Genomic DNA, 57,544 nt, shown 5'->3' on the forward strand with positions numbered 1-57,544 from the left:
GGCGAGGTAGACCGTCTCGGGGTGCAGCCGCAGCGCGCCCGCCTCCGCCTCGGCGAGATCCTGCAGGTCGGCGATCACGTGTTGCAGCAACGTCGCCTCCTCCAGCAGCGACGACACCAACCTCCGGTCCAGCGGCGCGACGCCGTCCTCGGCGGCCTCCAACCAGCCCCGGATGGTGGTGACCGGGGTGCGTAGCTCGTGGGCGATGTCGCTGACCATGGCGCGACGGAGTTGTTCGAGGCGTTCGCGTCGCTCGGACATGTCGTTGAACGCCTCGGCCAGCCGGGCGATCTCGTCCCGGCCGGTGACGCGGACACGGGCCGCGCCGTCGCCGTCGCGCATCCGCTGGGCGGCCCCGGTCAGCGCGTGCAGCGGCCGGGTCAGCCGGACACCGGCCAGCACCGTGACACCCACGGTCACCAGCAGCACGAGACCGGCGACCGCCACGATGCGGGCCTGGTTGGCGCGGGACAGATCGAAGGTCGTGGTGGGCCGACCGCCCGGATCGGAGACGAACAGGGTCGCCGCCGGGGCGACGTACGGGAGGAGTTGCTCTCGCCGGCTGGTGCCGACGCAGGCGTTGACCGCCTGGCTCTGGTCCTCGTCGACCTCGGTGGCGCCACGGGTCTGCCGTGCGGGGGCGGACCTCGTCGTCCAGGTCCAGTCCAGGTCGACGTTTACCGGCGCGATCTTGCGCCGGGCCAGGCAGGTGTTCACCAGCGCGTTGAGCTGCGCCAGCGCCTTGCGCTCGGTGGCCGTCGGGGCCGCCAGTTCCTCGCGTGCCTGGCCGCAGATGGCGTTGTCGTTCAGGTCCGTGCCCGGGGTGGCGATCCGGGGTCGGCCGCTCGGCCCCTCCGCCACGACGGCCGCGATCCTGGGCCGTACCCGCAGGCACAGCACGGCCTGGTCCGCCCGGTCGAGCAGCGTGCGGCGCTCGTCGGGCGGGAGCAGGTACGGGCCGGCGGCGCGGGGGTCGATGCGCGCGGCGTCGACGGCCGCGGGGGAGCCCGGGGCCAGGGTGGTGTCGACGGCGAGCGCGTCGATGGTCGCGGAGGGCTTGGTGGGCAGCGGACCGGCCTGCGGCGCCGAGTCGGCGAGTGGTGTGCCCGACTCGGTGGTCAGTGTGATGCGTCGACCCACCTGTTCGGCGAGGGGTCGCAGGGCGGTGTCGACATCGTCCCAGCTCGGGTGGGTCGCCGCGTAACCGATCAGGGTGTCGTAGATGCGGGCGTCGTCGGCGAGCGCCTGGCCCTGTTCCTGCCGGATCGCTCCGGTCGTGGTGCGGACGGCCAGCCAGGCCGTGGCGGCGATCGAGCCCACGGCGATGAGGACGGCCAGCGCGAGCAACCGGAGCAGCAGGCTGCGGCGCAGCGGCACCTCACGCCGCATGGTGGCTCTCCTCGACGAGTTTGTAGCCGACGCCGTACACGGTCAGCAGTCGGGTCGGTCGGCGCGGGTTCGCCTCGATCTTCCGGCGCAGGTTCATCACGTGGACGTCGACGGTCCGGCCGGTGATGTACCTGTCGAAACCGTGCAGGTGGCCGAGGAGCTGGTCCCGGGTGAAGGCCCGTCCCGGCTGGGCGGCCATCGCCTGGAGCAGGTGGAACTCGCCCGGCGTGCACTCGACGCGTCGTCCGTCGACGCGTACCTCGTGGCGGATCGGGTCGACGTGCAGGTCGCCGACCCGCAGCACCGGGTCGGCCGCGTGCGTCGTCCGCTGGCTCCGGCGCAGCAGCGTCCGTACCCGGGCCACCAGCTCGCGTGGGCTGTACGGCTTCGTCAGGTAGTCGTCGGCGCCCAGGTCGAGGCCGAGCAGCAGGTCGTCCTCGGTGGCGCGGGCGGTCAGCATGAGCACGGGTAGGTCGGATTCCCGGCGCAGGATGCGGCAGACGTCCAGGCCGTCGACCTTCGGCATCATCACGTCGAGGATCAGCAGGTCCGGCGGGCGCTGGCGCAGGTGCTCCAGAGCGGCCCGCCCGTCGCCGACGACGACGACCGTGTGCCCCTCGCGTTCCAGGTAGCGGCGGACCAGTTCGGCCTGCTTCTCGTCGTCCTCGGCTATCAGCACCCGCGCGCTCACGGCAGCGACTGTACGGGTCACCGGCCGTCGCAGGCGCTGCCCGTGAGCTGGGGCTACCGGATGAGCATTGCTTCCTGACAGGTCTCTGACAACTCCCCGTGAGGCTGCCGGCATGACGAACGCACCACGACGCGTCGGGTTCGCGGCGCTCACCCTCCTCGCCACGGTTCTGGCCGGCTGCGGCGGTGAGAAGTCCGACGCCGGGGGCACGGCCGACGTCGCTTCCCTCGCCACCGGCTCCGCCGCGCCGAGCGCGTCCGCCGGTGCTGCGGCCGTGGCGGCCGGGCGTCCGCAGTTGCGCCTGGACATGAACGAGGACGAGAAGCAGCGGCTCTGGAACACGTACAACTACTGCCTGCGCGACCACGGGGTCAGGGAGAACAAGGAACGTTCGGCCGGGGCACCCAAGGGGAGCGGCATCATCTCCCTCGACCAGAGCGGTGAGCCGAAGGCGGCGTACGTGGCGTGCGCCGACAAGCTCCCCCTCCAGCCGCCCGAGCTGGACGAGGAGAAGAACCCGAACTACGTGATCCAGTGGAACGACTATGTGCAGTGCCTGCGCGGGCGCGGCATGAAGATCCACTCGCTGCCGGACGGCTCCGGCTGGACGTACGACGACGTCGAGGACGCGACGGGCGGTCTGGTGGGCGCCGCGTACGACAAGGCGGACAAGGAATGCACGATGGAGGCGTTCCGTGGCAAGAAATAAGCTGGCGATGGCGGCCCTGGTGACGGTGACGCTGGCCGTCGTCGGCGCCGGCGTCACGGTGCTGACGCTGGGGCGTGCCGGCGCGGACGACGCGGCGAGCGCCCCGCCGCCGCTGACGACGACGACGGTCACCCGCACCGACCTGTCGGACAGCCGGTCGCTCGACGGCACGTTGGGGTTCGGCCCGGAGCGCGTGGTCAAGGGCACGGGCGAGGGTGTCGTCACCCGCCTGCCCAAGGTCGGTGACACGGTCGCCCGGGGCAAGCCGATCTACTGGGTCAACGACCAGCCGGTACCGGTGCTCTTCGGCGACGTCCCGCTGTTCCGCACGCTCGACAAGCCCGGTCTCGTGGGCAGCGACGTGCGCGTCGTGTCGGACAACCTGGCCGCGCTCGGCTACCAGACCGGCACGCGGCCGACCCGGGCCAAGGACGGCACGAAGATCCCCGCAGGACAGTCCCTGCTCACCGAGACCCTGGTGGCCGCGATCAAGAAGTGGCAGCAGGCGCTCGACCTGCAACCCACCGGCCGGATCGAGGTCGGGCAGGCCGTCGTGCTGCCGGGGCCGGTCCGGGTCAGCGCGGTGAAGGCGGTGCCCGGTGATCCCGCCGCCGGTGAACTGGTGGCCGTCACCGAGAAGGTCAAGCTGGTGACCGTCGCGGTCGAGGCGACCGAGGTCGGCAGCATCCGGGTGGGCGCCACGGTCGCCATCACCCTGCCCGACACGACCGAGAGCCCTGGCCGGGTCGCCTCGATCTCGCACACCGTCGATGGCGGCGGTCCGGACTCCGGGGCGGGCCAGACCAGCCCGCCCAAGGTGAACGTCCTCGTGACGCCGGCCAAGGCGGCGGACGTGGTGAAGCTGGACGCGGCGTCGGTCCAGGTCACGTTCACCACGAGCGCCCGCAAGGGTGTGCTGGCCGTACCGGTCGGCGCGCTGGTGGCACTCCGCGAGGGCGGGCACGCCCTCCAACTGCCCGACGGCGGGCTGGTGGCCGTGGAGACCGGGATGTTCTCCCGGGGGCTCGTCGAGGTCAGCGGGGACGGTGTCACCGAGGGACTCACGGTGGTGACCGCCGCATGAGTACGGTCATCCCCTTCCCGGTCCGGGACGCGCCGACCGAGATGATCCCGGCGTACACCGAACCGGTCCTGCAACTCGACGGGGTGCGCCGGACGTACCCGGGCGGCGTCACCGCCCTGGACGACGTCTCGCTGACCGTACGCGCGGGAGAACTCCTCGCCATCGTCGGACCTTCCGGGTCCGGCAAGTCGACCCTGCTGAACATCATGGGCACGCTCGACCTGCCGACCAGCGGCCGGGTACGCGTCGCCGGGCAGGAGGTGACGGACCTGTCCGACCGGCGGCTCTCCGCGCTGCGGGGACGGTGGCTCGGCTTCGTGTTCCAGCAGTTCCACCTCGTCGGAGGGCTCGACGCCGCCGAGAACGTCGCCACCGGGCTGCTCTATGCCGGCGTACCCCGCCGTCGCCGTCGTCGTACGGCCATCGACGCGCTGGCCCGGGTCGGCCTGGCGCACCGCGTCGACCACCTGCCGCACCAGCTCTCCGGCGGGGAACGCCAGCGGGTCGCCATCGCGCGGGCGCTGGTCAACGACCCGGCGCTGGTCCTGGCCGACGAGCCGACCGGCGCCCTGGACACCGCCAACGGCGAGGCGGTCCTGGCGCTGCTGCTGAGCCTGCACGCCGAGGGCACCACCATCGCCATGATCACCCACGATCGGGACCTCGCCGCCCGTACCCCTCGGCAGGTGGACATCCGCGACGGGCGGATCGTCTCCGACACCCTCGACAGGACCCACCGATGACCACACCGACAGCGGCACCCGGCGGCCGGCCGCCCCGGCTCGCCCCGGGCGACGTACTCCGGCTCGGTCTGCTCGGGCTGACCAGCCGGCGGATGCGGGCGGCGCTGTCCGCCCTGGGCATCTCCATCGGCATCGCCACGATGATCGTCGTGGTCGGCATCCCGGCGTCCAGCCAACGTGACCTGATGGACCAGCTCTCCGCTCTCGGCACCAACCTGCTGCGGGCCGAACCCGTGCCGGACCAGGACCCACCCGTGCTGCTGCCGGCGGAGTCGGTGGCGATGGTGGACCGGATCGGGCCCGTCGAGACGGTGAGCGCGGTCGCGAACACCCACGTCGCGGTCCGCCGCAACGACCTGGTGGACCGCTACGACACGTCGGGACTCACGACCCTCGCCGCGCGCCCGGATCTGCTGGACACCGTCAACGGACGGGTCCGCGTCGGCCGGTTCCTGGACGACGGGACGGCCCGGCTGCCGACCGCCGTCCTCGGCTACGTGGCCGCGAGTCGGCTCGGGTTCGCCACCGTCGACCCCGTCCGGCCGCCCCAGGTGCTCGTCGGCGAACGGTGGTTCACCGTGATCGGCGTACTCGATCCGCTGCCCATCGCCCCCGACCTGGACCGGTCGGTGCTGGTCGGCTGGGACGCGGCCCGGAACCTGCTCGGCTTCGACGGGCATCCCACCGTCGTGTACGTGCGGGCCCGCGAGGCCGCGCTGGAGGACGTGCGTGCCGTGCTGCCGGCCACCCTCGACCCGCAGTTGCCCGGGTTGATCCAGGTCAGCCGCCCCTCGGACGCGCTCGCCGCCAAGCGGGCCACCGAGAACACGTTCTCCGCGCTGTTCCTCGGGCTGGCCGCCGTGGCGCTGCTGGTCGGCGGGATCGGGGTGGCCAACACCATGGTCATCTCGGTGCTGGAGCGCCGCCGGGAGATCGGCCTGCGCCGGGCGCTCGGCGCGAACCGGGGCCAGATCCGGGTGCAGTTCCTCACCGAGTCGGTGCTGCTGTCCGTGCTCGGCGGGGCCGCCGGAGCGGTGCTCGGCGTGCTCGCGACAGTCGGGTACGCCAGCTACCAGGGCTGGCCGCCGACGATCCCGGTGACCTCGGTGGCCGGCGGCATCGCCGGCGCGATGCTGGTCGGGATGGCGGCGGGCGTCTACCCGTCGATCCGCGCCGCCCGCCTCACCCCCACCGAAGCGCTCGCCAGCGCGTGATCAGCTCGGCCGCTGGGCACGCCAACGCGACAGTGCCAGGGTCGCGGAGTAGCCGGCCAGGACGATCACGTGGAACACGTACAGCCACAGGAGCACGGCGACGCCCGCGCCGATCGGGTCGAAGCCGCCGAACGGCACGCCGAGGTCCAGCGGCAGGGACGCGAACAGCACGAAGCCGTGCAGGAACCCGGAGAGGTTGGCCGCCGTGAACGAACCGATCGCGAGGGTGGAGAGCCAGTCCGGCGACGCCGGCCCCACCACCCGGAACACCCACACCAGCACCGGTGTGAGCACCAGCCAGACCGCCAGGAAGGACAGCACGATGCCCAGCGCGCCGACCCAGCCGCCCTGGCGGACCAGGCGGGTGGTGAGCGGCAACGCCAGCAGGATCGACAGCAGCAGCGCGGGCGCCGGCGCGAGCAGCGGCAGCAACAGCAGCCGACCCCGCCACCCCACCAGGTGCTCGTCCGTGCGCGGCGCCGCCACCGACACGAACGCCCGGCGCAGCCCCTCGCCGTACAGCGACGCGGGCAGCAGTGAGGCGAGGGCCAGCAGCGGGGTCAACTGCACCCCGGCGTCGACCAGCGCGGCCACCGCCCGGGGCGCCCCGATCGCCGTCGGCAGGGCCTCGACGGCGTACGACGTGAGCCGGCGTACCCGATCGGCGCCCGCGATCAGCGAGGTGAGCCAGAGGGCCAGCAGCGCCACCGGGACCACCGCGATCGCCCCGTAGAAGGTGATCGCCGCGGCGTGCAGCGACAGGTCGCGTCCGCGCACCGGACGGAACGCGGCACTGGTGATCCGTTTCGCGCGCTGCCAACCGCTGCCCATCGGCTTCTCCTTCCCTGTCGTCGGGGCGGTCACTCCTTAAGATCGCCGGTCATGACTGTTGTCACCACCGAACGCCTCATCCTGCGCGATTGGACCGACGAAGCGGCGGACCTGGCCCGGATCTACGACATCTACTCGCGCCCGGAGATCACACGCTGGTTGGGTGTGTCACCGGGTCTGCCGATGACCGAGCCGGGTCAGGCCGCCGAGCGGCTGCGGATGTGGCGGGACCGGCACGCCGCAGACGGCGGCCGGTACGGCACCTGGGCGATCGAGGTACGCGAGACCGGAGTCGTGGCGGGTACGGCGCTGCTCAAGCCGCTGCCGGGGCGCGACGAGAGTCGGCTCACCGACGACATCGAGGTGGGCTGGCACCTGCACCCGGATTCGTGGGGCCACGGCTACGCCACCGAGGCGGCGCGTGCGCTCATCGTCCGGGAGTTCGCCACCGGAACCCCGGAGATCTACGCGGTCGTGTCGCCGGGCAACGAGCCGTCGATGGCGGTCTGCCGACGACTCGGCATGGCGCACGTGGGCCAACGCACCGACTGGTACGGCGGTGAGGTGCTGGAGACCTTCGTCCTGGCGGCCCCAGCGGCCTGATCGTTCCGGAATCACCTGACGCAAGATCCGTACAGCTTCGGGGAAGGTTTCGCCTCCAGTCGTCGGGGGTGGCACCTTCCCCGATTTGTGCGTGGAGGGAGGTGCGCCAAGAGTGGGCAACTCCGTCAATAGTCACGGTGGTCGAAGTATTGACGCTCCCGTAGCACGTCAGTAACCTTTGGTCAAAGTTACGCAAGAACTAGACAAACGCATGCACGGTTCTGTGCATGCTCGCGGAAGATTCAACGGGCCTCCTGGGGAGGCCCGTTGATGGTCGTACCCCTCGAACGCCGGCCCGCCTCACCGGTCGGCGACGCACCGCCACCCACCCCACCGTGGTCACCCCCGCCCGCGGCAACCGTCCCCCGACGACAGGACAGTCATGAGACGACGAGCGACACTGTTCAGGATGGTGGCGGCGACAGTCGCGACCACGCTGATCGCGACGGCCCTCGCGAACCCGGCCCTCGCCACTCCGGCCTCCGCCGCCCGCCCCGCCGACCAACCGGCCGCCGCCAGCAGCGCCGTCGCCGCGGCGGCCACCAACCTCGCCCAGGGCCGTCCCACCCAGGAGAGCGGGCACGCCGACGTCTACGACTCGTCGAAGGTCGTCGACGGCAACGCGGGCAGCTACTGGGAGAGCGTCAACAACGCGTTCCCGCAGTGGGTGCAGGTCGACCTCGGCTCGTCGCAGTCGGTCAACCAGGTCGTGCTGAAGCTGCCGACCTCGGGCTGGGGCACCCGTACGCAGACGTTGAGCGTGCGGGGCAGCGCCGACGGCTCGTCCTTCACCGACCTGGCCGGGTCGCAGACGTACACCTTCAACCCGGCGAGCGGCAGCACCGCCACGATCAACTTCAGCGCCACCGCCACCCGCTACGTCCGGATCACCATCACCGCCAACAGCGGCTGGCCGGCCGGGCAGCTCTCCGAGCTGGAGGTGTACGGCAGCGGCGGCACCACCCCCGACACCACCGCGCCGAGCGCGCCGGGCAACCTCTCGTACACCCAGTCGGGCACCACCATCAGCCTCGCCTGGGTCGCGTCCACCGACAACTCGGGCGGTAGCGGTGTCGCCGGCTACGACGTCTACCGCAACGGCGCGTTCCTCCAGTCCGTGGGGACCGTGACCACGTTCAACGACACGCAGCCCACCACGGCGACCGTGTCGTACTACGTCCGGGCGCGCGACGCCGCCGGCAACGTCTCCGGCAACAGCAACACGGTGACCCGCACCGGCAGCGGCGACACCACCGCGCCGAGCGTGCCGGGGACGCTGTCGCAGAGCACGTCGGGCAGCACGATCACGCTCACCTGGGGCGCCTCCACCGACTCCGGTGGCAGTGGCCTGGCCGGCTACAACGTCTACCGGGGCGGCAGCCTGATCGCGACGCTGGGCACCGTGCTCACGTACCAGGACAGCCAGCCGACCACGGCGACGGTGTCGTACTACGTCCGCGCCCGCGACGGGGCCGGCAACCTGTCCGGCAACAGCAACACCGTCACCCGGACCGGCAGCAACCCCCCGGCCTGCACGAACGTGGCGCAGGGCAAGAGCATGACGGCGAGCGGCTCCACCTTCACCTTCACCCCCGACAAGGCGAACGACGGGCAGCTCGGCACCTACTGGGAGGGCGCGGCCAGCTACCCGCAGAACCTCACCGTGGCGCTCGGCGCGAACCACTCGATCTCCGGCGTCACCGTCAAGCTCAACCCCGACTCGTCCTGGGGCACCCGTACCCAGACGATCCAGGTCCTCGGCCGCGACCAGGCGTCCTCGTCGTACACCAGCCTGGTGTCGGCGGCGGCCTACCAGTTCGTCCAGGGCGTCAACACGGTGACCATTCCGGTCAGCGCGACCACGGCGGACGTGCAGTTGCGGTTCACCGGCAACACCGGCGCTCCGTCCGGTCAGGTGGCCGAGCTGGAGGTCTGCGGTACGCCGGCCCCCAACCCGGATCTGGTCGTCAGCTCGTTGTCCTGGTCGCCGACGTCGCCCAGCGAGGTCTCCGCGATCACGCTCTCGGCCGTCGTGCAGAACATCGGCACCGCCGCCGCGGCGGCCACGACGGTGAACTTCAGCCTGGCCGGGGCGCTGGTCGGCAGCGCCACGGTGGGCGCGCTCGCCGCCGGTGCGTCGACGACGGTGTCGTTCAACGCCGGTACGCGACCGATGGGCAGCTACGCCGTGTCGGCGGTGGTCGACCCGACCAACACGGTCGTCGAGCAGAACAACGGCAACAACAGCCTCACGGCGGCGTCGCCGCTGGTGGTGGCGCAGGCGCCGGGGCCCGACCTCCAGGTGCTGAGCATCGCCTCGAACCCGCCGAACCCGGCCGTCGGGGCGTCCGTCACCTTCACCGTGGCGGTCCGCAACCGGGGTACCACCGCGACCGGCGCGACCACCGTCACCCGGCTGGTGGTGGGTGGCACCACACTAAACACGAACACCGCCTCGATCGCCGCCGGCGCGACGGCCACCGTGGCCGTCAGCGGTAGCTGGACCGCCACCAGCGGCGGTGCGACCATCACCGCCACCGCCGACGCCACGAACGTGGTCGCCGAGACCAACGAGAGCAACAACACCTTCAGCCAGTCCATCGTGGTGGGACGCGGCGCGGCGGTGCCGTACGTCTCGTACGAGGCGGAGGCCGGCCGTTACTCGGGCACGCTGTTGGAGACCGACCCGCTGCGTACCTTCGGGCACACCAACTTCGCCAGCGAGTCCTCGGGTCGCAAGTCGGTACGCCTCACCGGCACCGGCCAGTTCGTCGAGTTCACCTCGGCCAACCAGGCCAACGCCATCGTGGTGCGCAACTCCATCCCGGACGCGCCCGGTGGCGGCGGCATCGAGGCGACCATCAGCCTCTACGTCAACGACGTGTTCTCCCGCAAGCTGACCCTGTCGTCGAAGCACAGCTGGCTCTACGGCAACACCGACGGGCCGGAGGCGCTGACCAACACCCCGCAGGCCGACGCCCGCCGGCTCTTCGACGAGTCGAACGCGTTGCTGTCGCAGTCGTACCCGGCGGGCACCCGGTTCAAGTTGCAGCGCGACTCGGGCGACACCGCCTCGTTCTACGTCATCGACATGATCGACCTGGAGCAGGTGGCCCCGCCGCTGAGCCAACCGGCCGGCTGCACCTCGATCACCCAGTACGGCGCGGTCCCGAACGACGGGCTCGACGACACCGCCGCCATCCAGCGGGCGGTGACCGACGACCAGAACGGCGTCATCAGCTGCGTCTGGATCCCCGCCGGCCAGTGGCGGCAGGAGCAGAAGATCCTGACCGACGACCCGCTGAACCGGGGCATGTACAACCAGGTCGGCATCAGCAACGTCACCATCCGGGGCGCCGGCATGTGGCACTCGCAGCTCTACACGCTCACCGAGCCGCAGAACGTGGTGGGCGGCATCAACCACCCGCACGAGGGCAACTTCGGCTTCGACATCGACAAGAACACCCAGATCTCGGACATCGCCATCTTCGGCTCGGGCCGGATCCGGGGCGGTGACGGCAACGGTGAGGGCGGCGTCGGTCTGAACGGTCGCTTCGGCACCGGCACCAAGATCAGCAACGTCTGGATCGAGCACGCCAACGTCGGCGTCTGGGTGGGCCGCGACTACGACAACATCCCCGACCTGTGGGGGCCGGCCGACGGGCTGGAGTTCAGCGGCATGCGGATCCGCGACACGTACGCCGACGGCATCAACTTCAGCAACGGCACGCGCAACTCGCGGGTGTTCAACTCGTCCTTCCGGACCACCGGCGACGACGCGCTCGCCGTCTGGGCCAACCCGTACGTCAAGGACCGCAGCGTCGACATCGCGCACGACAACCACTTCGTCAACAACACCATCCAGCTCCCGTGGCGGGCGAACGGCATCGCCATCTACGGCGGCTACGACAACTCGATCGAGAACAACCTGATCTACGACACCGCCAACTACCCGGGCATCATGCTGGCGACCGACCACGACCCGCTGCCGTTCTCCGGCACGACGTTGATCGCCAACAACGGGCTCTACCGCACCGGCGGCGCGTTCTGGAACGAGGACCAGGAGTTCGGCGCCATCACGCTGTTCCCCTCGACCCGGGACATCACCGGCGTCACCATCCGCGACACCGACATCGTCGACTCCACGTTCGACGGCATCCAGTTCAAGAACGGCGGCGGCAACATGCCGAACGTCGCCATCACCAACGTACGGATCGACAAGTCGAACAACGGTGCCGGCATCCTCGCGATGAGCGGCGCGCGCGGTAACGCCAACCTGACGAACGTGACCATCACGAATTCGGCCGACGGCAACATCGTCATCCAGCCGGGCTCGCAGTTCGTCATCAACGGCGGCTAACCCGCCGCTTGATCAACACGGTTTCAATGAAATCGGGGTGTCCGCCGGCCGCGGACACCCCGATTTTCATGAACCCGAGTCGATCGCCATTGCGCAGGGGCCGTCGTGGGCGTCGGGCCGCCGGCACCGGCCGGGCGTCGCCGAGCCGGGCGTCACAGAACACTCGGGTACGCAGAAACTGCGCGTCCTCCTCGCTGAGCGTGGTCTCGCCGAAGTCGACGACGGCGAGGTGACCGAGCGAGTCGCGCAGTGCCACGGCCAGGGCGGTGACCTCGTCGAGGCTGGTCAGCGTGGTCGGCAGGTGGATGATCCAGCGGGGCCCGGGTGCGATGCTCATGGCAGGACCACCGTTCCTCCGTCCACCAGCGTCTGGATCTGCTCGTCGGTCAGGCCGCGCTCCTGCAGGACGCGGCGGCCCCAACGGTGCAGTCGACACGGGTGCCGGGCGTCGTCCCTGCGGCAGCGCTCGCCGTCCGGTCGCTGCACGGGGGCGTGCACGCTGATCGCCCGTGCGATACCGCGCGCTCCGCGCCTCGACGTCATCCTGGGTGAGGCGGTGCTGCGCCGGCCGTTGCGGGATCGCGTGGCGATGGCCCGGCAACTGGACTCGCTGGTGGTGTCGTCGCGGCAACACCACATCGCCGTGCGGGTGCTGCCGCTCGACGCCGGGCTGGTGCGCTGGGCGCAGGCCGGCACCTTCACCATGCTCGACTTCCCGTCCGACGTGCGCGAGCCGGAGCCGACGACGATCTACATGGACGGTCCGTGCGGAGCGGTCTACCTTGACAAGACCCACGAGATTGAGATCTACGAGGATGCGTGGCGCTCCCTCGGTGAGCGGACGCTCAGCACCGACGAGTCCCGTGAGCTGATCGCGGCCATAGCGAAGGAGATGACCGATGGTGCGTGACGGAGTCTGGCGCGCGTCGACCCGGTCCGGCGGCGAGGGCAACTGCGTCGAGGTGGCGGGTTTCGCCGAGACGGTCGGCGTACGCGACAGCAAGGACCGGCCGGGGCCGGCGCTGACCTTCACCGAGGCGGCCTGGGCCGCGTTCGTCCAGTTCACGGCGGTACACCAGCCCATGCGATGATCAAGGCCGGCTCGCTCGCGGAAGGCTGAGAATCACGTTGGGTGTCGTCGCGACCGGGCTCTGCCTCGCCGTACCCGCTCTGTGGGGGTGTTGGGGAGCGGGGATACCGCCAGGTCGGCGATATGGTGTTGATCTTCGTGCCTCTCGGCGCCGGTGGGGCAGCATGCTGGGGGATCTCCGGGGAGGGGCCCGTCGTGACCGATCACCACACCTACCTGAACGTTCACTCCCGCTGTGCAGCGACCTTCGATCTATCAGTCAGATTGCCTGCCCAGGTCTTCCGGGAGATCGAGGGGGAATCGCTGTTCGGTGAGTTCGACGCGGTCCTCGACCCGGAGATGTGGCCGGCGCTCTGTGCGATGGCCCGCTGGCATGGCGACGAGCGCGTCGAGCTGCTGGTCCTTGAGCCGGATTGCGACACGTACTACCTGTCGGACTATGGGTCGTACCCGGCCCTGTCGTTGTCCGTCGAGGCCAGCGAGGACGACTACTGGGCGCTGATCGGTCACGAGGCCGCCAGCGACATCTTCGGTTCGATCGCGATCTCAGCGAACGTCATCGCGGTCACCGGGCCGTCCCGCAAGTGGGGGTGCTGGGGTGAGCGGGATCCCGAAGTGGCGGTCTTCCGGGGGTTCCCCACCGAGGCGATCCGCCACGAATGGCAGGAGCAGTTCGGCCCCATGCTGGATGCGGCCGGCGCGTTGGAGTCGTACGTCCCGTTCGCCTTTTCCGGCTGGACCGTCCCGGACGGGTGGGCTACGGCCCTCGCCACCAACTACGGCGACGGTGTGGTGCCCGCTCGGTCCGTGTATCAGGACCAGTGCGGCTGACCACGAGCCAATTGGGTGGCGGACTCGGTGTGCGATGGCGTGCTGCGCGGGCTGCGGTGGCTAGGCTGAGCTGAGCATGATGGTCCGCTGAGGGGGTGAGCCCGGATGGCCCAGGCAGCGTTCGCGCCGGAGCCGGCGCCGCAGCACACCGAGCCGTCGTTCGACGTGCTGCGGTGGCACGACGAGCCGTGGACCGCGCAGCTCGCCCTCGACCTGTTGCCGGAGACCAACGGCCCCAAGGTTGAGGTCCTGAGCGGAAGCGTGATCGTGACACCACATGCCGGGTACGACCATCAGGACGCGGAACTGGACCTCGCGTTCCACCTCAAGCAGGCCGCCCGCCGGGCCAAGCTGTGGCTCTACCTTGAGACGAACATCGTCTCGGGCCAGGACCTGTTCATCCCGGACATCGTCATCCTCGACGCGCCTGGTGGCGGCCGAACGACCATGGCCATCGACCACGCCGTGCTGCTCGGGGAGATCGTCTCTCCCGGGAACCGGCGCAAAGACATCATCGACCGGCCGCGCGAGTACGCCGCCGCCGGAGTGCCGTTCTTCCTCCGGGTCGACCTGCGCAATCGGGTCCCCACTATCGCGTTGTACGAGTTGGCCGAGGGGGAGTACCGGCCGGTGGCCGCTGCTGCGGCCGGGACGCGCTTCGTCATGCGGGAGCCGTTCGAGTTCTCGATCGACCCGGCCGATCTGCTCGGCGAGGAGGCAGCACCCGACCAGTCGGGCGCGGAGGGGTGACGCCCGCACGCCCGTGATCGACACGGGTTCGGCGAGGTGGGGGTGTCCGGGAGCTGCGGATACCCCGAGATCGCCGAACTCGTGTCGATCAAGGCCGGCGGCGGCGGGCGGGGTGGGCTGAGGCTCCCAGCGGGCACACAGCGGCGGTGGGGGAGAATGGCCCGGTGACTTCCCCCCGCGATCTTGTTCTGCTCGGGTCCACCGGTTCGATCGGCACACAGGCCATCGACATCGTCCGGCGCAACCCGGACCGGTTCCGGGTGGTGGCGATCGGGGCGGGTGGCGGCAACGTCGAGCTGCTCGCCGCGCAGGCCCTGGAGCTGGGCGTCGAGGCGGTCGGGGTGGCCAAGGCGTCCGCCGCGCAGGACCTGCAACTCGCGTTCTACGCCGAGGCGAGCCGGCGCGGCTGGGCTACCGGAGACTTCAAGCTTCCCAAGATCGTGGCCGGCCCGGACGCCATGACCGAGCTGGCGCAGTGGCCCTGCGACGTCGTGCTGAACGGGGTGGTCGGCTCGCTGGGCCTCGCTCCTACGTTGGCCGCGCTGCGCGGTGGTCGTACTCTCGCGTTGGCCAACAAGGAGTCGCTCGTGGCCGGCGGCCCGCTGGTCAAGGCCGCGGTGACGCGGCCGGGGCAGATCGTGCCGGTCGACTCGGAGCACTCGGCGCTCGCGCAGTGTCTGCGGTCCGGGTCGCGCGGCGAGGTGCGGCGGCTGATCGTCACGGCCAGCGGTGGCCCGTTCCGGGGGCGGCGGCGCGACGAGTTGACGCAGGTCACACCCGAGCAGGCGCTCGCGCACCCAACCTGGAACATGGGGCCGGTCGTCACGATCAACTCGGCGACCATGGTCAACAAAGCGCTCGAGGTGATCGAGGCGCACGAGCTGTTCGACGTGCCCTACGCCGACATCACCGTCATGGTGCACCCGCAGTCGGTGATCCACTCGATGGTCGAGTTCGTGGACGGGTCGACGATCGCCCAGGCCAGCCCACCGGACATGCGGCTGCCGATCGCGCTCGGCATCGGCTGGCCGGACCGGGTGCCCGAGGCTGCCGCCGCCGTCGACTGGACGGCAGCGCACACCTGGGAGTTCGCGCCGCTGGACGACGAGGCGTTCCCGGCCGTGGCGCTCGCCAAGGCCGCCGGGGAGGCCGGACGCTGCCGCCCGGCGATCTACAACGCGGCGAACGAGGAGTGCGTGGCGGCGTTCGTGGCCGGGCGGCTGCCGTTCCTCGGCATCGTCGACACCCTCGGACGCGTGTTGGAGGAGGCTCCGGACTTCGACGAACCAGGTACCGTCGAGGACGTGCTCGTGGCCGAGTCGTGGGCGCGCGCGCACGCGCAGGAGATCATCGCGGGTTCGGTGGAAGGAGCTTGATGTCTAACCTGCTCGGGGTGGTCCTCTTCGCCCTGGCCATTCTCATCTCGGTCAGCCTGCACGAGGCGGGTCACATGCTGACCGCCAAGGCGTTCGGGATGAAGGTCACGAAGTACTTCGTCGGTTTCGGCCCCACCATCTGGTCGTTCCAGCGTGGCGAGACCGAGTACGGACTCAAGGGCATCCCCCTCGGCGGCTTCTGCAAGATCGTCGGGATGACGCCGAACGACGACGACGTCGACCCGGCCGACGAGCCGCGCGCGATGTGGCGGTTCCCGGTGTGGAAACGCACGATCGTCATGTCCGCGGGCTCGATCACCCACTTCGCGCTGGCGCTCGTCACCATCTGGCTGGCGGCCGTCACCCTCGGCCTGCCCAATCCCAAGTTCCCCACGAACGACGCGCAGGTCCGGCAGGAGCCGGCGGTGATCGCGCTCTCCGACTGCGTGATGCCGAAGATCGACCAGCGCGCCTGCGCCCCGGGTGACCCGGCCAGCCCGGCGGCCCAGGCCCAGCTTCGCGACGGCGACCGGATCACCTCACTCAACGGCAAGCCGGTCAACAACTACGGTGAGATGCTCACCGGCCTGCGCGCGCTGAAGCCGGGCGAGACCGTGAAGATCGGGTACGTCCGCGACGGCCAGCCCGCCGAGACCAGCACCGTGCTGGCTCAGACGGAGCGTCCACCGCTCGACAACCCGAAGGGCACCGTCGGTCCGGTCGCCGCGCTCGGCGTCGGGCTCACCATCACCACCCCGAACCTCGTCACGTACGGTCCGGTCGCCGCGTTCGGCGCCACCGGCGACTTCACCCGCGGGCTGGCCGTCGGCACCGTCCAGGCGTTGCAGCGGCTGCCGCAGAAGGTTCCCGCGCTGTGGACCGCCATCACCGGCGGCGAACGTGACGTGGACACCCCGATCAGCGTGGTCGGGGCCAGCCGGCTCGGCGGCGAGGCGGTCGCCCACGGTGCCTGGCTGATGTTCGTCTTGCTCTTCATCTCGCTGAACTTCTTCATCGGCGTGTTCAACCTGCTCCCGCTGCTCCCCCTGGACGGCGGCCATATCGCCATCGCCTGGTTCGAGCGGGCCCGCTCCTGGCTCTACGCCCGGATCGGCCGGGCCGACCCGGGCCGGGTGGACTATCTCAAGCTGATGCCCTTCACGTACGCGGTGATCCTGATCGGTGGCGTGTTCACGCTGCTGACCATCACCGCGGACGTCATCAACCCGATCACGCTCTTCCCAAGGTGAGTGCTGAAGTGACCGCTATCAGTCTCGGCATGCCCGCTGTGCCGCCCCCGCCGCTCGCGCCCCGCCGGGCCAGCCGCCAGATCATGGTCGGCTCGGTGCCGGTCGGTGGCGGCGCGCCGGTGTCCGTGCAGTCGATGACCACGACCCTCACCTCCGACATCAACGCCACGCTCCAGCAGATCGCCGAGCTGACCGCGTCCGGCTGCCAGATCGTCCGGGTGGCCGTGCCGTCCCAGGACGACGTCGAGGCGCTGCCCGCGATCGCCAAGAAGTCGCAGATCCCGGTGATCGCCGACATCCACTTCCAGCCCAAGTACGTCTTCGCCGCCATCGACGCCGGCTGCGCGGCCGTCCGGGTCAACCCGGGCAACATCCGGCAGTTCGACGACAAGGTCAAGGAGATCGCGCGCGCGGCGGGGGACGCCGGCGTGCCGATCCGGATCGGCGTCAACGCGGGCTCGCTGGACAAGCGGCTGCTCACCAAGTACGGCAAGGCCACCGCCGAGGCGCTCGTCGAGTCGGCGCTGTGGGAGTGCTCGCTCTTCGAGGAGCACGGCTTCCGCGACATCAAGATCTCGGTCAAGCACAACGACCCGGTCGTGATGATCCGCGCGTACCGGCAGCTCGCCGAGCAGTGCGACTACCCGCTGCACCTCGGCGTCACCGAGGCCGGGCCGGCCTTCCAGGGCACCATCAAGTCGGCGGTCGCCTTCGGCGCGCTGCTGGCCGAGGGCATCGGCGACACCATCCGGGTGTCGCTCTCCGCCCCGCCGGTCGAGGAGATCAAGGTCGGCAACCAGATCCTGGAGTCCCTCGGCCTGCGCGAGCGCGGCTTGGAGATCGTCTCCTGCCCGTCCTGCGGTCGTGCCCAGGTGGACGTCTACAAGCTCGCCGAGGAGGTCACCGCCGGCCTGGAAGGGCTGCCGGTGCCGCTGCGGGTCGCCGTCATGGGCTGCGTCGTCAACGGTCCGGGCGAGGCCCGCGAGGCCGACCTCGGTGTCGCCTCCGGCAACGGCAAGGGCCAGATCTTCGTCAAGGGACAGGTCGTCAAGACCGTGCCCGAGGGCCAGATCGTGGAGACGCTGATCGAAGAGGCGCTGCGCATCGCCGACGAGATGGGCGCCGAGCTGCCCGAGGAACTGCGCGGGCTGGTCACCGGCCCGACGGTCACCGTGCACTGAGCCAGTTCGACGAAGCGGGCCGTTCCCCCTCGGGGAGCGGCCCGCTTTCGTTCTGGCGCGCCGTTTCCCCTCGGGGGGCGGCGCGCAGTCGTTCCGGCGCAGCTCAGTCGGATTCGGCGAGGATCGCGTACAGCTTGCGTCGGGTCTCGTCGAGGACCTGGGCGGCCCGCTCACGCTGGTCGTCGGTGCCGTTCATCATCACCTGCCGCAGGGCGTTCATCGCCTGCGCGCCGGAGTCGCGGATGTCGTGCCAGCTGCTCACGGTGTCCTGGGCGACGTCCGCCCAGGGCGGCGTCTGCGCGGCGGCGGTGGCCTCGGCCCGACCGTCCTCGGTGACGGTGAACCGCTTCCGTCCGCCGCTGGACTCCTCGGTGCTGGCGGCGATCACACCCTCGTCCTCTAGGAGTTGAAGCGTGGGGTAGATCGAACCCGGGCTGGGCCGCCAGGCCCCGCCGGTGCGGGAGTCGATCTCCTGGATCATCTCGTAGCCGTGCATCGGCCGCTCGGTGAGCAGGGCCAACACCGCGCCACGGACGTTGGGACGTCGCCCCCTGCCGCGGCCGTGCCCGCGTCCTCGTCCGCGCCCGCCGTGCTCGTGGCCGTGCTCGTGAGGGCCGGGCGGGACCGGCGGGAAGCCGAAGCCCCGCATCCGGGCCTCGTGCATCGGGTGGTGCTGTCGATGGAACCGCATCGGGTTCTCCTCCTCTACGTACTGTCGCTGATGCATCAACGATATATCGGCAATGCATCGCCGACAAGTCACGGCAAGCAATTCGGCCCTTTGCGGTCCACCTCGCCACTCGGCCGGCGGGGCGAGGGGTCGATCTGGCAGGCTGGTAGTCGTGCTTACGGTGCCGGTACGGCAACTGGGGGAATCGGAGCGCCGCGCGGTCGAGCGCCTGCTCGACCGTGACCCGTTCGCGGGCGCGCAGGTCGCCGAGCGCATCGCCGCGCGCGGACTGTCCTGGTGGCGGGCCGAGGGGCGGATCCTGGGGTACGGCGCCCGGCGCAACCTCGAATCACTCTGCTGGCTCGGCGGCAACCTGACGCCGGTGCTCGCCAGCGACGCCGCCGTGTCCGCCTTCGCCGACCTGCTCGCCGGGGAAGACCGGCTCTGCTCCTCGATCGTCGGCCGCGCGGACGCCGTCCTCGCCCTCTGGGACCGGCTCTCGCACACCTGGGGCCCGGCCCGCGACGTCCGCCCCAACCAGCCGCTGCTGGCCACCGACACGACGCCGGCCGTTCCGGCCGATCCAGAGGTACGCCGCGTCCGCTCCGGCGAGGTCGACCGACTCTTTCCGGCGGCGGTCGCCATGTACACCGAAGAGGTGGGCGTCTCACCGCTCGCCGAGGACGCCGGACGTAGCTATCGACGCCGGGTCAACGACCTGGTCCGCGCCGGCCGCGCGTACGCCCGGTTCGTCGACGGCAAGGTCGTGTTCAAGGCGGAGTTGGCCGTCGTGACCAAGCGGACCGCCCAGGTCCAGGGCGTCTGGGTCGCCCCGGAATGGCGGGGCCGTGGCATCGCCGCCGCCGCCATGGCCGCCGTGGTACGTGACGCGCTGGCCCGGGTCGCTCCCACGGTCAGCCTGTACGTCAACGACTTCAACCTCCCGGCCCGCCGAGTCTACGAACGCTGCGGCTTCCAACCGGTCGGCACGCTCGCCACGGTCCTCTTCTGAAGCAGATCCTGGCGGTCTTGCGGGGAGTACGGCGATGGCCGGCACCCGTGTCGGGGTGCCGGCCATCGGTGATCTCTTAGCTGTTCCAGTACTGGCCGACCAGGTCGGTGGCCTGCTGCTCCCACTGGGCGTAGGCGTCGGGGTAGGCCGAGACCTGTACGGTCTGGGCGGCGTCGGTCAGCGGCATGTCCTGCCAGCGGTCGACCTGGCGCAGGCCCTTGAGGAACGCCGTCGTCGAGTACTCGGGGTTGGTGATCTGCTCGGGCGTGCCCCAACCGGAGGTCGGGCGCTGCTGGAACAGACCCAGCGAGTCGTGGTCGTTGGCGTCGCCGAGGTGGCCCAGGTTCTCCAGCTTCGACTCCTGCAGGCTGGTGGCGATGGAGATGACCGCGGCCCGCTCGGGCAGGCCCGCCTTCTTGGTCGCGGCGATGATGGCCTTGGCGTTGGCGGTCTGCTCGTCGTTGAGGGTGATGTGCGACTGGTCGCCCTGCGGCTTGGGTGCGGTGGTCTGCACCGCGACGGCGGTGGCGGGCTTGGCGTCGACCGGGTTGGCGTGGGCGGCGATGGGGCCGGCGAAGACGCCACCGGTGAACGCGAGACCAGCGATGGACAGCATGCTCTTGCGGATGATCGTGTTCATCAGGGTTGCTCCTTCGGGGGTAGGAAACACCCACACGTCACCGTTCGGGGGGATCAGGTGACGCGGGGTGTCAGCACCTCGTCCGGGCGCTCAAAGTCTTTGGGGGGCGGCCTGCGAGCGGGGGGCTCGTGGCGGCCGGTCCGTGTGTAACGACCCGGGGGGCGGGGCCATTCCCGGCGGCTTGGCGGCCTGCGGGGCGGGTTGCTCGTGGTGGCCGGTCCGTGTGTAACGACCTGCCGGCCGGGGCCATTCCCAGGGCTGACGATCCGCGGTGAGCGGGGCTCGTCGCGTCGGGACCGGGTGTAACGACCGGCGGCTCGGGGTCATTCCCGGAGGGCCGGAGGGGCGGTGACCCGCCTTTGCTCTGCTTCAGCCGAGGAAACACCTGCCGTCCGATAATCGGACACCGGGTGTTTCCTGGGTTGAAGCAGAGCAAAGGACGCGAGGTGATGGGGTCCGACCCGGCGGGCTCCGGGCCGCGACCTGCGCTCCTGCGATCGTTCGTTCGGCGGCTACGAGCCCCGGTGTGTCACGATCCCCGACCGTGGGAGACCCGGCCACTGCCTACATGCCTCATGATTCAGACATACCGCCTGAACGACGCGCGTGGTGGTGGTGGTGGTGGTCGTCGTCGTCGTGGGTGCGGCTGGGCGGTGATCCACACGAGAACGCCGAAGTTGGGGTGTCCGAGGCCGGTTGATACCCCCAGATCGGCGATGTCGAGTCGATCATGTCGATGCCGGGCCTGCGGATCTCGCGCCCCGTTGTCGGCGCACCGGGCATCGGGGGATGTCCTGCTCAGGGGCGGTTAAATCGGTTGAAGGGACCGGGGAGCTGCCGGCACGCTGGGTGTTCCGCCACCCACGTCCGGAGGAACTTTCCATGCGCCTGCTCCGTGATCTGTGGGACACCTCGCCACGCCGTATGACGCTCGTGGCCATCCTGATCGTGCTGGGCGCCGCCGGTCAGGCGGGCGCGTCCGCGCTCGCCGGCGCGGTGCTCGTACACCGGTCGGCCGTTTCCTTCACGGTCCTCGCCGCCGCGTTGGCCGCCGTGGTGCTCAGCGACCTGGTGGTGAGCCTGGTGATGGCCGGGCTGACCGCCGACTGGTCCGCCGACGTCCGCCGGCGGCTCTGCCGGGTCGCGCTCGGGCAGGATCTGCCGAGCCTTGAGGCCACCCCGGTGGGCGAGCTGTTGGACCGCATCGACGGGGACGTCTACCAGGTGGCGTCGGCGGTTCGTAACCAGGGTTCGCGGCTCGCTCAGGGGCTCTGCGTCGGTCTGCTGTCGATGGTCGTCGCGCTCGCCGTGTGGTGGCCGGCCGGCATCGCGATGCTGCTGCTGACCGTGGTGCTCGGGGTGGGGCTGCGCCGGCCCACGGCACGGATCGGTCCGGCCCGGATGATCGAGGAAGAGGCCTGGTCGGACCTGGCCGCCGTCATGGAGGAGGCGGTGCACGGCCAGGACGACGTGCGGACCAGCCTGGCCCAGCCGTACGTGCTGCGGCTCTATGCCCGGCGGGCCGCCGCCGTGCTGTCCCGCGGCCACCGGGTCTGGGTGCTCTCCGCCAAGGTGGCGACCGTCGCCACCGCCACGATCCGGGTCGGTGTCGGCGCGGTGGTGCTCGGCGGGGCCTGGGCCCTGGCCACCGGCCGGGTCGACGCCGCCCGGCTCACCGCCATCTGGCTGCTCGCCCTGGCCTTCGGGGCCACCGCGGAACACGTCGGCCGGATGGTGCCCGAACTACAGGAGGCTCTCGGCGCGTGGGCCCGCGTGCAGTTGCTCCAGAAGGTTCGGCAGGAACCGGTCGGCGGGGCCACCCCGGTCGAGGGTGACCTGCGCATCCGGGACCTGACGTTCGGGTACGAGGTGAGCGGCCCGGAGAGTGGACGGGGTCCGGCCCTGCGCGGGCTCAGCCTCACCTTCGCGCGGGGGCGCTCGTACGCCCTGATCGGGCGTACCGGGTCGGGCAAGTCGACCCTGGCGAAGGTGCTCACCCGGGCCGTGGACGTGCCGCCGGGCACCGTCTTCCTCGGCGGCACCGACCTGTGCGACCTCGACGTGGAGGAACTGCGCCGCTGGGTGGCGCTGGTGCCGCAGCGCACCGAGATCGTGGCCGGCACGCTCGCCGAGAACGTCGCGCTCTACGACCCGGACCTGCTGGACGCCGCCGCGCGGGCGCTCGACGAACTGGGCCTGGCCGGCTGGATCGCCGAGCTGCCCGACGGGTTGGCGACCCGGCTGGGGGAGGGCGGGCACGTGCTCTCCGCCGGCCAGGAGCAGTTGGTGGCGTTCGCCCGGATCCTGGTCCGTGACCCGCACGTGGTGATCCTCGACGAGGCCACCGCCCGGTTGGACCCGGTGACCGAGGCGCGGGTGCAGCGGGCCACCGAGCGACTGCTGCGCGACCGGATCGGCATCGTCATCGCGCACCGACTCTCCTCGGTGCGTCGCTGTGACGAGGTGGTGGTGCTCGCCGACGGCGCGGTGGTCGAGGCCGGTCCGTTGGAGACGTCGACGCGGTTCGCCGAGTTGCTGGCGACCAGTCACGCTGCCGTCTACGCCGGCGGGGCGTCGGCGTCCCGCACCGGCGGCGGCACCGACCTGCTGACCGGCCCGAACACGGCCGACGACGACCTCCTGACCGGCCCGAACACGGCGGGCACCGACCTCCTGACCGGCCCGAACACGGCCGGTCGGGACACGGCCGACCCGAACACGGCCGGTTCGGTCGATGCGGCGGCGGGGGGCGGTCCGGCGTCGCGTACCGACCCGCCGCCGTTGCCGCCGACGCCGCCGGCGCGGACCTTCCGGGAGATCATCCGGCTGTGCACCAACGATCCCCGGTACGGAGCCGCCGCGATCGCCCTGTTCCTCGGGCTCAGCCTGCTCGGGCTGGACGGTCCGCTGCTGCCGTGGCTGTGGGCCGACCTGGTCGACGGATCCGGCAGTCCGTACCTGCCGGCGTTGGGCATCGTGGCCGGGCTGCTGGTCACCCTGCCGCTGCCGTTCTACACGCACGTGTGGTTCCCGCACTGGTGGGTGCGGCAGATGCTGCGGATCGGTCTGCGGCTGGTGCACGGCCAGACCGGCCCTCGCCGGGTCAGCTCGCACAGCCCGGCGGAGGTGGTGGCCCAGGGTGGCGACACCGAGCGGGTGGTGCAGCTCGCTGACAACGTGCTGGACCAGACCGTGGCGGTGGTGCTGGTGGTGGCCATGACGGCGGTCACCGGCAGCGTCGTACCGGGGCTGTTCTTCCTCGGCACGATGGTGGTCTCCGGCCTGGCCGCGACGTTGTTCGGGCCGAAGCTGGAGCGCGCGGCGCGGGCGACCGTCGCGGCGCGGGCCGCCTTCGCCACCGCGCTGGTCTCCGCGCTGTCGGCGGCGCGGACGGTCAAGCTCGCCGGCGCGACGTCGGCGGTGCTGCGTCACCTGTCCGACCTGGACGTGCTGCGCAGTGACCGGCAGCGCCGGGAGATCGCCGTGCAGGTGTGGTCCCGCTCGACGCCGTCGGTGGCCAGCGGGCTGCTGCCGATCGGCGCGTGGGCCCTCTACCTGGGCGGCGAACTGTCGGCCGGCGCGGTGCTGGTGGCCGTCTCCACGCTGGGCGCGGCCCGGTGGTTCGCCTGGACCACCGCGTCGTTGATCTCCCAACTGCCGTCGGCGCGGGTGTGGACCCGGCGGACGGTGGCGATGACGGGCGTGGGGGCGTACTCGATGGGGGTTCCGGCGGTCGACCTGGCCGGCGGCACGGCGCCCGCGCCGACGCCGCCGCCCCGCCGCCCACTGCGCCGGTTGGAACTGCGCGGCTTCTCGGTGGTGCACTCCGACGGCACGGTCGCCGTGCGCGACGTGGACCTGACCGTCCAGCGCGGGCAGTTGGTGCTGGTCGTCGGGCCGGTCGGAGCGGGCAAGTCCTCGCTGCTGCGAGCGCTGGCCGGCATCGTGCACCACACCGGCGAGCTGCGGTGGAACGGTGACACGGTCACCGAGCCCGAGCTGTTCCTACGCCCGAACCAGGTCGGGTACGTCGGTCAGCTACCCCGGGTGCTGTCCGGCACGGTGGTCGAGAACATCGCGCTCGGCCACCAGGTGGACGCGGCGGACGCGGTCAGCACGGCCCAGCTCGACCACGACCTGGCCGCCGCCGGGGGTGGGCTGGGCCTGCTCATCGGGCACAAGGGCACCCGGCTCTCCGGTGGGCAGCTTCAGCGCCTGGCCCTGGCCCGGGCGCTGGCGCCGCGTACCGAACTGCTGGTCGCGGACGACGTGTCGTCGGCGCTGGACGTCACGACGGAGCTGGCGCTGTGGCAGGCGCTGCGGGCGCACGGCGTGACCGTGGTGGGCTCCACCGCCAAGCGTGCCGCGTTGGTCCGGGCCGACCACGTGGTGGTGTTGGGGGAGGGCACGGTGGTGGCCCAGGGCACCTGGCGCGAGCTGGAGGGCGACTGGTCGCACCTCGCCGGCTGAACGCGCGTACGGGCGACTGTCCGGATCGACAGCCGCCCGTACCGCGTTCGGATCAGGCGCGGGCGTACTGGGCGGGGCCGCTGTACGCGACGCCGAGCTTGGCGGCGGCGCGGCGCGGCCAGTACGGGTCGCGCAGCAGTTCCCGGCCGAGCAGCACCAGGTCGGCCTCGCCGCTGGCGACGATCTGCTCGGCGTGCTCCGGCTCGACGATCAGGCCGACCGCGCCGGTGGGTACGCCGGCCTCGCGGCGGATCTGGGCGGCCAGCGGCACCTGGTAGCCGGGGCCGAGCTGCGGGATGCGCTGCTCGGTGCTGACGCCCCCGGAGGAGGTGTCGACGAGGTCGACGCCGACGGCGGCCAGCTCCCCGGCGAGCACCACGCTGTCCTCGACGGTCCAGCCGCCCTCGACCCAGTCGGTCGCGGAGATCCGGGTGAGGACCGGCACGCTCTCGCCGACGGCGGCGCGTACCGCGCGGGCGACCTCCAGGGTGAGTCGCATCCGGCCGGCCCGGTCACCGCCGTAGGCGTCGGTGCGGTGGTTGGTCAGCGGCGACAGGAACTCGTTGAGCAGGTACCCGTGCGCGGCGTGGACCTCCACGGCGGCGAAGCCGGCGGCGAGGGCCCGCTCGGCGGCGGCGGCGAACGCGTCGATGACGCCCGCGATGCCCGCCGCGTCGAGCGCGGTCGGCGTCCGGTAGCTGGGGCTGAACGGGTCGGCACTGGGGGCGACCGGCGTCCAACCGCCCTCGGCGTCCGGCACCCCGCCGTTGCCCGCGTCCCACGGTCGGTAGGTGGAGGCCTTGAAGCCGGCGTGCGCGAGCTGGACGGCCGGCACCGCGCCGTGCGCGGCGACGAACGCGGTCACCGGCCGCCAGGCGTCCACGTGCGCGTCGGACCAGAGCCCGGTGTCCTGCGGGGAGATCCGACCCTCGGGGAGCACGGCCGTCGCCTCGGTCAGCACCAGTCCGGCCCCGCCGATCGCGCGGGTGCCGAGGTGGACGAGGTGCCAGTCGGTGGGCAGGCCGTCCGGGCCGGCGGAGTACTGGCACATCGGTGCCATGGCGACGCGGTTGGGCAGGGTGACCCCACGCAGGGCCAGCGGTGTGAACAGGGAACTCATGTGCTCATCCTCTCGGTACGGCGACGGACCCCGCTGTCGAGGGGTCCGTCGCCGTGGAAGAACGGGTCAGGCGGGTACGGGGTTCAGCTCCGGGCGGGTGTCGGCGGCCACGGTCTCCGGCTCGGTGAGGTCACGTCGGCCGGCCGAGTCGTACGCGGCCCGGTCGAGGGTGCCCTCCCGGGCGGCGACGACGGTCGGCACCAGTGCCTGCCCGGCCACGTTGGTGGCGGTGCGCATCATGTCCAGGATCGGGTCGATGGCGAGCAGCAGGCCGGCCCCGGCCAGCGGCAGGCCCAGCGTGCTCAGGGTGAGGGTGAGCATCACGATCGCGCCGGTCAGGCCGGCGGTGGCCGCCGAGCCGACCACCGAGACGAAGGCGATGAGCAGGTAGTCGGTGAGGCCGAGCTGCACGCCGAACACCTGGGCCACGAAGATCGCGGCGAGGGCCGGGTAGATCGCGGCGCAGCCGTCCATCTTCGTGGTGGCGCCGAACGGCACGGCGAACGAGGCGTACTCGCGGGGCACGCCGAGGCGCTCGACGGAGCGCTGGGTCACCGGCATGGTGCCCACCGAGGAGCGGGACACGAAGGCCAGCTCGATCGCGGGCCAGGCGCCGGCGAAGAAGCGCAGCGGGTTGAGTCGGCCGGCGAGGATCAGCACCAGCGGGTAGACCACGAACAGCACGATGGCGCAGCCGACGTAGACGGCGGTCGTGAACTTCGCCAGCGGAGCCAGCAGGTCCCAGCCGTACGAGGCGACGGCGTTGCCGATCAGGCCGAGCGTGCCGATCGGGGCGAGCCGGATGACCCACCAGAGGGCCTTCTGCACGATCTCCAGCAGCGAGCGGTTCAGCGCCACGAACGGCTCGGCGGCATCGCCGACGAGCAGGGCCGCCGCGCCGATGACGACGGCGAGGAAGACGATCTGCAGGACGTTGCCCTCGACGAACGCGCCGACCGGGTTGGTGGGCACGATGCCGGTGAGGAAGTCCGTCCACGAGCCGGTCTTCTTCGGTGCGGCCGCGCCGCCCAGGTCGAGGGTCACGCCCCGGCCCGGGTCGACGAGCAGGCCGAGGCCGATGCCGATGCTCACCGAGATCAGCGCGGTGATGCCGAACCACATGAGGGTCTTGAGGGCGAGCCGGGCGGCGTTGGCCACGCCGCGCAGGCTGACCACGCTGACCACGATGGCGGTGAAGACCAGCGGCGGTACGGCCAGCTTGAGGAGCTGGACGAAGAGGGAGCCGACGGTGTGCAGGGTGCTGGTCAGCCAGCTCACGTCGTTGGCGCGGGCCAGGAAGCCGAGTGCCACGCCGAGTACGAGGCCGAGCAGGATCTGCACGGAGAAGGGAATTTTGCGCAGGCCGAAGGGCATGGGATGTCCAAGTGAGGTGGTCTGGTCGGGGTAGGCGTGTGGAGGACGGCTACGCCGGACAGACGCCGCTGGCCTGCAGTCGGAGATCGACATACAGGCGGACGGTGAGGCCCCAGACATTGGTCATCGTTGGTCGACGATACGCCGATAAGTTCGATCTGCAAGGTGTGATGCTCGTGATGCTCCTTACAGACTTTGCTGGCGGCAAGTCAGGGCCAGGGCCGTGCCGGTGGCCACGCCCCACAGCACGGCCAACGCGAGAACCACCCGCTCCGCCACGCCGACCAGCGAGCCCCGGCCGACCACGAGCATGGCCAGGCCGATCGTGGCGCACAGAGGCAGGGCGAGCGCCGCCGTCACCGCCGCCAGACGGCGCACCACCGGTCCGGCCGGCCCGGACACGGCCAACGCCACCATGGCGAGGACCACCGCCGCCGTCGCCGCGATGCTCGCGCCGCCGTGCACCAGGTCGGCGACCGTCGTCCGCTCGAACGGCGGTAGCGGGCATCCGGCGGAGCAGGTCACCGCCCCGGAGACCGCCGTGAGCACCGCGCCGCTGGCGAGCAGCGCCGGCGCGACCCGGACCCCGGGCGGCAGCGCCGCGGCGATCAGCAGCAACGCGCCGGCAAGAGCCAGAACCCCGATCCGGTACGTCACGGCGTGCGCGCTGCCGGCGATACCGGCCTCGCTCACGTACCCGGTGAAGCCCGGACCGGGACCGGCGACCACCGCGACCGTCACCGCGACCGCCCCGGCCACCGCGCAGCCGGCGGCGGCCGACCCAGCGACCCGGCGGGCCAGGCCCCCGTGGCCGGGAGGCGTCGTGGCGGTGCCGGCCCGACCCGGCTCAGCCACGTCCGTGCGGCGTCGTCCAGCCGGACTCGTCGGGACCCAACGGCACGATGCCGGTCGGGTTGATCTCCCGGTGGGTGCCGTAGTAGTGCCGCTTGATGTGGTCGAAGTCCACCGTCTCGCCGAAACCCGGCGTCTGGAACAGGTCCCGGGCGTACGCCCAGAGCACCGGCATCTCGGTCAGCTTGTTCCGGTTGCACTTGAAGTGCCCGTGGTACGCCGCGTCGAAGCGGACCAGCGTGGTGAACAGCCGCACGTCCGCCTCGGTGATCGCGTCCCCCATCAGGTAGCGCTGGCCGGCCAGCCGCTCGGAGAGCACATCCAGCCGGGCGAAGAGCGCCCGGAACGCCTCGTCGTACGCCTCCTGCGAGGTCGCGAAGCCGCACCGGTAGACGCCGTTGTTGATGTCGGTGTGGATCTCGGCCATCAGCGCGTCCATCTCGGGGCGCAGCGCGACCGGGTACAGATCCGGGGCGTCGGGGGCGTGCAGTGACCGCCACTGCGTGGAGAAGTCGAGGGTGAGCTGGGGGTAGTCGTTGGTGACCACCCGGCCGGTCAGGGTGTCGACGAGCGCCGGCACGGTCACCCGGCCGGTGTAGTCCTCGTCGGTGGCCAGGTACGCCTCGGAGAGGAAACGGACGCCGAGGACCGGGTCGAAGCCGTCCGGGTCGAGCGCGAACGCCCAACCCCGCTCGTCCCTGATCGGGTCCACGGTGCCCAGCGAGATCGCGTCGTCCAGCCCGAGCAGGCCACGCACGATCCTCGCCCGGTGCGCCCACGGGCACGCACGGCACCAGACGAGCCGGTACCGGCCGGCCTCCAACGGCCAGCGGTCCTGCTCGTCCGGACCGCCGCCGGGAGGCGAGGTCGAGTCGGCGGTGACCCGACCGGTGAACCGGTTGGGCTGACGGACGAACGCGCCGCCACGGCTGGTCTCTGCGCTGAACTGGGCCCGGGCCATGCCGCCAACCTATCCGCTGCGAGCGTGGATATCCTGGCGGCCGGGGAGTCCCCCGCGACCCGCTGGACGCCCTCACCCCCGCCCTTCCCACCCCCGAAGGACTCGCGATGACCGTGGCATACCTGGTGGCCGGTGTCCGTACCCCGATCGGCCGGTACGCGGGCGCGCTGGCCGGCGTCCGCCCCGACGACCTGGCCGCCCACGTGATCCGTGAGCTGGTCGCCCGGCACCCGTCGGTGGACTGGGCCCGCGTCGACGACGTCGTGCTCGGCTGCGCCAACCAGGCCGGCGAGGACAACCGCAACGTGGCCCGGATGGCGGCGCTGCTCGCCGGGCTGCCCGAAGAGGTGCCGGGCAGCACGGTTAACCGGCTCTGCGGCTCCGGCCTGGACGCCCTCGCCACCGCCGCCCGCTCCATCGTGGCGGGGGAGGCCGAGCTGGTGATCGCGGGCGGGGTGGAGAGCATGAGCCGGGCGCCCTTCGTCGTGCCGAAGGCGACCTCGGCGTACTCCCGCTCCGCCGAGATGTACGACACCACCCTGGGCTGGCGGCTGGTCAACCCGCTGATGCGCGACGGCTGGGGGATCGACTCGATGCCCGAGACGGCGGAGAACGTGGCCGCCGAGTACGGCGTCGACCGCGCCGAGCAGGATGCCTTCGCGTACCGCTCGCAGCAGCGCGCCGCCAAGGCGCAGGCCGACGGCCGGTTCGCCGAGGAGATCGTCCCGGTGTCCGTTCCCGCCGGCCGTCGGGAGACCCGACTGATCGAGGTCGACGAGCACCCGCGCGAGACGTCGCTGGAGAAGCTGGCCGCGCTGCCCACGCCGTTCCGCGACGGCGGCTCGGTGACCGCCGGCAACTCGTCGGGCGTCAACGACGGCGCGGTGGCCCTGCTGGTGGCCGGCGAGGCCGCGGTGCGGCGGTACGGCCTCACCCCGCTGGCCCGCGTCGTCGGCGCGGCGACGGCGGGCGTGCCGCCCCGGATCATGGGGATCGGCCCGGTGCCGGCCACCCGCAAGCTGCTCGACCGGACCGGCGTCGACCTGGCCGCGGTGGACGTCGTCGAGCTGAACGAGGCGTTCGCCGCGCAGTCCGTGGCGGTGCTGCGTGAACTGGGACTGCCCGTCGACGCCGAGCACGTGAACCCCAACGGGGGCGCGATCGCGCTCGGGCACCCGCTGGGCGCGAGCGGTGCGCGGCTGGCTCTCACCGCCGCGCTGGAGCTGCGCCGCCGGGGCGGCCGCCGGGCGCTCGCCACCATGTGCATCGGTGTCGGTCAGGGCATCTCGCTGCTGCTGGAATCCGCCGCCTGAGTGCGGAAAGTTACGTGAGGGGATCTCCCGTACGCGGTGGCCGGCGGCCTAGAGTGGTCCACACCACACGACCCGCGGGGTCGGCCGGCGGCCGCGTACGCCCGTCGACGCCGGTGCCGCCTCGCGCCGTGGCGACGAACTGGGGGGCACACCGATGCCGGACGCACTGCCGACCGAGATTGATCTGACCAGGCCGAGCGCGGCCCGGGTGTACGACTACTTCCTGGGCGGGGCGCACAACTTCGAGATCGACCGGCAGTTGGCCGAGCAGATCGCCAGCATGACCCCGAACCTCGCGGCCACCATGCGCTCCGGCCGCGACTTCCTGCGCCGGGCCGTCCGGGCGCTGCTCGACGCCGGTATCGACCAGTTCCTCGACATCGGCTCCGGCATCCCGACCGTGGGCAACGTGCACGAGGTGGCTCAGGCGGCCAACCCGAAGGCCCGGGTCGTCTACGTCGACATCGACCCGGTGGCGGTCGCGCACAGCCGGGAACTGCTCGCGGGCAACGACCTGACCGCAGTGATCCACGCCGACCTGCGCGAGCCGGAGCGGATCCTCGCCGAGACCCGACGGCTCGGGTTGATCGACTTCGGGCGTCCCATGGGCATCCTGCTGGCCGGGGTGGTGCACTTCGTTCCGGACGCCGACCGTCCCGACGAGATCCTGGCGACCCTGCGGGCCGCCGCCGCGCCGGGCAGCTTCCTGGTCGTCTCGCACTCCACCTTCGAGGACCAGCCGCAGGAGATGCTGGACGCCCAGCGCCTCTCCTCTCGGACCGACACCGAGATCACCCTGCGCTCCCGCGCGCAGGTCACCGGCTTCTTCGGCGACTGGACGGTGCTCGAACCGGGTGTCGTGCACATGCCACTGTGGCGCCCCGACTCGCCGGAGGACGTCGACGAGCACCCCGAGCGGTTCGGCGCCTTCGGCGGCGTCGCCCGGTACGACCAGCCCGCCGGCTGACCCCGTGGCCGCCGTCCCGGACCCCACCGGGGTCGACGTCGGCCGGACCGGTGTCGAGGCGTACGCCGCTGACTGGGCCCGTGTCGTACGCCGCATCGGTTTCGTGCCGCTCAGCGCGGCCGAGACCGAGCGGCTGCTGCTGCTGCACACCGTCCGGCTGGCGGAGATCGTGCGAGCCGAGCCGTTCAGCGCCCGTCCGGCCGAGGAGGTGGGGCGGGCCCTGGTGGAGGCGCACCTGACCGAGCCCCGGGCGTTGGAGTGGTCGCTGCGCGCGCTGGGTGACGACTTCCCCGCCCGGGTGCTGGTCGACGGTCGACCCGCCGATCTGGGCGACCGGATCGCGGCGGCGCAGGGCGCGTTGGCGGCCGGGTTCGCCCGTGCCCTGCGCGACCGCACCTTCGCCCAGCAGGAGCGCATCGCCCGTTCGGCGTGGCAGGCGCGGGACGAGGTCGAGCAGGCGTTGCGCGACAGCGAGGCGCGTTTCCGGGCGGTCTTCACGGGCGCCGCCATCGGTATCGGCATCGCCGGGGTGGACGGGCAGATCATCGACGTCAACACGGCCTTCGCCGAGATGCTCGGCTACTCGATCGAGGAGCTGCGCCGGATCAACGTGGCGGCGCTGTTCCACGCCGACGACGCCGCCGGCATGTGGGAGCTGTACCAGGAGCTGATCGAGGGCAAGCAGGACTCGGCCCGGGTCCAGAAGCGCTACTACCGCAAGGACGGCAGCGTGGTGTGGACGGATCTGGCCGTGTCGCTGATCCGGTACGACGACGGCCGGCCACGGTTCACCGTCGCGATGATCGAGGACATCACCGAGCGGTACGAGCTCCAACAGCGGCTGCGCTTCCAGGCGCTGCACGATCCGCTCACCGGGCTTCCCAACCGGACGTTGTTCTTCGAGACGTTGGGCCGGGTCTTCGACACCGCCGCCCCCGGCCAACGGGTCGGGGTGTGCTTCCTCGACCTGGACGGCTTCAAGACCATCAACGACAGCCTCGGCCACGACCTCGGCGACCGGCTGTTGGTGACGATCGGCCGGCGGCTCGCCGAGTGTGTCGCCGACCGGGGTCACCTGGTCGCCCGGATGGGCGGCGACGAGTTCGTCATCCTGGTCGACGGCGGTGGTGACGTCGAGGAGGCCGTGGCCGTGGCGGAGGCCGCGCTGGCCGCCGTCGCCGCGCCCGTACACGTCGGCGACCAGCAGTTGGCGGTCTCGGCAAGCGTCGGGATCGTGGACTGCCCGGCCGCGGAGACCACCGCCTCGGAGCTGATGAAAGCCGCCGACACGACGCTCTACTGGGCCAAGGCGGCCGGGCGGGGTCGGTGGGCGGTGTACGACCCGGAGCGCAGCGCCCGTGACCTCGCCCGCTCGGCGCTGGTCGCCGGACTGCCCGCCGCGCTGGACCGGGGTGAGTTCGTGCTGCACTACCAGCCGATCGTGTCGCTGCTGGAGGGCACGATGCTCGCCGTGGAGGCGCTGGTCCGCTGGGAGCACCCGGAACTGGGTCTCATCGGTCCGGATCACTTCATCGGCCTCGCCGAGGAGACCGGTCTGATCGTCCGGCTCGGCGAGTGGGTGCTGCGGCAGGCCTGCCGCGACGCCGAACGGTGGTGGCGGGAGTTCCCCGCGGCGCGGGTCGTGGTCAGCGTCAACCTGGCCGCCCGGCAGGCCGACGACCCGGCGATCGTCGCGACGGTGGCCGACGCGCTCGCCACCAGCGGTCTGCCGGCGGAGCTGCTGCAACTGGAACTGACCGAGAGCGCCGTCATGGGCAGCGCGGGCGAGCCGCTGCGCAGCCTGCACCGGCTCGCGGCGCTGGGCGTCCGACTCGCGGTCGACGACTTCGGCACCGGCTACTCCAACCTCGCGTACCTGCGGAGGCTGCCGATCCACTGTCTGAAACTGGCCGGACCGTTCGTCGAGGGCATCCGCGCCGACGGTACGGACGAGGCGGCGGACCACCGCGACGAGCGGATCGTCGACGCGTTGGTCAGGTTGGCGCACGCGTTGGAGCTGTGGGTCACGGCCGAGGCGGTGGAGACCGGCGTGCAGGCGGAGCGGCTACGGGCCCTGCGCTGCGACACCGGGCAGGGGCGGTACTTCGGCGCGCCGGTGCCCGCGCAGGACATCACGGCTCGGCTCCGGCAGGCTACGGCGTGAGGCGCGCGGGCTGGCCGGCGACGGACGGCGACGGCGTGAGCGGCGGACCGGTCCGGTCCGCGTGGTGCCGACGGAAGGCGACGGCGTGAGCCTGAACGACTCGCAGACGGTGGTGACCGTGGTGGCCGCGCTGGCCATCGTGGCCGGGCTGGCGGGTGTGGTGGTGCCCGGCCTGCCGGCGCTCCCGCTGTGCTGGGGCGGGGTACTGGTCTGGGCGATCTTCGGCGGGGCCGGCCTCGCGGGGTGGGCGGTGTTCGCCGCCGCCACGCTCGTCGCGGTCGGCGGCATGATCGTGAAGTATCTCTGGCCGGGTCGGAACCTCAAGCGGACCGGCGTGCCGACGTCGTCCCTGCTGGCCGGGGGTGCGCTCGGGCTGGTGGGGTTCTTCGTGATCCCCGTGGTCGGCCTGCTGCTGGGTTTCGTCCTGGGGGTGTGGGCGGCCGAGCGGCTGCGGCTGGGCAGCAACCGGCTCGCCTGGCCGTCCACCGTGCAGGCCCTCAAGGCGGTCGGCCTGTCCATGCTGGTGGAGTTCCTGGCCGGCCTGACCATCGGCGCCCTCTGGGTCGGCGGCCTCCTGCTGACCTGATCCGCCACCCCGGTCGGACGACATCGGGCCGGTGTGGCGTCACCACCGCGACTAGGGTCGATCGCGTGCGCATCGTGGTGCTCGGCGGTCTCGGCGCCTGGCCCTCGGCCGACCAGGGCTGTGCCGGCTTCCTGGTCGAGCGTCGGGGCTTCCGGCTGCTGATCGATCCCGGCTACGCGACCCTGCAACCGCTGCTGACCCGGCTGTCCGCCTCGGCGGTCGACGCCGTGTACGTCAGCCACGGCCACCCCGACCACTGCGCCGACCTCCAGCCACTGCTGCGGGCCAGGGCGTTGGCCGAGCGATCCGCTCCGGCGCTGCCGGTGTACGCGCCCACCGGCAGTCTCGATGCGCTGCTCGCGATCGACGAGTCGGGGCTCCTCGACACGGCGTACGAGCTGCACGAGTTCACCCCCGGCGACGACCTCGACGTCGGTCCGTTCACCGTGCGGACCTGGTCGCTGCCGCATTGGGTGCCCAATGCGGGGGCCCGCATCTCCGCCGGCGGGACGGCGCTGGCGTACACCGGTGACAGCGGGCCCAGCCCGGCGCTTGTCGAGTTGGCCCGCGACGCCGACCTGCTGATCGCCGACGCGACGTACGTCGACGAGATCCCGGACCGGCAGGTCGGATCCCTGTCGAGCGCCGCCGAGGTGGGCCGTTACGCGGCTGTGGCACGCGCCGGAGCGGTCCTGTTGACTCACCTGTGGCCCGGCACGGACCCGGAGGCGGCGATGGCCGCGACGCGGCAGGCGTACGCGGGACCGGTCACCGTGGCCCGACCGGGCGTGGTGGTCGATCTTCCCGGCTGACGTCAGGACCCGGCGGGACAGGGGGTGCCCGGTCAGCCGACCGGGCACCCCCTCAGGGGCGTAGGCCCTAGTAGTCCTGGGAGGCGGTGTACCGGCGGCTGCCCGTCGTGCCGTCCTGCACCCACACGGTCACCCGGACGGTGTCGTTCACACTGGGCGTGGGGTAGGCGTAGTTGCCCCCGTCGCAGGTGTTGACGCCGCTGGCGGCCTCGGCTTTGGCGATGATCTGGCCGGTGCGGACGATCTTCATCTCCGCCTTCGCACGGTAGCCGTCCTTCGCGTCGTCGCAGACCGACAGTTCCCAGGCGTTGTAGACATCCAGGTACGCCGTCGCGGAGCCGTTCGTGGTCTCAACGACGATCTCGTAGAGGGCGGCGGTCCGCGCGGCGGCGTTGCCCGCCTGGGCCGCCGTCGCGCCGACGGGCAACAGCATGAGCGTGGCCAGAGCGATGGTTGAGATCCTTCGCAGCAATGGGGTCCTCCCGGTCGTGTGCCGGCCCGAATCAGGTCGGCCGGATGACTCCACGATGGGGACGCCGGATCAACCGGGGCAACGGTGGACGGCGTTCGGGACAGGTCCGAACAGCCCTGGCAAGGCCGGGCGCGGCGGCGCGGGGCGCCTTGGTCGGATACGGCGGGAGGCCGTACGCGAGAGAGAGGCGGCGCCCCGCGCCACCATGTGCCGGACGTTGCCGAGCGCCCGGCGGAGCCCGTCGCGATCGGGCCTGGTCACGGGTAACAGCATGCGGTCGTCCGGTGTGCGGTGGCAACGGGATTAGCGGGACGGTACCCGTGACGTATTGACCGGCCGTGATCAACGGGACGACACTTTGCGCACTCGTTGACGGAACCACCTCAGGGAGGTGCGCAGTGGCCACGACGCCCGTTCCGACCGCAGAGCAACCGATGGACGACGACGCCCGACGACTCGCCGAGCTCGGCTACAAGCAGGAACTGCGCCGCAAGTGGAGCGGCTTCTCCAACTTCGCCATCTCGTTCTCGATCATCTCTATCCTGGCCGGCTGCTTCACCACCTTCGGCCAGGCGTGGAACAACGGCGGACCGGTCGCCATCTCCTGGGGCTGGCCGCTGATCTCACTGTTCATCCTGATCATCGGCTTCTGCATGGCCGAGCTGGTGTCGGCGTACCCGACGGCCGGCGGCATCTACTGGTGGGCGGCGACCATGGGTCGTCCGGCGCACGGGTGGTTCACCGGCTGGTTGAACCTCATCGGCCTGGTCGCCGTTACCGCGTCGGTCGACTACGGCTGCGCGACCTTCCTCAACCTCACCCTGTCGGCGCTCTTCGACGGGTGGGCCGGCACGCTGCGGCAGGCGTTCGTCCTGTTCGTGATCATCCTGGCGCTGCACGGCCTCATCAACATCTACGGGCACCGGATCATCGACGTACTCCAGAACGTCTCGGTCTGGTGGCACGTGGCCGGCGCCGCCGTCGTGGTGGCCATCCTGGTGTTCGTCCCGGACAACCACCAGAGCTTCCAGTTCGTGTTCACCGAGCGGTTCAACAACTCGGGCTTCGGCGACGGTGACACCGGCGGCCTGACGTTCTGGTTCTACGTGCTGCCGCTGGGCTTCCTGCTCACCCAGTACACGATCACGGGCTTCGACGCCTGCGCGCACGTGTCCGAGGAGACCCGGGGCGCGTCCCAGGCCGCCGCCAAGGGACTCTGGCAGTCGATCTTCTACTCGGCGGTCGGTGGCTGGATCCTGCTGCTGGCCTTCCTGTTCGCGGCCACCGACGTCGAGGCGGTCAACGCCGCCGGCGGCTTCTCCGGCGCCATCTTCGAGTCCGCGCTGACCCCGGTCTTTTTCAAGATCGTCATCATCATCTCCACCATCGGGCAGTTCTTCTGCGGCATGAGCTGCGTGACGTCGATGAGTCGCATGGCGTACGCGTTCAGCCGCGACCGGGCCGTACCGGGCTGGCGGCTCTGGTCGAAGGTCGACCGCAACGGCACGCCGGTCAACGCGATCATCGGCGCCACGATCGCCGGGCTGGTGCTCACCCTGCCGGCGCTCTACGAGAGTTCGGCCGGCATCCCGATCGCCTTCTACGCGGTGGTCTCCGTCGCGGTGCTCGGGCTCTACCTGTCCTTCCTCATCCCGATCGCGCTGCGGCTGCGGATGGGCGACCGGTTCGTCCCCGGGCCGTGGACGCTCGGCCGCAAGTACAAACTGCTCGGCTGGATCGCGGTGATCGAGATCGCGGTCATCGCCGTGTACTTCGTGCTGCCGATCGTGCCCGCCGGGGTGCCCGGCAACGAGGAGTTCACCTGGTCGGCGGTGAACTACGCGCCGCTGGCCGTCGGTGGGGTGCTGCTGGTGGTGGCCGTCTGGTGGTACGCCTCGGCCCGGAAGTGGTTCACCGGCCCGGTCCGTACCGTCGAGGAGCGGTCCGCGCGTACGCCCGCCGAAGGCGCCTGAACCACCCTGCGGTGCAAGGAAGGGCCCCTTGTTCAACAAAATCCGATAACAAGGGGCCCTTCCTTGCATCCGCGGCGGTGATCGGGGGCATTGACGGTGATCCGGTTTGCCAGTAGACCTTGGTGATGGAGGCCCGCTCATGAGGAAAGCGCCGCTCACGCTGGAACAACTGCGGGTCGCCGTCGACGATGGCGAGATCGACACGGTGGTGCTGGCCCTGGTCGACATGCAGGGCCGGTTGCAGGGCAAGCGGTTCCACGCGCCCTTCTTCCTCGACCAGGTCGTCGAGGGCGGCAGCGAGGGCTGCAACTACCTGCTGGCGGTGGACGTCGACATGAACACCGTCGACGGGTACGCGATGTCGAGCTGGGAGCGCGGCTACGGCGACTTCGCCATGGTGCCGGACTTCGCCACCCTGCGCCGGGTGCCCTGGCAGCCCGGCTCGGCGATGCTGCTGGCCGACCTCGCCTGGCTGGACGGCTCCGGTGACGTGGTCGCCTCCCCCCGGCAGATCCTGCGCAAGCAACTGGACCGGCTGGGCGAGCACGGTCTGACCGCGTACGCCGGCACCGAGCTGGAGTTCGTGCTGTTCCGCGACTCGTACGAGGACGCCTGGCGGCGCGGCTACCGCGACCTCACCCCGGCGAACCAGTACAACGTGGACTACTCGCTGCTCGGCACCGCCCGGGTCGAGCCGCTGCTGCGCCGGATCCGCACCGAGATGGCCGGTGCCGGGCTCACGCCAGAGAGCGCCAAGGGCGAGTGCAACCTCGGCCAACACGAGATCGCCTTCCGGTACGACGAGGCGGTGGCCTGCGCCGACCACCACGTCATCTACAAGAACGGCGCGAAGGAGATCGCCGCCCAGGAGGGCATGTCGATCACCTTCATGGCCAAGCCGAACGAGCGGGAGGGCAACTCCTGCCACATCCACTTCTCGCTCCGGGACGCGTCCGGCGCCTCGGCCATGCTCGGTGACGGGCCGGCGCACCTCAGCGAGACCGGGCAGCGGGTGCTCGCCGGGCTGCTCGCCACCATGCGGGAGTTCAGCCTGCTCTTCGCCCCGAACATCAACTCCTACAAGCGTTACCAGCCGGGCTCGTTCGCCCCGACGGCGCTTCGCTGGGGCGTCGACAACCGCACCTGCGCGCTGCGGGTGGTCGGTCACGGCCAGGGCATGCGGGTGGAGAACCGGGTGCCCGGCGCCGACGTCAACCCGTACCTGGCGATCGCCGGGCTGGTCGCGGGCGCGCTGCACGGCATCGAGCAGGGGCTGGAGCTGGGCGCGGAGTGCACCGGCAACGCGTACGACGACCCGGACGCCGAGCGCGTCCCCACCACGTTGCGCGACGCCCTGACCCTGTGGGAGGCGTCCGACGTGGCCCGCGAGGCGTTCGGCGACGAGGTGATGGCCCACTACGCCAACCAGGCAAAGGTGGAGCTGAAGGCCTTCGACGCGGCGGTAACGGACTGGGAGCTGACCCGTGGCTTCGAACGCCTCTAGCCCTCGGGCCGTCCTCCGCCGCGATCTTGCACTTTGTGTCGTTGATTTGGAGCAACTCACGGCTAATGTCGGCACCGAAAGTGCAAGATCGCGCGGATGGGGCGAGGGGGCGGTGCGGGCGTGACGGTGGTTGTTGATCCGGCTTCCGGGGTGGGGTTTCGGGAGGTTGCCGGGGCTTCGGTGGGGGACGTGGATGTTGCCATTTCGCGGGCTGCGAAGGCCTTTGCGGCTTGGCGGGAGGTTGCGCCGGGGGATCGGGGGCGGCTGTTGCGGCGGTTCGCCGCCGTCGTCGACGCGCACCTGGACGAGTTGGCCCTGTTGGAGGTGCGCAACTCCGGGCACACCATCGGCAACGCCCGCTGGGAGGCCGGCAACGTCCGCGACGTGCTCGACTACTACGCCGGTGCGCCGGAGCGGTTGACCGGCCGGCAGATCCCCGTACCCGGCGGCCTCGACGTCACCTTCCACGAACCGCTCGGCGTGGTCGGCGTGATCGTGCCGTGGAACTTCCCGATGCCGATCGCCGCCTGGGGCTTCGCCCCGGCCCTCGCCGCCGGCAACACGGTGGTGCTCAAACCCGCCGAGCTGACCCCGCTCACCGCGCTGCGCCTGGCCGAGCTGGCCCGCGAGGCCGGCCTGCCCGAGGACGTGTTCACCGTGCTGCCGGGCGAGGGCGCGGTGGTAGGGGAGCGGTTCGTCAGCCACCCGGCCGTTCGCAAGATCTGCTTCACCGGCTCCACCGAGGTCGGCACGCGCATCATGGCCGGCTGCGCCGCGCAGGTGAAGCGGCTCACCCTGGAGTTGGGCGGCAAGAGCGCCAACATCGTGTTCGCCGACGCCGACCTGGAGACCGCCGCCGCGACCGCGCCCGGCGCGGTCTTCGACAACGCCGGCCAGGACTGCTGCGCACGGTCGCGGATCCTGGTCCAACGACCGGTGTACGACCGGTTCCTGGAACTGCTCGAACCGGCGGTACGCGCCGTCCGGGTCGAGGACCCGTCCCGCGTCACCGCCGAGATGGGCCCGCTGATCTCCGCCGCTCAACGGGACCGCGTCGCCAGTTACGTGACCGGCGCGAACGTCGCCTTCACCGGCTCGTGCCCGGACGGTCCCGGCTTCTGGCACGCGCCCACCGTGCTGCTGGCCGATTCGCCCGCCGACCGGCACTGGCGGGAGGAGATCTTCGGGCCGGTGGTCTCGGTGCTGCCGTTCGACGACGAGGCCGACGCGGTGCGGCTCGCCAACGACACGGAGTACGGCCTCTCCGGCTCGATCTGGACCCGCGACGTCGGGCGCGCGCTGCGGATGGCGCGGGCCGTCGACTCGGGCAACCTCAGCGTCAACTCGCACTCCTCGGTGCGCTACTGGACCCCGTTCGGCGGGATGAAGCGCTCCGGACTCGGCCGTGAGCTGGGCCCGGACGCGCTGCACTCCTTCACCGACGTCAAGAACGTGTTCATCGCGACGAAGGAGTGAGGCCAGTGCAGGGTCGGTTGCAGGACCGGGTGGCCGTGGTCACCGGAGCGGGCAGCGGGATCGGGTTGGCCACCGTCCGGCGGTTCGCCGCCGAGGGGGCGCGGGTGGTCTGTGTCGACATCGACGCGGCGGCCGGCGAGAAGGCCGCCCAGGAGTGCGGCGGCGAGTTCGTCCGCACCGACGTCGCCGACGAGGCGGCGGTACGTGACCTGTTCGACGGGGTGGCCGAGCGGCACGGCCGGGTCGACATCGCGTTCAACAACGCCGGCATCTCCCCGCCGGACGACGACTCCATCCTGGACACCGGCCTGGACGCCTGGGAGCGGGTGCTGCGGGTCAACACCACGAGCGTCTACCTGTGCTGCAAGTACGCGATCCCGCACATGCGGCGGCAGGGCAAGGGGTCGATCATCAACACGGCCTCCTTCGTGGCCTTGATGGGGGCGGCGACGTCGCAGATCGCGTACACCGCGAGCAAGGGCGGGGTGTTGGCGATGACCCGCGAGCTGGGTGTGCAGTTCGCCCGCGAGGGCATCCGGGTCAACGCGCTCTGCCCCGGACCGGTGGCCACCCCGCTGCTGCTGGAGCTGTTCGCCGCCGATCCGGAGCGGGCCGCCCGCCGGCTGGTGCACGTGCCGATGGGTCGCTTCGGGCAGCCGGAGGAGATCGCCGCCGCGGTGGCCTTCCTGGCCAGCGACGACGCCTCGTTCATGACCGCCGCGCAGTTCGTCGTCGACGGCGGGATCACCGGCGCGTACGTCACTCCGCTGTGAGCGCGAGGAGTGAGCCGGGTTTGCGAGCCCCGCAGTCGCGAACACCAGTGGTCCTGAAGAGGCCCCTGATCGGGATCAGCGCGTACGCCGAGCCCGTCGACTGGGCCGTCTGGCGTGGTGTGCGGGCGGTCCTGGTGCCCGAGGCGTACGTGCGGGCGGTGACCGCCGCCGGTGGCCGGGCGGTGGTGCTGCCCCCGGACGACGCCGACGCCGACGTGCTGGCGGTCCTCGACGGGCTGCTGCTGGCCGGGGGCGCCGACGTGGGCCCGGGGCGGTACGGCCAACAACCGCACCCGCGGACCGAGGACCGGCCGGACCGGGACGCCGGTGAGCTGACGCTACTGGCGGCTGCCCTCGCCGCCGACCTGCCCGTGCTCGGGGTCTGCCGGGGAATGCAGCTGCTCGCCGTCGCCTACGGCGGCACCCTGCACCAGCACCTGCCGGACGTGCTCGGCTCCGAGGCGCACCGGCCGGCGCCGGGCGTCTACGGCGCCCACCCGGTGCGCTTCGCGCCGGGCAGCCTCGCGGCGCGGACCCTGGCCGGGGTCGAGCAGGTCAACTCGTACCACCATCAGGCGGTCGCCACCCCGGGCCGGCTCACGGTGACCGGCTGGGCGGCCGACGGTGTGATCGAGGTGGTGGAGGATCCGGATCGCGCGTTCGTGCTGGGCGTGCAGTGGCATCCGGAGAACGAGCCGGACCCACTCCCGATCACCGCGCTGGTCCGGGCCGCCCGGGGGGCCGGCCCGCCGGTGCATGATCAGGACGAGGGAGTACGCGGGACGGAGTCACCGGCGCTGTGACGCAGGTCGCCCCCGCCGCGTGGGCCGCGCGATGGGAGGATCAGCGCATGGGCAAGGTCTATCCGGAGATCGACGGTCGTCTGCGGGAGTTCATCGCGGCCCAGCAGGTCTTCTTCGTGGCTACCGCGCCGTCCGGTTCCGAGGGGCATGTCAATGTCTCACCGAAGGGCATGACGGGCACCTTCGTGGTCCTCGGCCCGCACCGGGTGGCCTACCTCGACTATCACGGCAGCGGGGCGGAGACCATCGCCCACCTGCGGGACAACGGCCGCATCACGCTGATGTTCTGCGCATTCGACGGGCCGCCGAAGATCGTGCGCCTGCACGGCAGGGGCCACACCGTGGCGGTGACCGAGGCGGGCTTCGCCGACCGTCTCGCCGAGTTTCCCGCTCCACCGGACGTGCACGCCGTCCGGGCCGTCATCACCGTCGACGTGCAGCGGGTCAGCGACTCCTGCGGCTACGCGGTGCCGCTGATGGACTACCGCGCCGAACGCGACCTGTTACTCACCTCACACTCCCGTCGCACGGCCGATGATCTGGTGACCTACCGGGCCACCAAGAACGCCGCGAGCATCGACGGATTGCCGGTCTTCTGAGTGCTCAGGACACGTGTGCGCCCCCGTCGGTGCGCCGCGTCCGCCCCCGTGCCGTCGGGTCGGCGACCACCGGAGTGCACGTAACCAGCGTCCACGGGTCGTCATGCGTTACGTTGCTGGTCCGCCGGGGTACAAGTCGGAGCACGGCGCGTGGAGATCAACGGCTGAGGGGTACGGCCGAAGCGGGGGAGGCTGCATGAGCTCGGCCCAGGGGGGCGCGGACGCGGGGCGTTCCTTCGCGGACGGCCACGAGATCCCCCCGCTGCTGGCCGCCGCCTTCGCGAACGGCGGTGAGCTGGGCGAACGGCTCCGCGCCCTCGACTGGTCCACCGCGCCGCTGGGCGGGCCGTCCCGCTGGCCGGTGGCCCTGGCCAGCGCGGTCGGCATGATGCTCTCCTCCAGCGCGCAGATCGTCATGTTCTGGGGTGACGACCAGCTCGCCTTCTACAACGACGCGTACCGGCCGACCATCGGCAGCAAGCACCCGCACGTGCTCGGTCGACCGGCCCGACACCACTGGGCCGAGACGTGGGACGTCCTCGGTCCGCTGCTCGAAGGCGTCCGCAGCACCGGGCTCTCCTACCGGGGCGCCGACCACCCCTTCCTGCTGGACCGCTCCGGTTTCGTCGAGCAGACCTACTTCGACGTCTCGTACGACCCGATCCGCGGTGCCGACGGCTCGGTCAGCGGCGTCTACTGCATCGTCAACGAGACCACCGGCCGGGTGGTCGGTGAACGCCGACTGCGAGCGTTGTCCGAACTGGGCGCCGAGTTGGCCGACGTGAGCAGCGCCGGCGAGCTGGGCCGGACCGCCGCCGACGTGCTCGGCCGACACTCCGCCGACGTGCCCTTCGCGCTCATCTACCTCGCCGACGACACCGGTGAGTTCCGGCTCACCGGGGCCAGCGGCGTCGATCCGGCGGCGGTCGACGCCCCACCGACCATGTTCGCCGAACTGGTCGCCGAGGGCGCCTCCGCCACCGTGCGGCTGCGCGACCTGGTCGCGCAGCGACCGGCCGACGCCTCCGACGTGGCGCTCGTGCTGCCCGTGAAGGCGACCAACGAGACCGTCGGCGCGCTGGTCGTCGGCGTGGCCCGCCTGCTGCCGCTCGGCGACGAGTACCGCGACTTCCTCGACCTGGTGGCCGCGCAGATCTCCCGGGCGGTCGGCACCCAGCGGGCGTACGAGCAGGAGCGCGCCCGGGCCGCCGAGCTGGCCGCGCTGGACCGGGCGAAGACCAACTTCTTCGCCAACGTCAGCCACGAGTTCCGCACCCCGTTGACGCTGGTGCTCGGCCCGCTGGAGGACATGCTGGCCGACCCGGAACTGCCGGCCACCTACACCGATCGGCTCGTCATGATGCACCGCAACGCGATGCGGCTGCTCAAGCTGGTCAACACCGTGCTCGACTTCTCCCGGCTGGAGTCCGGCCGGCTCGCGGCCCGCTACCAACCCACCGACCTGGCCGACTACACCGCCCGACTGGCCAGCACCTTCCGCTCGGCGACCGAACGCGCCGGCCTGCGGCTGGTCGTGGACTGCCCGCCGCTGCCCGCGCCGGTCTTCGTCGACCGGGACATGTGGGAGAAGATCGTCCTCAACCTGGTGTCGAACGCCGTGAAGTTCACCCTCGACGGCGAGATCCGCGTCCGGGTCCGGGCCGACGGCGATCTCGCCCGGCTGGATGTCGTCGACACCGGCGTCGGGATCGTCCCGGACGAACTGCCGCACGTCTTCGAGCGTTTCCACCGGGTGCCCGGGGCGCGCTCCCGTACCCACGAGGGTACCGGTATCGGGCTGGCGCTGGTCCGTGAGCTGGTCGAGATGCACGGCGGTACGGTCGGCCTGACCAGCCGGGTCGACGAGGGCAGCACCTTCACGGTGACCGTCCCGTTCGGGTCCGATCACCTGCCCGCCGACCGGGTGGTCGCGTTCGCCCCCCTGCCGACGGGCGAGCCCGAGCAGGCCCGGCTCTTCGTGGCGGAGACCGCCCTGTGGGCCGCCGAGGACGCCACCGGCGAGGCCGGCCAGCAGCCGGCCGACGTCGCCCCGAGCGGCCGGATCCTGGTCGTCGACGACAACGCCGACCTGCGCGAGCACGTCACCCGGTTGCTCTCGCCATCCTGGGAGGTGGTCACTGCCAGCGACGGTCTGGCGGCCCTGACGCTGGCCCGCGACGGCGGGTTCGACCTGGTGCTCAGCGACGTGATGATGCCCCGGTTGGACGGGTTCGGTCTGGTCGGCGCGCTGCGCGCGGACCCCCGTACCCGTGATGTGCCGATCGTGCTGCTCTCCGCCCGCGCCGGCTCCGCGGAGGCGGTCGCCGGCCTCGCCGCCGGCGCCGACGACTACCTGACCAAGCCGTTCTCCGGGCAGGAGCTGATCGCCCGGGTCCGGGCCAACGTCGAGCTGGGTCAGCTACGCCGCCAGATCATCCGTCGTCTGCGGGCGCTGGCCGACGCGGCGGTGGCGGTCAACACGGCCCGGTCCACCGGTGACGTGCTCCAGGTCGCCGCCCGACACGCGCTGAGCCTCGCCGAGGCGGCCCGGGTCGTGGTCAGCGCGGCCGGCTCCCGGTTCGAGGCCGACGCTGGCGGTGACACGGCCGCCGATCCGACCTTCGTGGCCCCGCTGACCGGGACCAGCAGCGAGCAGCTCGGCGAGCTGCGGGTCTGGCGGGCCGCCGACGACGACGCGCAGGCCGACGAGGCCGCGCTCACCCAGCTGGCTCGGCTGGTCGGCGTCCGACTGGAGAACGCCCAGCTCTACGAGGCCGAACACCACATCGCCACCACGTTGCAGCACAGTCTGCTGCCGAGGACGCTGCCCCAACTGCCGGGCGCGGTCGTCGCGAGCCGCTACCTGCCGGGCAGCGCCGACGTCGAGGTCGGAGGGGACTGGTACGACGCGTTCGTGCTCGACGGCGACAACCTGGTGCTGGTCATCGGCGACGTGGTCGGCAAAGGCGTCCAGGCCGCCGCGGCCATGGGCCAGCTGCGCAACGCGCTGCGGGCGTACCTGCTGGAGGGCTTCGACCCGGGTGAGTCGCTGACCCGGCTCAACCGGCTGGTCGTGTCCACCGAGGAGTCGTCGTTCGCGACGGTGGTCTGCCTGCTGTTCAGCCCCCGTACCGGTCGCCTGCGCTACGCCAGCGCCGGTCACCCGTCCCCCCTGCTGATCCGAGGAGACGACGTGGCGTTCCTGCACGACCGTGCGCTCGGCCCGCCGGTCGGCGCCATCCCCGGCGCCACCTACCGGACCGTCGAGGGTGAGTTGCGGGCGGGCAACCGACTGCTGCTCTACACCGACGGGCTGATCGAGGACCGTCACCTCGGCATCGACGCCGCGCTGGCACAGTTGCGGGTCGACGCGGCCGCACCGGGCCACCACGTGGCGGATCTGGTCGACACGGTCGTCGAGCGGGTGACCGGGCGACAGCGGCGCGACGACGTGGCGGTGCTCGCCGTGGAGGCGGCGGAGCTGAACCGGTTCGCGTTGCGGCTGCCGGCCGACCCGACCCGCCTGAGCGTGCTCCGCAAGCGCCTGGAGGACTTCCTCGTCGCGCACAACGTCGGCGAGACGGACCTGTTCGACCTGACCGTGGCGGTCTCGGAGGCCGCCGCGAACGCCATCGAACACCCCGTCCAGCCCGCCGAGGCGGTGATCACCGTGGAGGTGGCCATCGAGGACCGGACGGTGATCGCCACCGTGCGGGACACCGGCCAGTGGCGGGAGTCCACCGACTCCGGCTTCCGGGGGCGCGGACTGTCGCTGATCAAGGCGTTGGGTGACCTGATGGTGCGGCGTACCGACGCCGGGACCGAGGTGACGCTGCGCCGGCAGTTGCAGGGCTGACGGCGCGCGGCCGGGGCTCAGACCGGGTCGAGCCAGGTCTGGTCGCCCAGACCGGAGATCTCCAGCACACGACGTACCTGCCGGGACGGCAGCACGGTGAGCGTGCCCGAGAACCGTTGGGCGAGCCGGACCACCGCGTGGATGGCCGCCGAGTCGAAGAAGGTCACCGCCCGCAGGTCGAGGGTGAGCCGGCTGGCGGGCTCGCGCAGGGCGGTCTGCACCATCGTGTCGGCCGTCGCCATGTCGACCTCGCCGGTCACCAGCACGTGGAGGTGCTCTCCGTCGATCTCCGCGCGGGCGGAGAAGACGGGTGGTGCTCCCCCTTGATCCACGCAGACACGATGGCACAGCCGACCTGGCGGGGCAACAACCGGTCCCGACCGGCCGTGGCGCGGGTCACCGACCCCCACGGCGATAGGCTTGCGACATGACCGTCCGTGCGCCGCTGACCCCCGGCACGCTCTCTCCGACGCGACCGGTGCCCGCCCACATTCCCCGTCCGGAGTACGTGGGTAAGAAGAGCCCGCAGCCGTGGCACGGCTCGCACGTGCAGACGCCGGAGACCATCGAGAAGATGCGGATCGCCAGCCGCCTCGCCGCCCAGGCGACGCAGCTCGCCGGCGAGCACTGCAAGCCCGGCGTCACCACCGACGAGATCGACCGCGTGGTGCACGAGTTCCTCTGCGACCACGACGCGTACCCGTCGACGCTCGGCTACCGGGGCTACCCCAAGTCCTGCTGCACCAGCATCAACGAGGTCATCTGCCACGGCATCCCGGACTCCACGGTCCTGACCGACGGCGACATCATCAACGTCGACGTGACCGCGTACATCGGCGGTGTACACGGCGACACGGATGCCACCTTCTGCGTCGGCGAGGTCGACGAGGAGGCGCGGCTCCTCGTCGAGCGCACCCACGAGGCGATGATGCGCGGCATCCGCGCGGTCGCGCCGGGTCGCCAGATCAACGTGGTGGGCCGCGTCATCGAGTCGTACGCCAAGCGGTTCGGCTACGGCGTGGTCCGCGACTTCACCGGGCACGGGATCGGCGAGACCTTCCACAGCGGCCTCTACGTGCCGCACTACGACAGCCCCCGGCCGACGGACGTCATGGAGCCGGGGATGACCTTCACCATCGAGCCGATGATCACCCTCGGCACCTACCAGTACGACATGTGGGACGACGGGTGGACCGTGGTCACCAAGGACCGCAGGTGGACCGCCCAGTTCGAGCACACCATCGTCGTCACCGACGACGGCCACGAGATCCTGACGCTTCCATGACCGACACCCCCGCCGCCCTGCGCGAGGCACACCACGCGGACGTCTCCGGTGGCTGGCTGCGCCCGGCGGTCTTCGGCGCGATGGACGGCCTGGTGACCAACATCGCCCTCATCGCCGGCGTCGGCGGCGGTGGCGTCTCGCCGCACAGCATCGTGCTGACCGGCACCGCCGGCCTGGTGGCGGGCGCGATCTCGATGGGGCTCGGCGAGTACACCAGCGTGCGCTCGGCCAACGAGCAGGTCGCCGCCGAGGTCGCCAAGGAACGGCGCGAGCTGGAACGGCACCCCGAGGCGGAGGCGCGCGAGCTGGCCGACGCCTGGGTGGCCCGGGGCCTGCCCCGTGACCTCGCCATGCAGGTCGCCGAGGCGGTACGGCGCGACCCGGAGGAGGCGCTGCGGGTGCACGTCCGCGAGGAGCTGGGCGTCGACCCCGACGACCAGCCGAGCCCGTGGGCGGCGGCGATCTCCTCGTTCGTCTTCTTCTCGCTGGGGGCGCTGATCCCCCTGCTGCCGTACCTGCTCGGCGCCACCGAACTCTGGCTGGCGCTCGCCGTCGGTGGGCTCGGGCTGTTCGCCGCCGGCGCGGTGGTGGCCCGGTTCACCAACCGGCCCTGGTGGACCAGCGGCCTGCGTCAACTCGTCCTGGGCGCCGCGGCAGCCGGGGCCACCTACCTCGTCGGTTCGCTGATCGGAGTGCAGGGCGGCCTGTGACGCCCGGTCAACCGCCGAGCAGATCGTCGATCGTGCCGTCGACCGGGCGGCCGCGCGCCGCCAGCTCCTCGGCCTGCCGGGTCAGTACCGCACCGACCTCGGTCATGTCCGCGCCGGCCAGACCCGTACGCCGCACGGCGTCACCCGGATCGCGGTAGTAGGTGCGGCCCAGCAGACCGGTCACGGTCGCCGCGGCCAACCGCGCCTCACCGAGCATCAGCAGCGCCTGGTCGGTCTCGTACCACTCGGCCAGTCGGGCCGCCCGCGCGTGCGCGGCGCTGCCCCGGTACCAGGCCTGCCGCGCCGCCGTGCTGAACTCCGCCGGCCGGGCCCGGGCGAGTCGGCCGAGGTGCTCGTCGCGCAACGTCCGCAGCCAGCTCGTCGGGTCGAACAGCGACCGGGTGGTGACGTACCGGTCGGCCGTCAGTGGCCACAACGGAGAGAGCATCCGCGCCTGCCCGAGGTAGTCGTCGGCGGCGGCCACGGTCAGGTCGACCAGCACGCCGTCCACCCGCCGGGTCGCCGGCGGCGGCCCGCCCCCCGGCCGGTAGGTGACCACCAGCATCCCCACCTCGCCGTTCCCGCCACCGTCGTCGTCGCCGTGCGCCAGGGGCCCGTGGACCGCGATCGCCAGCACATCGGCCGGGAAACGTCGCTGGATCGCCTCGGCCACCCGCTCCGCCACCGGCCACCGCCGGTCGTCACCCAGCGCGCTCACGGTTCAAGCACTGTTCGCGACTGCGGGGCTCGTAGGACCGGCTCACTCCTCGCGCTCACGGGTCGTACCTCCCCTGGGGCGACTGGCGTCAGCCTAGCCAGCCGACGGCGGGCTGGCCGGCCCGCCGCGCCCGGTCGGCACCAGCCGGAAGATGCGGATCTCACGGCCCCCGGCCCGCTCGACGTACGTGCGGTACGCCGGCCACTCGGCGACGAGCAGGTCCCACAGACGGTCCCGCTCGGCCCCGGATGCCGGCTCGGCCCGCACCGGGAGCCGGCGGCCCTTCACGTCCACCTCGGCGGCCGGGTCGGCGAGCAGGTTCATCGCCCAACCGGGCTGGTGGGTCTGCCCCCAGTTGGAACCGATCACCACGTACGCGTCGCCGTCCGGCACGTAGAGCAGGGGGTTGCTGCGCGGTTTGCCGGACCGGCGGCCGGTCGTGGTGATCACCAGGGACGGCAGCAGGCCAAGCGCGACCACCCGTCCGCGGGTGAGCCGGCCGACGATCCGGTCGGCGGGTACGAGCAAGCGGGCGGCGGTCCCGAACCAGCGGTGGTGGCCGAGTCGGCGGGTGAGGGTGGTGAGCGCTGACACGCGGATCAGTCTGCCGGTTGCCCCGCACCGGCGGCACCCCCGGACGGTCCGCTTCCGATCGTGCGGTCGAGGACTCAGTCCAGGCGACGTTCGATCGGCAGCCGGGCCCGGGTGAACAGGCCCGCGCCGAACATCGCCACCACCGGTACCAGCACCAGGACGCCCAGCGCCGGCCACGGCACCAGGTACGGGTACGGCTCCAGCGCCGGCCAGGCCGTCGCGTACTCCCGGTTGGCCGAGAACAGCACGATCGCCGCCGTGCCGAGACCGGCCACGATGCCGAGCACCGAACCGAGAACCGCGATCACCCCGGCCTGACAGATCGCCAGCAGTCGGCGTACGGCGGGGGCCGCGCCGACCGCCGCGAGCGTGGACAGCTCGGCGCGGCCCTCGGCGGCGGCGAGCGCCGTGGCGATCCCGGCCGCGCCCATCGTGATCACTCCGGCCGCGGCGGCGAGCAGCAGCAGCAGCGGCGAGTCGTCACGGGGGGCGGCGCCCTGCTCCACCTGGAGGTAGAACGTTCCGAAGGCCCGCAGGTCGGCGGTGAACCGGTCCTGGCGACGTTGGCTGGGCGGCGTCGACGTGTCGATCACCCAACCGTTCGACACCGGCTTCAGGGCGAGCTGCCGGGCTGCCGTCGCGGACAGCAGGAGGCGGGGCTGGCCGCTCGTCGGCATCAGCGCGTACCCGGGCAGGTCCCATCGCGTGGTGGTCACCTCGTCCCGGCCGGCCCGCACCTCGTTCACCTGCACGGTCACCAGGCCGTCGTGCAGGTAGCGCGGATCGGTCACCACCACGCCGCCGGCGTGCAGGACGGCGGTCGCGGCGGTGGTCGCCGCCGGGTCGGCGCCGGTGAGGAGCGGCAGCGCGCTGCCGTCGTCCACGAGCGTCTGCACGTAGCTTCCGAAGTAGTCCGCCGCGCGGTCCCGGCAGCGCGGGTCGGCCAGCGCCTGCCGACGTTGGGTCGCGGACAGGTTGTCCCCGGGCTGGAAGGGGCAGGCGTGATCCGGCGGGAGTTCCGGTACCACGGAGCAGTAGCTGGCCGGGCCGCCCACCGACGGGCAGGCCGTGCCCTGCACCAGGGCGACCGCGCTGGCACCGAGGTGTTCCCGGGCGGCGGTGCTGACCTGCTCCAACGTCGGTTCCGGCCGCAGCGCCGGGTCATCGCGGTTGACCAGGACGTGACCGGTGGGCAGCAGCGGCTGATAGGTACGTGCGTCGCGGACCGCGTCGCTGGCCAGGTAGCCGCCGAGCGCGACGCTGCCGGCCACCGCCGCCATCACGGCGCAGATGGCCGGCGCCGCGGCGGCCCGGTTACGGCTCGCGTCGCGCAGCGCGATCCGGGGCGCCGGTGGCAGCACCCGACCGAGCCGGGCTAGCCCGCCGATCAGGGTGGGTGTGCAACAGACCAGGCCCAGCTCCCCGAGGATCAGCCCGGCCAGGATGACCGCGGGGGACGTCCGACTGGCCCCGAACGCCGCGAGCGCCGCCCCGCCGAGGACCAGCGCCAGTCCGCTGACGAGCGCCCGGGCCCGGGGCGGGGGAGGGGTCCGTCGACCGGCGAGCCCGGCCATGACGTCCTGCCGGGCCGCCGTCCAGGCCGGCGCCAACGCCGCCAGCACTCCGGCCAGCACCGCGACCCCGCCGAGCACGACCAGGGCCAGCGGCCAGCAGCGGTACGCGCCGAAGCGGGCGCCGAACACGTACTGCTCCATGAGCGGACGTCCGGCGAATGCCGCGCCGACACCGAGCAGCAGCCCGGCCGCGGCGCCCAGCACCCCCAGCACCACCCCGTCGGCGAGCACGACCCGGCGGAGGTGGGCCGCGTCACCGCCGGCCACCGCGACCAGGGCCAGGTCCCGGCGTCGACGGCGAACCCCGACGGCGAACGCCGGTCCGACCAGCAGCACCACCTCCAGCAACCCCAGCCCGGCGATCAGCACCATCGTGCTCAGGTCGCTGGTGTCGGCGGGCCCGACGTACCCGATCAAGCTCCGGGAGGACGTCGTCGAAGCCGGCACGTGGCGACGCGCCACCACCACTCCGCGTTCGTTCAGTCGGGCGACCATCGCCGCGTCGACGGTGCCGGGCACGTCGATCAGCCACCGGCTGTCCGGCTGCGCATCGGCCCGGCCGACGGCCGCCGGGTGCAGCGCGATCACCGGGCCGAGGTCGTCGGGGAACTCGACCACACCGACGACCGTGTACGTCCGGGCCCGGTCGGCGGTGGGCACCGCCTCGCCGAGGCGCCCGTCCAGCCGGCGCAGCGCCGTCGGACTCAGGGCGACCTCTCCGGGTTGCTGCGGCGCCCGTCCCGAGCGGAACCGCACCAGACCGCGGGCCAGCGGGTCGGTGAGGTCGAGGATCCAGGCTTGGAGGGTCTCGTCGCCGCGTGGGCCCCGCACCGTCACCGGGCTGCCGGCACGTATCTCGGTGACCCGGCTGCCGGGGCCGAGCAGCGCGGTCACCTCGTCGGCGGTGGTGGGACGGCTCATCGCCGACTGGCCGTCGTCACGGGGGTACCAGGTGTCGCCCCACTCGTCCTGGACGACCGGGGTGTCGGCGAACCACCGCAGCTCCGCGTCGGCGACGCCGAGCCGGCGGTCGAGCTGTTCCCGCGGTGTCAGCTCGGCCATGTCGTAGCTCGCCGCCAGGAAGGCCAGCACCAGCACCGGAAGCGCGATCATCGCCAGCACCAGGGCGGTACGCCGTCGCGCCCGTCGTGACTCCCGGCGGGCGATCCGCAGCGCCGCCCGCCACGAGCCGGTCAGCTCGGCGAACCGTCGCCGCCGCTCGGGTTCGAGCGGCGTCGGCGGCCCGACCGGAGCGTCGACGCTGCCGCGGGTCACCGGCGTCCGGCGCAGGGTCAACGGTCGCTACCGGAGAGGAGCTGATCGACGCTGCCCAGGGGCGCGGTCGTGTCGACCAGCACACCGTCGCGCAGGAACACCACCCGGTCGGCCCAGCCGGCGTGCCGCGCCTCGTGGGTGACCAGGATGCCGGCGGCGCCCGCGTCGACCCGGCGGCGCAGCAGGTGCAGCACCGCCTCACCGGTCTGCGAGTCGAGCGCCCCGGTGGGTTCGTCGGCGAGCACCAGCCGTCGCTCGCCGACCAGCGCCCGGGCGATGGCCACCCGCTGCTGCTGGCCGCCGGAGAGTTGATCGGGGAAGCGGTCCCCCAGCGCCGGCAGGCCCACCTCGGTCAGCGCGGCCAGGGCGGCCGCCCGGGCCCGCCGGCCGCCGACGCCGTCGAGTTCCAGCGGGAGCGCGACGTTCTCCAACGCGCTCAGGCTGCCCAGCAGGTTGAGGTGCTGGAAGATGTAGCCGATGCGGCGTCGGCGTAGCTGCGCCAGCCCGCGGCGGTCCAGCGCGCCCAGCGGCTGCCCCTCCACCCGGACGTCGCCCCGGGTCGGGCGGTCGAGGCCGCCGGCGAGGGCCAGCAGCGTCGACTTCCCGGAACCGGACGGTCCCATCACGGCGACCAGCTCGCCCGGCCGGACGACGAGGCTGACACCGCGCAGCGCGTGCACCGCCGCCGGGCCGACCCCGTGGGTGCGGTGGACGGCGCGCAGGTCGAGCACCGCGTCGTCCGATCCGCTCACCGTCGCGCCTCCTCGTCGGCCCACCGTGCGGCGTCGGAAGCGTCGCCAGCGCCCGGTCGGGGAGGGCTGCCCGGTGAATGCCGCACCAGACTGCTCTCGCAGTGGTCCAGCCAGCGCACCTCGGCCTCGGCCTGGAACACCATCGAGTCCAGTACCAGCCGCCACGGCAGGTCCTCCGGCCGGTCGCTGCCGTACTTCAACCTGGTCAACTCCTGCAACGCCCGCATCGTCGCGCTGCGCTGGGCCTGCACCACCGAGCGGACGTCCACGCCGGGCGTGGTGAGCGCCAGGGCCAGTTTGATCGCCAGCTCGTCGCGCGGCCGGTCGGTACGGCTGATCGGCGTGGCGAACCACAGGGTGAGGTCCGCCCGGCCGGCGTCGGTGATCTCGTACGGGCGCTGCCCGGCCTCGCTCTCCGGCAGCGGGCGCACCAGGCCGTCCCGTTCCAGCCGGGCCAGCGTGGTGTAGACCTGCCCGATGTTCAGCGGCCAGGTCGAGCCGGTCGACTCCTCGAAAGCGGCGCGCAGCTGGTAGCCGTACATCTGGCCGCGTTCGAGGAGGGCGAGCAGCCCGTGACGGATGGACATGGCAACGGAGTATGCATACCTGGTATGGGCTCCGCAACCGGGGCGGATCGGTTCAGCTCGGACGGCCGGGAAATGCGACGGTCGGCGGGGCCACCCCGGCGGCCTTGCGCCACTTGGTGGCCCGTACGGCGTACTCGACGAGGGCGGCCAGCGCCTGGTCCCGGTCGGCCCCGGTGGTGGACGCCAGCGCGGCACGCCAGTGCGCGGCGGTGCGCTCCTCCACCTCGATGGCCAGCCGGAGGGCGCTGGCCCGGTTGGTGACCGGGAACGGCAGCGCGTAGCCGGCCCGGCCCGGTGGAACGGTGCCCCCCGCGGCGCTCAACTGCACCACCACCGCGTCGCGTCGGCGTCGGTGCGCGGCCTCCGCCTGGTGCGCGGCGTCGCGAACCGCGCCGGTGAGTCGGACCCCGATCCGCCCGTACGCGTAGATGGCCGCGTACTCGGCGGTGAGCGCGGCGGCGAGGGCCTCCTCGGCGGTGGGCTGCTTCACTTCAGTGCCTCCTGGTGGGTGGCCCGCGCCGCGGCGATCGATCCGAGCAGCGCGGCCCGTGCGGCGGGCGCGGCGGCGCAGGCGGCGGTGGCGGACTGCTGGGCGGCCTTCTCCCGCGCCCGAAGGTCGGCGAGCGCGCCCGCCGGCTCGGTGGCCGCGGTGGCGCTCGGGTCGACGGCGGGTGCGGACGGCAGGGTGATGCCGACGACCCGGGCGAGTTCGGTGGCGTGCGCGGTGTGCGTCTCGGCGATGGGATTGAGGCGGTCGGCCAGGTCCGGGTGGGCGGCGGCGCTCGCCCGGTACGCCGCGACGAGGCTCAGTGACTCGTCCACCATCGACCGCAGCGGGTCCGGCGGTGGCGTCGGCTCGTCGTCGCGGTCGAAAAGATCACAGCCTGTCAGCGGCGCCATCGCGCCGCCGAGCGCCAGGAGAGCACCGGCTCGTAGGAGCTTTCGCCGAGATTGTCCGAATACCTGGTCGCGCTGAGTCGTTCTGCCGATCCCCACCGGGCAAGTCAACACCATCAGGTCGGGTCCGGGCGTCACCGGCGTCGGTGCGCCGCCCGGCCCGCCGCCCGGCAGGCGCGTTACGCTCTGCGCAGCCACCGGCGCGTCCGCTCCGGTGGCGTGCCGGCATGGCGGGACGACGTCCCGATCGACCAGGGAAAGGGTGCGTACATGACGCAGCGTGGCCGTGCCACCAGGTCGACGGGTCGACCCCGGGACGGCGCGGAACCCCGCGCGCCACGCGGCGGCGGTGATCTCGCGGCCCGGCGCACCCGGTTGCGGACCGTGATCGAGCCGGTGGTCAACGGCGTGGGCTACGACCTGGAGGACCTGTCGGTCTCCCGAGCCGGACGCCGGCACGTGGTGCGGGTGATCGTGGACGCGGACGGCGGGATCGACCTGGACGCCGTCGCGGACGTCTCCCGCGCGGTCTCGAAGGCGCTGGACGCGGCCGAGGAGGCCGACGGCGACATCGTCGCCGGGGAGTACCAGCTCGAGGTCAGCTCGCCCGGCGTGGACCGGCCGCTCACCCTGCCCCGGCACTGGCGACGCAACGTGGGCCGACTGGTCAAGGTCACCGTCCGGGGCGCCGCGGCGCTGCCCGGCCAGCGCGGCGAGCAGCCCTCGGGGGACCGTCAGGTGACCGGTCGGGTGCTCGGGGCCGACGACGAGGGCGTACGGCTGGAGACCGACGGCGGCGAGGCCCGGTGGGCGTACGCCCAGCTGGGCCCGGGCCGGGTTCAGGTCGAGTTCACCCGCCTCGCCGAGCTGGGTGAGCCGGACGAGTTCGACGAAGCGGACGAGACCGACGAGTACGACGATGCAGACGACATCGACGACGATGATGATGTGGAGGACGAGGAGAGGTGAACATCGACCTCGCGGCGCTACGCGCACTCGAGCGCGAGCGGGAGATCCCGTTCGACACGATCCTCGCGGCGATCGAGACCGCGTTGCTGACCGCCTACCGGCACACCGACGGCGCCGAGCCGCACGCCCGGGTGGAGATCGACCGTAAGTCCGGCGCGGCCCTGGTGTACGCGCAGGAGATGGACGAGGACGGCTCGCTGGTGCGGGAGTGGGACGACACCCCGCACGACTTCGGCCGGATCGCCGCCATGACCGCAAAGCAGGTGATCCTTCAGCGCCTGCGGGAGGCCACCGACGAGGTGCACTTCGGCGAGTACGTGGGCCGCGAGGGTGACCTGGTCACCGGCGTGGTGCAGGCGCACGAGACGCGTACCGAAAAGGGCATCGTCAGCGTCGACCTGGGCAAGCTGGAGGGCGTCCTCCCGCAGTCCGAGCAGGTGCCCGGCGAGCGGTACGCGCACGGCGAGCGCGTCCGGTGCGTGGTGGTGCACGTGGCCAAGGGCATGCGCGGGCCGCAGATCACCCTGTCCCGCTCCCACCCGGCGCTGGTCAAGAAGCTGTTCGCGCTGGAGGTTCCGGAGATCTCCGACGGCACCGTCGAGATCGGTGCGATCGCGCGTGAGGCAGGTCACCGTACGAAGATCGCGGTCCGCTCCACCACCCCCGGCGTGAACGCCAAGGGCGCCTGCATCGGTCCGATGGGTCAGCGGGTGCGTGCCGTGATGAGCGAGCTGCACGGCGAAAAGATCGACATCATCGACTGGTCGGATGACCCGGCCACCTTCGTCGGAAACGCGTTGTCGCCGGCCAAGGCGCTGCGGGTCGAGGTCGTGGACCTGGCTGGCCGGGCCGCCCGGGTGACCGTCCCCGACTTCCAGCTTTCACTCGCCATCGGCCGCGAGGGGCAGAATGCCCGCCTTGCTGCTCGGTTGACCGGTTGGCGGATCGACATTCGGTCCGACGCGGAGCAGATCGCTCCGGCGGCGCGGGGGGCAGCGGATCAGGTGCCGGAGCCGGGCGGCGCGATCTCGGGCAGCTAGGGGTAGACTTCTTCCAGTGGTACGACGCGCGCAGCCGGAGCGCACCTGTGTGGGCTGCCGGAAACGTGCGCCGGCCAGCGAATTGCTGCGGGTCGTCGCGGTCAGGGACGAGGCTGGTCGCAGCCTCCGGCCTGATCCGCGCCGCAGGCTGCCGGGTCGGGGAGCGAACATGCACCCGGATCCGGCCTGCTTCGCGCTGGCGGTGCGGCGCCGCGCCTTCGGGCGAGCGCTGCGGATCACCGAGGTCCTCGACCACGGTGTGCTGGCAGAGCACGTCGATGCGCCAACCACTACGTCCGGTCAGCCCGACCGGGCGAGGGTCGCTAGCAGGGTAGGACGACCGACATGAGCACACGATGAAGTCCCTGAAATGACCAGGCTTCAAGTGCACGAGTGAGGTCGCTGCGGGTGCTGCCCGCACGACCTCGGAGTGAGGAGTGCAGTGGCAGGCAAGGCCCGCGTACACGAGCTTGCAAAAGAGCTCGGGGTCGAGAGTAAGACCGTTCTCGCCAAGCTCAAGGAGATGGGCGAGTTCGTCAAGTCCGCGTCCAGCACGGTCGAGGCGCCCGTCGCCCGACGGCTGAGGAACGCATTCGTCGCGTCCGCCGGTGCCTCGGCGCCGGCCGCCCCGTCGGCGCCCGCGC

Annotated in this window: 52 protein-coding genes and 1 pseudogene (2 of these 53 only partly in view); 33 read left to right on the plus strand and 20 right to left on the minus strand. The window is 72.0% G+C overall.

What is annotated here, in order from left to right:
* Positions 1 to 1,389, minus strand: partial view of a HAMP domain-containing sensor histidine kinase gene (locus ABZ272_RS20855; protein WP_355051596.1) — the 5' portion only. Its footprint begins 441 nt before the window's first position; 1,389 of the gene's 1,830 nt are visible here — the first part of the coding sequence; its start codon is at positions 1,387 to 1,389; the stop codon falls past the left edge of the window.
* Positions 1,379 to 2,080, minus strand: a complete 702-nt coding sequence (locus tag ABZ272_RS20860; RefSeq protein WP_355051597.1) for a response regulator transcription factor — start codon at positions 2,078 to 2,080, stop codon at positions 1,379 to 1,381. Before ABZ272_RS20860 ends, ABZ272_RS20855 begins: the two co-directional genes overlap by 11 nt.
* 112 nt (positions 2,081 to 2,192) lie before the next feature.
* On the opposite strand from ABZ272_RS20860, the gene ABZ272_RS20865 reads away from it, so the two are divergent.
* Genes ABZ272_RS20865 through ABZ272_RS20880 form a run of 4 tightly spaced genes read left to right on the plus strand, consistent with a single transcriptional unit; the run spans position 2,193 to position 5,830 of the window.
* Complete coding sequence (locus ABZ272_RS20865) at positions 2,193 to 2,789, plus strand: hypothetical protein (RefSeq protein ID WP_355051598.1); 597 nt, start codon at positions 2,193 to 2,195, stop codon at positions 2,787 to 2,789.
* Positions 2,776 to 3,873 carry an efflux RND transporter periplasmic adaptor subunit gene (locus ABZ272_RS20870; RefSeq protein WP_355051599.1) on the plus strand — a complete coding sequence of 366 codons (1,098 nt, stop codon included), beginning with the start codon at positions 2,776 to 2,778 and terminating at the stop codon, positions 3,871 to 3,873. Before ABZ272_RS20865 ends, ABZ272_RS20870 begins: the two co-directional genes overlap by 14 nt.
* A 41-nt stretch (positions 3,874 to 3,914) precedes the next feature.
* Positions 3,915 to 4,616, plus strand: coding sequence for an ABC transporter ATP-binding protein (locus ABZ272_RS20875; protein WP_355051698.1), 702 nt, complete (start codon positions 3,915 to 3,917; stop codon positions 4,614 to 4,616).
* Positions 4,613 to 5,830, plus strand: a complete 1,218-nt coding sequence (locus tag ABZ272_RS20880; RefSeq protein ID WP_355051600.1) for an ABC transporter permease — start codon at positions 4,613 to 4,615, stop codon at positions 5,828 to 5,830. Before ABZ272_RS20875 ends, ABZ272_RS20880 begins: the two co-directional genes overlap by 4 nt.
* Here ABZ272_RS20880 and ABZ272_RS20885 read toward each other — a convergent pair whose 3' ends face one another.
* Positions 5,831 to 6,661, minus strand: coding sequence for a YhjD/YihY/BrkB family envelope integrity protein (locus tag ABZ272_RS20885; RefSeq protein ID WP_355051601.1), 831 nt, complete (start codon positions 6,659 to 6,661; stop codon positions 5,831 to 5,833).
* A gap of 51 nt (positions 6,662 to 6,712) precedes the next feature.
* Between ABZ272_RS20885 and ABZ272_RS20890 the strand changes: the two genes are divergently transcribed.
* Positions 6,713 to 7,264 (plus strand): GNAT family N-acetyltransferase, encoded by a 552-nt coding sequence (locus ABZ272_RS20890; protein WP_355051602.1) that lies wholly within the window; start codon positions 6,713 to 6,715, stop codon positions 7,262 to 7,264.
* 409 nt (positions 7,265 to 7,673) lie between these two features.
* Entirely contained in the window at positions 7,674 to 11,624 is a 3,951-nt protein-coding gene (locus tag ABZ272_RS20895) for a CARDB domain-containing protein (protein WP_355051603.1), read from the plus strand.
* Here the strand turns inward: ABZ272_RS20895 and ABZ272_RS20900 are convergent.
* Together ABZ272_RS20900 and ABZ272_RS20905 are read right to left on the minus strand one after the other, a co-directional pair.
* A complete protein-coding gene (locus ABZ272_RS20900) occupies positions 11,611 to 11,961 on the minus strand; it encodes a hypothetical protein (protein ID WP_355051604.1) in 351 nt (116 codons plus the stop codon). The genes ABZ272_RS20895 and ABZ272_RS20900 overlap by 14 nt on opposite strands.
* On the minus strand, positions 11,958 to 12,110 hold the full coding sequence (locus ABZ272_RS20905) for a hypothetical protein (RefSeq protein WP_355051706.1): 153 nt from the start codon (positions 12,108 to 12,110) through the stop codon (positions 11,958 to 11,960). The genes ABZ272_RS20900 and ABZ272_RS20905 overlap by 4 nt, the downstream gene beginning before the upstream one ends.
* Before the next feature lie 13 nt (positions 12,111 to 12,123).
* On the opposite strand from ABZ272_RS20905, the pseudogene ABZ272_RS20910 reads away from it, so the two are divergent.
* From ABZ272_RS20910 to ispG, 7 genes and pseudogenes are all read left to right on the plus strand, one after another.
* Positions 12,124 to 12,534: pseudogene (locus tag ABZ272_RS20910) on the plus strand (Scr1 family TA system antitoxin-like transcriptional regulator); the annotation flags it as partial.
* Positions 12,524 to 12,715 (plus strand): DUF397 domain-containing protein, encoded by a 192-nt coding sequence (locus tag ABZ272_RS20915; RefSeq protein ID WP_355051605.1) that lies wholly within the window; start codon positions 12,524 to 12,526, stop codon positions 12,713 to 12,715. The pseudogene ABZ272_RS20910 and the gene ABZ272_RS20915, both read left to right, overlap by 11 nt.
* A 194-nt stretch (positions 12,716 to 12,909) precedes the next feature.
* A complete protein-coding gene (locus ABZ272_RS20920; protein ID WP_355051606.1) occupies positions 12,910 to 13,545 on the plus strand; it encodes a hypothetical protein in 636 nt (211 codons plus the stop codon).
* Between the two features lie 105 nt (positions 13,546 to 13,650).
* Positions 13,651 to 14,295: a Uma2 family endonuclease gene (locus ABZ272_RS20925; RefSeq protein WP_355051607.1), complete on the plus strand. Its 645-nt coding sequence runs from the start codon at positions 13,651 to 13,653 to the stop codon at positions 14,293 to 14,295.
* A gap of 164 nt (positions 14,296 to 14,459) precedes the next feature.
* Entirely contained in the window at positions 14,460 to 15,671 is a 1,212-nt protein-coding gene (gene dxr / locus ABZ272_RS20930) for a 1-deoxy-D-xylulose-5-phosphate reductoisomerase (protein ID WP_355051608.1), read from the plus strand.
* Positions 15,671 to 16,921, plus strand: coding sequence for a site-2 protease family protein (locus ABZ272_RS20935; RefSeq protein ID WP_355051609.1), 1,251 nt, complete (start codon positions 15,671 to 15,673; stop codon positions 16,919 to 16,921). The genes dxr and ABZ272_RS20935 overlap by 1 nt, the downstream gene beginning before the upstream one ends.
* Positions 16,922 to 16,929: 8 nt before the next feature.
* A complete protein-coding gene (gene ispG, locus ABZ272_RS20940; protein WP_355051610.1) occupies positions 16,930 to 18,102 on the plus strand; it encodes a flavodoxin-dependent (E)-4-hydroxy-3-methylbut-2-enyl-diphosphate synthase in 1,173 nt (390 codons plus the stop codon).
* A gap of 103 nt (positions 18,103 to 18,205) precedes the next feature.
* Here ispG and ABZ272_RS20945 read toward each other — a convergent pair whose 3' ends face one another.
* The gene (locus ABZ272_RS20945; RefSeq protein ID WP_355051611.1) at positions 18,206 to 18,793 is read right to left on the minus strand and encodes a PadR family transcriptional regulator; all 588 of its coding nucleotides are present in this window, start codon (positions 18,791 to 18,793) and stop codon (positions 18,206 to 18,208) included.
* A gap of 151 nt (positions 18,794 to 18,944) precedes the next feature.
* Here ABZ272_RS20945 and ABZ272_RS20950 point away from each other — a divergent pair, with 151 nt between their 5' ends.
* On the plus strand, positions 18,945 to 19,784 hold the full coding sequence (locus ABZ272_RS20950) for a GNAT family N-acetyltransferase (protein WP_355051612.1): 840 nt from the start codon (positions 18,945 to 18,947) through the stop codon (positions 19,782 to 19,784).
* A gap of 76 nt (positions 19,785 to 19,860) precedes the next feature.
* Here ABZ272_RS20950 and ABZ272_RS20955 read toward each other — a convergent pair whose 3' ends face one another.
* On the minus strand, positions 19,861 to 20,424 hold the full coding sequence (locus ABZ272_RS20955) for a hypothetical protein (RefSeq protein WP_355051613.1): 564 nt from the start codon (positions 20,422 to 20,424) through the stop codon (positions 19,861 to 19,863).
* Positions 20,425 to 21,306: 882 nt separating this feature from the next.
* Here ABZ272_RS20955 and ABZ272_RS20960 point away from each other — a divergent pair.
* Positions 21,307 to 24,894, plus strand: coding sequence for an ABC transporter ATP-binding protein/permease (locus ABZ272_RS20960; protein ID WP_355051614.1), 3,588 nt, complete (start codon positions 21,307 to 21,309; stop codon positions 24,892 to 24,894).
* 52 nt (positions 24,895 to 24,946) lie between these two features.
* Here ABZ272_RS20960 and ABZ272_RS20965 read toward each other — a convergent pair whose 3' ends face one another.
* From ABZ272_RS20965 to ABZ272_RS20980, 4 genes are all read right to left on the minus strand, one after another.
* Positions 24,947 to 26,014 carry an NADH:flavin oxidoreductase/NADH oxidase gene (locus ABZ272_RS20965; RefSeq protein ID WP_355051615.1) on the minus strand — a complete coding sequence of 356 codons (1,068 nt, stop codon included), beginning with the start codon at positions 26,012 to 26,014 and terminating at the stop codon, positions 24,947 to 24,949.
* Between the two features lie 66 nt (positions 26,015 to 26,080).
* Positions 26,081 to 27,376 (minus strand): dicarboxylate/amino acid:cation symporter, encoded by a 1,296-nt coding sequence (locus tag ABZ272_RS20970; RefSeq protein WP_355051699.1) that lies wholly within the window; start codon positions 27,374 to 27,376, stop codon positions 26,081 to 26,083.
* Positions 27,377 to 27,574: 198 nt separating this feature from the next.
* A complete protein-coding gene (locus ABZ272_RS20975) occupies positions 27,575 to 28,243 on the minus strand; it encodes a DUF998 domain-containing protein (protein WP_355051616.1) in 669 nt (222 codons plus the stop codon).
* A complete protein-coding gene (locus ABZ272_RS20980) occupies positions 28,236 to 29,201 on the minus strand; it encodes a glutathione S-transferase C-terminal domain-containing protein (protein ID WP_355051617.1) in 966 nt (321 codons plus the stop codon). The genes ABZ272_RS20975 and ABZ272_RS20980 overlap by 8 nt, the downstream gene beginning before the upstream one ends.
* Positions 29,202 to 29,308: 107 nt before the next feature.
* Here ABZ272_RS20980 and pcaF point away from each other — a divergent pair, with 107 nt between their 5' ends.
* The 5 genes from pcaF to ABZ272_RS21005 all read left to right on the plus strand — a co-directional run bounded on the left by pcaF (position 29,309) and on the right by ABZ272_RS21005 (position 35,043).
* The gene (pcaF, locus tag ABZ272_RS20985; RefSeq protein WP_355051618.1) at positions 29,309 to 30,514 is read left to right on the plus strand and encodes a 3-oxoadipyl-CoA thiolase; all 1,206 of its coding nucleotides are present in this window, start codon (positions 29,309 to 29,311) and stop codon (positions 30,512 to 30,514) included.
* Between the two features lie 154 nt (positions 30,515 to 30,668).
* The gene (locus ABZ272_RS20990) at positions 30,669 to 31,481 is read left to right on the plus strand and encodes an SAM-dependent methyltransferase (RefSeq protein ID WP_355051619.1); all 813 of its coding nucleotides are present in this window, start codon (positions 30,669 to 30,671) and stop codon (positions 31,479 to 31,481) included.
* 4 nt (positions 31,482 to 31,485) lie between these two features.
* Positions 31,486 to 33,645, plus strand: coding sequence for an EAL domain-containing protein (locus ABZ272_RS20995; protein ID WP_355051620.1), 2,160 nt, complete (start codon positions 31,486 to 31,488; stop codon positions 33,643 to 33,645).
* Between the two features lie 85 nt (positions 33,646 to 33,730).
* Positions 33,731 to 34,231 (plus strand): DUF456 domain-containing protein, encoded by a 501-nt coding sequence (locus ABZ272_RS21000; RefSeq protein WP_355051621.1) that lies wholly within the window; start codon positions 33,731 to 33,733, stop codon positions 34,229 to 34,231.
* A gap of 65 nt (positions 34,232 to 34,296) precedes the next feature.
* Positions 34,297 to 35,043, plus strand: a complete 747-nt coding sequence (locus ABZ272_RS21005; RefSeq protein ID WP_355051622.1) for an MBL fold metallo-hydrolase — start codon at positions 34,297 to 34,299, stop codon at positions 35,041 to 35,043.
* Between the two features lie 67 nt (positions 35,044 to 35,110).
* On the opposite strand, the gene ABZ272_RS21010 is transcribed toward ABZ272_RS21005, so the two are convergent.
* On the minus strand, positions 35,111 to 35,515 hold the full coding sequence (locus ABZ272_RS21010) for a hypothetical protein (RefSeq protein WP_355051623.1): 405 nt from the start codon (positions 35,513 to 35,515) through the stop codon (positions 35,111 to 35,113).
* 434 nt (positions 35,516 to 35,949) lie between these two features.
* On the opposite strand from ABZ272_RS21010, the gene ABZ272_RS21015 reads away from it, so the two are divergent.
* The 7 genes from ABZ272_RS21015 to ABZ272_RS21045 all read left to right on the plus strand — a co-directional run bounded on the left by ABZ272_RS21015 (position 35,950) and on the right by ABZ272_RS21045 (position 46,499).
* A complete protein-coding gene (locus ABZ272_RS21015; RefSeq protein WP_355051624.1) occupies positions 35,950 to 37,488 on the plus strand; it encodes an amino acid permease in 1,539 nt (512 codons plus the stop codon).
* A gap of 139 nt (positions 37,489 to 37,627) precedes the next feature.
* Entirely contained in the window at positions 37,628 to 38,992 is a 1,365-nt protein-coding gene (locus ABZ272_RS21020; RefSeq protein ID WP_355051625.1) for a glutamine synthetase family protein, read from the plus strand.
* Between the two features lie 96 nt (positions 38,993 to 39,088).
* Positions 39,089 to 40,468, plus strand: coding sequence for an aldehyde dehydrogenase family protein (locus ABZ272_RS21025; protein ID WP_355051626.1), 1,380 nt, complete (start codon positions 39,089 to 39,091; stop codon positions 40,466 to 40,468).
* 5 nt (positions 40,469 to 40,473) lie between these two features.
* Positions 40,474 to 41,241, plus strand: coding sequence for a 3-oxoacyl-ACP reductase (locus ABZ272_RS21030; protein WP_355051627.1), 768 nt, complete (start codon positions 40,474 to 40,476; stop codon positions 41,239 to 41,241).
* 53 nt (positions 41,242 to 41,294) lie between these two features.
* Positions 41,295 to 42,044 carry a gamma-glutamyl-gamma-aminobutyrate hydrolase family protein gene (locus ABZ272_RS21035; RefSeq protein WP_355051700.1) on the plus strand — a complete coding sequence of 250 codons (750 nt, stop codon included), beginning with the start codon at positions 41,295 to 41,297 and terminating at the stop codon, positions 42,042 to 42,044.
* A 47-nt stretch (positions 42,045 to 42,091) separates the two neighbouring features.
* A complete protein-coding gene (locus ABZ272_RS21040; protein ID WP_355051628.1) occupies positions 42,092 to 42,643 on the plus strand; it encodes a pyridoxamine 5'-phosphate oxidase family protein in 552 nt (183 codons plus the stop codon).
* Between the two features lie 196 nt (positions 42,644 to 42,839).
* Positions 42,840 to 46,499, plus strand: coding sequence for a SpoIIE family protein phosphatase (locus ABZ272_RS21045; protein ID WP_355051629.1), 3,660 nt, complete (start codon positions 42,840 to 42,842; stop codon positions 46,497 to 46,499).
* Between the two features lie 17 nt (positions 46,500 to 46,516).
* Here ABZ272_RS21045 and ABZ272_RS21050 read toward each other — a convergent pair whose 3' ends face one another.
* Positions 46,517 to 46,831: an STAS domain-containing protein gene (locus ABZ272_RS21050; protein WP_355051630.1), complete on the minus strand. Its 315-nt coding sequence runs from the start codon at positions 46,829 to 46,831 to the stop codon at positions 46,517 to 46,519.
* A gap of 95 nt (positions 46,832 to 46,926) precedes the next feature.
* Here ABZ272_RS21050 and map point away from each other — a divergent pair, with 95 nt between their 5' ends.
* Together map and ABZ272_RS21060 are read left to right on the plus strand one after the other, a co-directional pair.
* Entirely contained in the window at positions 46,927 to 47,784 is an 858-nt protein-coding gene (map, locus tag ABZ272_RS21055) for a type I methionyl aminopeptidase (protein WP_355051631.1), read from the plus strand.
* Positions 47,781 to 48,494 (plus strand): VIT1/CCC1 transporter family protein, encoded by a 714-nt coding sequence (locus tag ABZ272_RS21060; RefSeq protein WP_355051632.1) that lies wholly within the window; start codon positions 47,781 to 47,783, stop codon positions 48,492 to 48,494. Before map ends, ABZ272_RS21060 begins: the two co-directional genes overlap by 4 nt.
* A 7-nt stretch (positions 48,495 to 48,501) precedes the next feature.
* Here the strand turns inward: ABZ272_RS21060 and ABZ272_RS21065 are convergent, their stop codons facing one another.
* From ABZ272_RS21065 to ABZ272_RS21095, 7 genes are all read right to left on the minus strand, one after another.
* Positions 48,502 to 49,212 (minus strand): nucleotidyltransferase domain-containing protein, encoded by a 711-nt coding sequence (locus ABZ272_RS21065; protein WP_355051633.1) that lies wholly within the window; start codon positions 49,210 to 49,212, stop codon positions 48,502 to 48,504.
* A gap of 93 nt (positions 49,213 to 49,305) precedes the next feature.
* Positions 49,306 to 49,806 carry a nitroreductase/quinone reductase family protein gene (locus ABZ272_RS21070; RefSeq protein WP_355051634.1) on the minus strand — a complete coding sequence of 167 codons (501 nt, stop codon included), beginning with the start codon at positions 49,804 to 49,806 and terminating at the stop codon, positions 49,306 to 49,308.
* Positions 49,807 to 49,880: 74 nt separating this feature from the next.
* Positions 49,881 to 52,676: an FtsX-like permease family protein gene (locus ABZ272_RS21075; protein ID WP_355051635.1), complete on the minus strand. Its 2,796-nt coding sequence runs from the start codon at positions 52,674 to 52,676 to the stop codon at positions 49,881 to 49,883.
* A complete protein-coding gene (locus tag ABZ272_RS21080) occupies positions 52,673 to 53,386 on the minus strand; it encodes an ABC transporter ATP-binding protein (RefSeq protein ID WP_355051701.1) in 714 nt (237 codons plus the stop codon). The genes ABZ272_RS21075 and ABZ272_RS21080 overlap by 4 nt, the downstream gene beginning before the upstream one ends.
* Positions 53,387 to 53,403: 17 nt before the next feature.
* Positions 53,404 to 53,994: a PadR family transcriptional regulator gene (locus ABZ272_RS21085; protein ID WP_355051636.1), complete on the minus strand. Its 591-nt coding sequence runs from the start codon at positions 53,992 to 53,994 to the stop codon at positions 53,404 to 53,406.
* A 52-nt stretch (positions 53,995 to 54,046) separates the two neighbouring features.
* On the minus strand, positions 54,047 to 54,484 hold the full coding sequence (locus ABZ272_RS21090; RefSeq protein WP_355051637.1) for a ferritin-like domain-containing protein: 438 nt from the start codon (positions 54,482 to 54,484) through the stop codon (positions 54,047 to 54,049).
* Positions 54,481 to 54,894, minus strand: a complete 414-nt coding sequence (locus tag ABZ272_RS21095) for a hypothetical protein (protein ID WP_355051638.1) — start codon at positions 54,892 to 54,894, stop codon at positions 54,481 to 54,483. The genes ABZ272_RS21090 and ABZ272_RS21095 overlap by 4 nt, the downstream gene beginning before the upstream one ends.
* Positions 54,895 to 55,161: 267 nt before the next feature.
* Between ABZ272_RS21095 and rimP the strand changes: the two genes are divergently transcribed.
* From rimP to infB, 4 genes are all read left to right on the plus strand, one after another.
* Positions 55,162 to 55,860, plus strand: coding sequence for a ribosome maturation factor RimP (gene rimP, locus ABZ272_RS21100; protein WP_355051639.1), 699 nt, complete (start codon positions 55,162 to 55,164; stop codon positions 55,858 to 55,860).
* A complete protein-coding gene (nusA, locus tag ABZ272_RS21105; protein ID WP_355051640.1) occupies positions 55,857 to 56,900 on the plus strand; it encodes a transcription termination factor NusA in 1,044 nt (347 codons plus the stop codon). Before rimP ends, nusA begins: the two co-directional genes overlap by 4 nt.
* Positions 56,901 to 56,916: 16 nt before the next feature.
* Positions 56,917 to 57,249, plus strand: coding sequence for a YlxR family protein (locus tag ABZ272_RS21110; RefSeq protein WP_355051641.1), 333 nt, complete (start codon positions 56,917 to 56,919; stop codon positions 57,247 to 57,249).
* A 93-nt stretch (positions 57,250 to 57,342) separates the two neighbouring features.
* A protein-coding gene (gene infB / locus ABZ272_RS21115) for a translation initiation factor IF-2 (RefSeq protein ID WP_355051642.1) crosses the window boundary here: on the plus strand, positions 57,343 to 57,544 show its start. Its footprint extends 2,810 nt past the window's final position; 202 of the gene's 3,012 nt are visible here — the first part of the coding sequence; the start codon lies at positions 57,343 to 57,345; the stop codon falls past the right edge of the window.

The organism is Micromonospora sp. NPDC005979, from assembly GCF_040614415.1.
In the GTDB taxonomy this organism is placed as follows: Bacteria; Actinomycetota; Actinomycetes; order Mycobacteriales; family Micromonosporaceae; genus Micromonospora.

Bases quoted from the DNA above. Each gene is read 5' to 3' on its own strand.
- ABZ272_RS20865 (WP_355051598.1), top strand. From the start codon at position 2,193: ATGACGAACGCACCACGACGCGTCGGGTTCGCGGCGCTCACCCTCCTC.
- ABZ272_RS20875 (WP_355051698.1), top strand. From the start codon at position 3,915: ATGATCCCGGCGTACACCGAACCGGTCCTGCAACTCGACGGGGTGCGC.
- ABZ272_RS20880 (WP_355051600.1), top strand. From the start codon at position 4,613: ATGACCACACCGACAGCGGCACCCGGCGGCCGGCCGCCCCGGCTCGCC.
- ABZ272_RS20885 (WP_355051601.1), bottom strand. From the start codon at position 6,661: ATGGGCAGCGGTTGGCAGCGCGCGAAACGGATCACCAGTGCCGCGTTC.
- ABZ272_RS20890 (WP_355051602.1), top strand. From the start codon at position 6,713: ATGACTGTTGTCACCACCGAACGCCTCATCCTGCGCGATTGGACCGAC.
- ABZ272_RS20895 (WP_355051603.1), top strand. From the start codon at position 7,674: ATGGTGGCGGCGACAGTCGCGACCACGCTGATCGCGACGGCCCTCGCG.
- ABZ272_RS20900 (WP_355051604.1), bottom strand. From the start codon at position 11,961: ATGAGCATCGCACCCGGGCCCCGCTGGATCATCCACCTGCCGACCACG.
- ABZ272_RS20915 (WP_355051605.1), top strand. From the start codon at position 12,524: ATGGTGCGTGACGGAGTCTGGCGCGCGTCGACCCGGTCCGGCGGCGAG.
- ABZ272_RS20925 (WP_355051607.1), top strand. From the start codon at position 13,651: ATGGCCCAGGCAGCGTTCGCGCCGGAGCCGGCGCCGCAGCACACCGAG.
- ABZ272_RS20935 (WP_355051609.1), top strand. From the start codon at position 15,671: ATGTCTAACCTGCTCGGGGTGGTCCTCTTCGCCCTGGCCATTCTCATC.
- ABZ272_RS20945 (WP_355051611.1), bottom strand. From the start codon at position 18,793: ATGCGGTTCCATCGACAGCACCACCCGATGCACGAGGCCCGGATGCGG.
- ABZ272_RS20955 (WP_355051613.1), bottom strand. From the start codon at position 20,424: ATGAACACGATCATCCGCAAGAGCATGCTGTCCATCGCTGGTCTCGCG.
- ABZ272_RS20960 (WP_355051614.1), top strand. From the start codon at position 21,307: ATGCGCCTGCTCCGTGATCTGTGGGACACCTCGCCACGCCGTATGACG.
- ABZ272_RS20965 (WP_355051615.1), bottom strand. From the start codon at position 26,014: ATGAGTTCCCTGTTCACACCGCTGGCCCTGCGTGGGGTCACCCTGCCC.
- ABZ272_RS20980 (WP_355051617.1), bottom strand. From the start codon at position 29,201: ATGGCCCGGGCCCAGTTCAGCGCAGAGACCAGCCGTGGCGGCGCGTTC.
- pcaF (WP_355051618.1), top strand. From the start codon at position 29,309: ATGACCGTGGCATACCTGGTGGCCGGTGTCCGTACCCCGATCGGCCGG.
- ABZ272_RS20990 (WP_355051619.1), top strand. From the start codon at position 30,669: ATGCCGGACGCACTGCCGACCGAGATTGATCTGACCAGGCCGAGCGCG.
- ABZ272_RS21015 (WP_355051624.1), top strand. From the start codon at position 35,950: ATGGACGACGACGCCCGACGACTCGCCGAGCTCGGCTACAAGCAGGAA.
- ABZ272_RS21020 (WP_355051625.1), top strand. From the start codon at position 37,628: ATGAGGAAAGCGCCGCTCACGCTGGAACAACTGCGGGTCGCCGTCGAC.
- ABZ272_RS21025 (WP_355051626.1), top strand. From the start codon at position 39,089: ATGGGGCGAGGGGGCGGTGCGGGCGTGACGGTGGTTGTTGATCCGGCT.
- ABZ272_RS21040 (WP_355051628.1), top strand. From the start codon at position 42,092: ATGGGCAAGGTCTATCCGGAGATCGACGGTCGTCTGCGGGAGTTCATC.
- ABZ272_RS21045 (WP_355051629.1), top strand. From the start codon at position 42,840: ATGAGCTCGGCCCAGGGGGGCGCGGACGCGGGGCGTTCCTTCGCGGAC.
- map (WP_355051631.1), top strand. From the start codon at position 46,927: ATGACCGTCCGTGCGCCGCTGACCCCCGGCACGCTCTCTCCGACGCGA.
- ABZ272_RS21060 (WP_355051632.1), top strand. From the start codon at position 47,781: ATGACCGACACCCCCGCCGCCCTGCGCGAGGCACACCACGCGGACGTC.
- ABZ272_RS21085 (WP_355051636.1), bottom strand. From the start codon at position 53,994: ATGTCCATCCGTCACGGGCTGCTCGCCCTCCTCGAACGCGGCCAGATG.
- ABZ272_RS21095 (WP_355051638.1), bottom strand. From the start codon at position 54,894: ATGGCGCCGCTGACAGGCTGTGATCTTTTCGACCGCGACGACGAGCCG.
- rimP (WP_355051639.1), top strand. From the start codon at position 55,162: ATGACGCAGCGTGGCCGTGCCACCAGGTCGACGGGTCGACCCCGGGAC.